Source organism: Persicobacter diffluens (genome assembly GCF_036244895.1).
GTDB lineage: Bacteria > Bacteroidota > Bacteroidia > Cytophagales > Cyclobacteriaceae > Persicobacter > Persicobacter diffluens.
In genome coordinates, this window is the sequence record NZ_BQKE01000002.1 from 1,153,430 (window position 1) to 1,211,100 (window position 57,671).

Annotated in this window: 29 protein-coding genes (2 of these 29 running past the window's edge); 19 read left to right on the plus strand and 10 right to left on the minus strand. The window is 42.1% G+C overall.

What is annotated here, in order from left to right; translation table 11 throughout:
* The 5 genes from AAA970_RS18575 to AAA970_RS18595 all read right to left on the minus strand — a co-directional run.
* A protein-coding gene (locus tag AAA970_RS18575) for a cupin domain-containing protein (RefSeq protein ID WP_338238394.1) crosses the window boundary here: on the minus strand, positions 1 to 228 show its start. 261 nt of this gene lie to the left of the window's left edge; 228 of the gene's 489 nt are visible here — the first part of the coding sequence; its start codon is at positions 226 to 228; its stop codon lies off the left edge, out of view.
* A complete protein-coding gene (locus tag AAA970_RS18580; RefSeq protein WP_338238395.1) occupies positions 209 to 1,132 on the minus strand; it encodes an AraC family transcriptional regulator in 924 nt (307 codons plus the stop codon). The genes AAA970_RS18575 and AAA970_RS18580 overlap by 20 nt, the downstream gene beginning before the upstream one ends.
* Before the next feature lie 693 nt (positions 1,133 to 1,825).
* Complete coding sequence (locus tag AAA970_RS18585) at positions 1,826 to 3,427, minus strand: GAF domain-containing protein (protein ID WP_338238396.1); 1,602 nt, start codon at positions 3,425 to 3,427, stop codon at positions 1,826 to 1,828.
* A complete protein-coding gene (locus AAA970_RS18590; RefSeq protein WP_338238397.1) occupies positions 3,427 to 3,885 on the minus strand; it encodes a hypothetical protein in 459 nt (152 codons plus the stop codon). Before AAA970_RS18590 ends, AAA970_RS18585 begins: the two co-directional genes overlap by 1 nt.
* Positions 3,886 to 3,896: 11 nt before the next feature.
* Positions 3,897 to 5,102 (minus strand): porin family protein, encoded by a 1,206-nt coding sequence (locus tag AAA970_RS18595; protein WP_338238398.1) that lies wholly within the window; start codon positions 5,100 to 5,102, stop codon positions 3,897 to 3,899.
* Positions 5,103 to 5,799: 697 nt separating this feature from the next.
* On the opposite strand from AAA970_RS18595, the gene AAA970_RS18600 reads away from it, so the two are divergent.
* The 8 genes from AAA970_RS18600 to AAA970_RS18635 all read left to right on the plus strand — a co-directional run bounded on the left by AAA970_RS18600 (position 5,800) and on the right by AAA970_RS18635 (position 34,345).
* Positions 5,800 to 10,623 (plus strand): malectin domain-containing carbohydrate-binding protein, encoded by a 4,824-nt coding sequence (locus AAA970_RS18600; RefSeq protein ID WP_338238399.1) that lies wholly within the window; start codon positions 5,800 to 5,802, stop codon positions 10,621 to 10,623.
* A gap of 528 nt (positions 10,624 to 11,151) precedes the next feature.
* Entirely contained in the window at positions 11,152 to 12,843 is a 1,692-nt protein-coding gene (locus AAA970_RS18605; RefSeq protein WP_338238400.1) for an alpha-amylase family glycosyl hydrolase, read from the plus strand.
* 482 nt (positions 12,844 to 13,325) lie between these two features.
* Positions 13,326 to 27,506 carry an HYR domain-containing protein gene (locus AAA970_RS18610; protein ID WP_338238401.1) on the plus strand — a complete coding sequence of 4,727 codons (14,181 nt, stop codon included), beginning with the start codon at positions 13,326 to 13,328 and terminating at the stop codon, positions 27,504 to 27,506.
* Between the two features lie 12 nt (positions 27,507 to 27,518).
* On the plus strand, positions 27,519 to 28,505 hold the full coding sequence (locus tag AAA970_RS18615; RefSeq protein ID WP_338238402.1) for a PorP/SprF family type IX secretion system membrane protein: 987 nt from the start codon (positions 27,519 to 27,521) through the stop codon (positions 28,503 to 28,505).
* Between the two features lie 431 nt (positions 28,506 to 28,936).
* Entirely contained in the window at positions 28,937 to 29,890 is a 954-nt protein-coding gene (locus tag AAA970_RS18620; RefSeq protein ID WP_338238403.1) for a YbgA family protein, read from the plus strand.
* Positions 29,891 to 30,087: 197 nt separating this feature from the next.
* Positions 30,088 to 31,797: a hypothetical protein gene (locus tag AAA970_RS18625; RefSeq protein WP_338238404.1), complete on the plus strand. Its 1,710-nt coding sequence runs from the start codon at positions 30,088 to 30,090 to the stop codon at positions 31,795 to 31,797.
* Between the two features lie 766 nt (positions 31,798 to 32,563).
* Complete coding sequence (locus AAA970_RS18630; RefSeq protein WP_338238405.1) at positions 32,564 to 32,731, plus strand: hypothetical protein; 168 nt, start codon at positions 32,564 to 32,566, stop codon at positions 32,729 to 32,731.
* A 396-nt stretch (positions 32,732 to 33,127) separates the two neighbouring features.
* Positions 33,128 to 34,345, plus strand: a complete 1,218-nt coding sequence (locus AAA970_RS18635; RefSeq protein ID WP_338238406.1) for a BamA/TamA family outer membrane protein — start codon at positions 33,128 to 33,130, stop codon at positions 34,343 to 34,345.
* 156 nt (positions 34,346 to 34,501) lie between these two features.
* Here the strand turns inward: AAA970_RS18635 and AAA970_RS18640 are convergent, their stop codons facing one another.
* Positions 34,502 to 35,842 carry a DUF2254 domain-containing protein gene (locus tag AAA970_RS18640; protein WP_338238407.1) on the minus strand — a complete coding sequence of 447 codons (1,341 nt, stop codon included), beginning with the start codon at positions 35,840 to 35,842 and terminating at the stop codon, positions 34,502 to 34,504.
* A 614-nt stretch (positions 35,843 to 36,456) separates the two neighbouring features.
* Here AAA970_RS18640 and AAA970_RS18645 point away from each other — a divergent pair.
* Complete coding sequence (locus tag AAA970_RS18645) at positions 36,457 to 37,446, plus strand: hypothetical protein (protein WP_338238408.1); 990 nt, start codon at positions 36,457 to 36,459, stop codon at positions 37,444 to 37,446.
* Between the two features lie 780 nt (positions 37,447 to 38,226).
* On the opposite strand, the gene AAA970_RS18650 is transcribed toward AAA970_RS18645, so the two are convergent.
* Both AAA970_RS18650 and AAA970_RS18655 read right to left on the minus strand, forming a co-directional pair.
* On the minus strand, positions 38,227 to 38,982 hold the full coding sequence (locus tag AAA970_RS18650) for a L,D-transpeptidase family protein (RefSeq protein ID WP_338238409.1): 756 nt from the start codon (positions 38,980 to 38,982) through the stop codon (positions 38,227 to 38,229).
* Positions 38,983 to 39,003: 21 nt separating this feature from the next.
* Complete coding sequence (locus tag AAA970_RS18655; RefSeq protein WP_338238410.1) at positions 39,004 to 39,576, minus strand: DUF1287 domain-containing protein; 573 nt, start codon at positions 39,574 to 39,576, stop codon at positions 39,004 to 39,006.
* 131 nt (positions 39,577 to 39,707) lie between these two features.
* Between AAA970_RS18655 and AAA970_RS18660 the strand changes: the two genes are divergently transcribed.
* The 8 genes from AAA970_RS18660 (at position 39,708) to AAA970_RS18695 (ending at position 50,438) form a co-directional block, all read left to right on the plus strand.
* The gene (locus tag AAA970_RS18660; RefSeq protein ID WP_338238411.1) at positions 39,708 to 40,319 is read left to right on the plus strand and encodes a helix-turn-helix domain-containing protein; all 612 of its coding nucleotides are present in this window, start codon (positions 39,708 to 39,710) and stop codon (positions 40,317 to 40,319) included.
* A gap of 410 nt (positions 40,320 to 40,729) precedes the next feature.
* Positions 40,730 to 40,870 carry a hypothetical protein gene (locus tag AAA970_RS18665; RefSeq protein WP_338238412.1) on the plus strand — a complete coding sequence of 47 codons (141 nt, stop codon included), beginning with the start codon at positions 40,730 to 40,732 and terminating at the stop codon, positions 40,868 to 40,870.
* A gap of 5 nt (positions 40,871 to 40,875) precedes the next feature.
* Positions 40,876 to 41,727 carry a hypothetical protein gene (locus tag AAA970_RS18670; protein ID WP_338238413.1) on the plus strand — a complete coding sequence of 284 codons (852 nt, stop codon included), beginning with the start codon at positions 40,876 to 40,878 and terminating at the stop codon, positions 41,725 to 41,727.
* Between the two features lie 39 nt (positions 41,728 to 41,766).
* Positions 41,767 to 42,870 (plus strand): PIN domain-containing protein, encoded by a 1,104-nt coding sequence (locus AAA970_RS18675; RefSeq protein ID WP_338238414.1) that lies wholly within the window; start codon positions 41,767 to 41,769, stop codon positions 42,868 to 42,870.
* A gap of 165 nt (positions 42,871 to 43,035) precedes the next feature.
* The gene (locus AAA970_RS18680) at positions 43,036 to 44,103 is read left to right on the plus strand and encodes a DUF4297 domain-containing protein (protein ID WP_338238415.1); all 1,068 of its coding nucleotides are present in this window, start codon (positions 43,036 to 43,038) and stop codon (positions 44,101 to 44,103) included.
* Positions 44,104 to 44,154: 51 nt separating this feature from the next.
* Complete coding sequence (locus AAA970_RS18685; protein ID WP_338238416.1) at positions 44,155 to 45,915, plus strand: hypothetical protein; 1,761 nt, start codon at positions 44,155 to 44,157, stop codon at positions 45,913 to 45,915.
* Between the two features lie 121 nt (positions 45,916 to 46,036).
* Positions 46,037 to 47,218: a hypothetical protein gene (locus tag AAA970_RS18690; RefSeq protein WP_338238417.1), complete on the plus strand. Its 1,182-nt coding sequence runs from the start codon at positions 46,037 to 46,039 to the stop codon at positions 47,216 to 47,218.
* Positions 47,219 to 48,308: 1,090 nt separating this feature from the next.
* Positions 48,309 to 50,438 carry a right-handed parallel beta-helix repeat-containing protein gene (locus AAA970_RS18695; protein WP_338238418.1) on the plus strand — a complete coding sequence of 710 codons (2,130 nt, stop codon included), beginning with the start codon at positions 48,309 to 48,311 and terminating at the stop codon, positions 50,436 to 50,438.
* A gap of 531 nt (positions 50,439 to 50,969) precedes the next feature.
* Here AAA970_RS18695 and AAA970_RS18700 read toward each other — a convergent pair.
* Entirely contained in the window at positions 50,970 to 51,218 is a 249-nt protein-coding gene (locus AAA970_RS18700) for an Ntn hydrolase family protein (RefSeq protein ID WP_338238419.1), read from the minus strand.
* A 454-nt stretch (positions 51,219 to 51,672) separates the two neighbouring features.
* On the minus strand, positions 51,673 to 53,943 hold the full coding sequence (locus AAA970_RS18705) for a GH92 family glycosyl hydrolase (protein WP_338238420.1): 2,271 nt from the start codon (positions 53,941 to 53,943) through the stop codon (positions 51,673 to 51,675).
* Between the two features lie 337 nt (positions 53,944 to 54,280).
* Here AAA970_RS18705 and AAA970_RS18710 point away from each other — a divergent pair, with 337 nt between their 5' ends.
* Both AAA970_RS18710 and AAA970_RS18715 read left to right on the plus strand, forming a co-directional pair.
* Positions 54,281 to 55,375 (plus strand): T9SS type A sorting domain-containing protein, encoded by a 1,095-nt coding sequence (locus tag AAA970_RS18710; protein ID WP_338238421.1) that lies wholly within the window; start codon positions 54,281 to 54,283, stop codon positions 55,373 to 55,375.
* Positions 55,376 to 55,617: 242 nt separating this feature from the next.
* A protein-coding gene (locus AAA970_RS18715) for a T9SS type A sorting domain-containing protein (RefSeq protein ID WP_338238422.1) crosses the window boundary here: on the plus strand, positions 55,618 to 57,671 show its 5' portion. 1,144 nt of this gene lie beyond the right edge of the window; the window shows 2,054 of its 3,198 coding nt (coding positions 1-2,054); it begins with the start codon at positions 55,618 to 55,620; its stop codon lies beyond the right edge, outside the window.

Genomic DNA, 57,671 nt, shown 5'->3' on the forward strand with positions numbered 1-57,671 from the left:
CAATAAAGCCGTATTTCCCTGATAATAGTGCCAGCCCTCATCTGATTTGATTCGATGGAAGGATGAAAAATCACTACCTGATAATAGGTAATAAATCGCGGTGGATGCATTTCTTTTACCATCAAAGCCCGATGGTTCGATGGTCTTTTCATCCCGATAGAGCTCTTTATAATACCCTCCTTCCGGATGTGGTTGTAAATCTAATTTTTCAATGAGTGCTTTGATCATATTCTTTAGGGATTTGAATGTTACCTCTTTGCTCTAAATATTGTAATTTACGATAAGTGGAAGGAGATTGCCCGATGGTTTTTTTGAAAATCCGGGAAAAATAATAAGGATCCTCATAGCCCACCTCTGCACCAATTTGCTTTATATTTTTGTCAGAGAAGGAAAGTAAATCACAGGCCTGCTGCATCCTTAAACGAATGTAGTAATCCACAGGGGCGAAGCCTGTCCGGTTTCTGAAAAGTTTGGAAAAATAGGGTACCGAAAAGTTGACATGCTGGGCAATGTCTTCTAAAGACAAATTTTGCCCTAATCGATCTTTCATGATGGTGATGGCCTGATGCACAATATCCTGTTTGATGGCATTTTTTGTTCCGCGGAAGTGGTTCACCCAAATGAAGCTGGATAGGTAGTTTCTAAAGATTTGATTAATGTATACCAGATTTTCCCAGCTGTCCCCCATTTCCAGGGTAGCGTATATTTCTTCAAACATGGCATTCCGGTGCTCTTTGCGCTCGAAATGGGTATTTTGAAGAAAGCCCTCTTTATGGTAAAGTTCGAACCAATTTTTTGCCTGTGGACCGGAAAAATGCACCCAAAATACCGACCATGGATTTTCCGATTTGGCTCCATAGGCATGTGCTTTTTCCGGAGGAAGAATACAAAAGTCATTTTTTGCCATGGGCAAATGCTTTCCATCGAATTCTACCCAGCCTAGGCCTTTATTGCAATAAATGAGGACATATTCCGGGGCGCCCTGGTCTCTTTGACAAAAATGATAATCTGCCCTTGGATAATAGCCCATATCGGTCAGATATAACCCTCCAATCATTGAGGATGCCTCGAGGGATTTTATCAGGTCTCTCGGAAGATTAATTTTTCGTTTTCCTAATTGCTGTTGCTCCATTTTCAACCGGATTATTCAATTGAGGGGTAATGTTAAGGAAAATGGAAGTTGTACTGAAGGATTTATGTAAAAAATGATTATTCAGAGGAAAGATTGAATAATCTCTCACCAGATTGAGCCCGGTTTTTTTATGCCTTATAGCATGTTTAAAAGCGCACCATCCGGCTGCAAATTCGAATTATTGGAAGCGATTTTGGATAGTTTCTCAACAATAGCGCTGCTATTCTCTTCAAATAATCGGGTATCGCTTCTGCAATAATCAAATTTTCGCTGCGAATTTTGGCTTTTAAACATGTTCTTAATCCTCATTTCTTTGTTCTAATTTTAAAAAAACGCAAGTGTAACCATTTTTCATCTTTCTCATTTTCTGAAAATTAAAGGCATCGCTGTTCATTATTCGGGATTAACTGTTCCTCCATTTTATTCAATTTTTTCCCAGCTAAAAATAGTAGCACCCCTTTTGTGGTTTGTTGTCAGATTAATAGGGTCGTGTTTGCTGATTTATTAATAGTACAAAATTGGGAAAGCTTGTTTCCTCCCATGGAAAGAAACTGAAATAGGAAAAATCCTTAAATTTTTTTCCATCTGCAGTCAGACGAAGATCATAATCTGGGTTAAGTATAAATAATCCGGCTATAAGCAATGAGCAAAAAAAACTCCTGTCCGTTGGGAGCAGGAGTTTTTTTCGATAGATCAACCTGTAGAATTGTCCGCTTCTTGCTGGCGTAGAAGCTCTAACTTTTCTCGTTCCAGTTGCTCCTGTGTGGCGCGCAGCTCTTCTAGATTTTGTTGAAGCTCCTCTTCTTTTTCTTTGAGTTGCTGAGCTTGTATTTGGGAATCATTTAATAGATTTTGGGTTCTGATACTTCCTTTGATATTAAAAATACTAGAAGCCAGGGTTTCGGATACTTTTTCGATAAAAGCAATTTCATGTTCCTGAAATTTGTTGAAACTCGCCAATTCCAGAACCCCAAAAATTTGCTCATTTACAATTAATGGAGTAATCAGGATACAAGTTGGAGTAGACTCTCCCAGTCCGGAGGTGATTTTTACATAGTTTTGAGGGATTTCGGTTAAAAAGATAGAAGCTTTCTCTAAATAACATTGACCGACCAGGCCATCCCCAATTTCCACTTTTTTTTCTTCGAATTTTTTCCGCTCATAGGCATAGCAAGCCACCATCTCAAGGAAAGGCTCTTTTTCGGTCTCTTCTTCCAATAAAAAGATAGCCCCTTGATTAGAATTGGTGTATTTACAAATAAACCGAATTACCTGATCGTAGAGATCTTCAGCGGACCTTTCATAATTGCGCAGCACTTCCGCAATTTGCGCCAGGCCGTTAGAGGCCCAATTTCTTCTTTTGTTTTCTTCATCATTGGTCTTTAGGCTGTCTCGCATTTTGATTAGGGCAATTCCCATAGAATCTTTCTCGCTGACCTGCTCGAAATCCTGATCATAATTCCCTTTGCCAATTTCATAGGAAAACTTGATTTTACTTTCAAGTCCCTCCGTCAGGGATTTCATGGCGATAATCATTTCATGAATTTCATCTTTGGTTCTTCTTTCAGGAATATCAATGATTTCTCCCTGACCTAAAGCGATGAGGCCATCCTTTAAATCCAGAATGGGTTGGATAACCTGTTTCCGGATATAAAGGGAAGCAATAATAGAAACAGCTGCCGTTAACACAAAGGTGATGATCATCAAGATCAGGATAAAGTTGTTGGCGGTAGCTTTGGCCTCTTGTCCTTCCAACAGTTCTTTTTTCCTGGCTTCAATGAATTGACGAAGCATGGTATTGATTTCATTTCTTTTTGTCAGAATATCTCCTTCTATTAAAAGTATGGCTTTTTCAACGATTTCGTCGTCCATATATTGCTCATCGCTGGCTAATAGCTGAGTGATTTTCTTTTCCAGTAAAACCAGGCTATCAATGGAGGGAATGGTTTGCCCTACAGCCTCTCTTAAAGATGGTAGAGGCTGTGATATTTGCTGAATCTCCAGTGCAAGGGCGGGCATTTCCTCATTCAGGATTATTTTCAAACGATTCTGCGCGTCCACATTGGGGTTGAATACCCAATTATAGGTGAGGTCATAGCTGTTATTGATCAATTGCTGATATCGAATTAACCTTTCCTGCAAAGGGAAGTTAATTTCAACAATTTGCCGATCCAGTTTATTATTTTTGTGAATCAGGAATATCGCCAGGCCTCCCGCTCCGAATACCATTAGCATTATAATAATGTAAGAGGTTCGAATTTGGGCGCCAATTCCCATTGTTTTCTTCTCTTTCATTACAATGTTAATTTGTAAACTACTTTTACCTTTGAGTTATTGGCCACTTTTTTGGCATCGACGAAGCCAATGGCTCCTTCCGTACTTTCGATAAACTCAATGATTTCTTCGGAGGAGCCGAACTTATCCTGAGGTTTCTCTGCATTTTGATATTGTCGGGACATAAAGTACTTTTCAACCTTTTCAGCATTCATTTTTAGGATTTTCTCATAAAATGCATCCTGGTAAACATTGGAACTTTGAAAGTCCGTCGGCCGAATGTATTTGTTATTCTGTGGCCATCGTTTCTTTATGCGCCTAAGCCAGTAAAGTCTTACATTACCAGCTTCCATTTGGTCAACGGGGTTATTGGCATTCACAATAATGACCATTTCCTGAGCTTTTAGGCTTGTTGGAGCCAATACTCCAGTAAGAAAAAGTACAAAGCCAAAGCAGATAAAGTATTGAATATTTTTCATAGCCATAAATTTTAAAAGCCAACAGCGATTTGAATCCCAGCCCAGTGGGAGTCGGTATCATTTACTACAGGAGTACCAGCGGGTCCAAAGGGAGCATCATGCCCATCTCGATATTTGTATTCTACCTTAATGACCGCATTAGGGGTGAAATTATAGCGAACTCCCAGACCGTAAAGATTATCTGAACTATCAAATATTTTCTCGGTGGGGTAATCCATTACAAAAGCAGAATACTGATACATGAAGTAGGGAGTTAATTTTCCTAAATGATATCCTGTGTAAAGGAATATGTCATCCTGAACAACGGACTCATCCAAATCAATCCCGACTTCATCAGGGTGCCAGCGGGAAAAGTGGTATTCCGCAATCACTTCCCAAGGAGTAAAGCCCTCCATATAAACTAAAGAAATGGCGCTTTTATTAATACTGGTATTTTGTAACAATACTTTATATACCCGTTCCCTATCTGTCGTAATGCCAATTTGCTCACTGATCACGGGATTAAATATTCCCATAAGCCCATTTTCACCTAAAATTTCTATAGCATCTTCATAAGCCTGATCTTCAGGTATTTTGTCGTGCTTAAAGGAATATCCCAAACGAAGACTTTCCACAGGCTCAAAATGCAGATCGAAGCCCCAGGTTAGCCCATTAAAAGAATTGAAATATTGGGAAGTTCTTCCAGGGCCAAGAAAGAGGGAGTATCCAAAATTGTATCTGGAAATTCCCTGACCTTCCAGTTGTAAGGCATAATCGGTAATCACCGCAAATTCGGATTCCTGAAGGAAGGATGGCCGTTCGATAGTGGGCTGCGTAATGGCTCCTCCCCGATAAAAAGCATTGTTCCAATAACCAATGGGTAAAGTTGTTTTTCCGATCTGAATACCGAAGTAGTCAGAGAAATTGTATCGCATAAACAGGCGATGTAGGTTTGGTTGGAATATCAGAGAGGAAGTGGCTTCGTCGAAGGAATTTTCAAGGGTAAATTCGCCTAAAAATGAAAACCGATCTCCAAAATTCGCAGTGGCCATGATGGTGAACACGGCCTGGTCAAAGTTGATTTGAGTAGTGTTGGTTTCATTTGTTTTGTCAATTTGATTATTATAAACCCCTCCGGTATGCGCAAAATATCGGATATTGTAACTGCTTTCAGATTGTGCGAAGGCATTTTGATAAAGGAAAGTCATCAAAAGCCCGATCATCAAAAATAGTCTCATTTTTTCTATGGTTAGGTTGGTTATTATGGATGAATTGATTTGTTTTTTGATGTAACAGGCTTTGGGACGGATGTCTTTTCTAATTCTATTTTTTAGATGAAAGTTTTGTTTGATTTTTATCAAAACTCTCTATTGTTTTCACGATTTGTCGAATTTTTATTCTTTTCAGAATTGGGATTTTAGTTTTAAATGAACGCTTGGAGTTCAGTGCATGGCTTTTTTTTATAGACCGTTGTTTTATAAATGAAAAAGGTACATGAATGCGGATTTTCCCTTTTTTGACATTATGCACTGCACAGATTGATTGATCATGAGATTTTCTTTGCTCGAAGCAGCTTTCAATTTTTATTCTTAGTGGCTAATTCCATTTCCTTTTTCAGATTAAAAGGCGCTGTATGATCCTTATTTTGGGCAGGGCATAGCGGGGCCATGATATTTATTCCCGAGGTTTTTTTTAGTTTTTCTTACCCTTTTATAGGGATGGAGAAAAGTTTTTCAAGCATTAATACTAATAAATATCACTAAAAAACATGATAAAACTCAGCTTGATGTGATCAGTTCATCCCTGTTTTTTTGTATTTGTCTGAAGAATTGATTGTTCTTAAGGGAGGTTGAAAAGACTAATAGTTCCAAAAACTTACATGTGAGGCCGGGGTTTAGTAGATAGAACTGAAAGGGGAACTCAAAACTTAACCGAATGAGCTTTAAAAAATTTACCTTAAAATCGGGAATATTTATTTTCCTGATGTTTTTGCCATTTTTTGGTAACGGACAAATTGGTTTTAATAAGTCTGTTTTAAAAAATCTAAGTATCACCAGCCCTACTGCCTTAAGGTTTGGTCCGGACGGTAAACTTTACGTCGCCGAAGTTTCGGGCGTAATCAAGGTTTTAACCATTAGTCGGACAGCGGCAAATTCCTACACGGTTACCAATACGCAGGTAATTGATTTGGTTAACAAAATTCCTAATCATAATGATGACGGTACTAATATTGGGAGCACGGCCAGACTGGTGACCGGGCTTACGGTTGCCGGAACAGCAAGTAATCCTGTGATTTATGTGACCTCCAGTGATATCCGGTTCGGGGCAGGAACGGATAATGGGGAGGTAGACCTGGATACGAATTCGGGAACGATAAGCAGGCTAACCAAAAGCGGTTCTTCCTGGGTAAAGGTAGATATAGTACGTGGTTTACCCCGGTCTGAGGAGAATCACTCCACTAATAATTTAAGATATACCACAATAAAAGGTAAGCCTTACCTTTTGGTAAGTCAGGGCGGCATGACCAATGCAGGTTCTCCATCAGGGAACTTTGCCTATATCACTGAATATGCGCTTGCTGCCTGTATACTCTCCATTGATCTTTCTGTCATTAATAGTATGCCGATAAAGGGCAGCGGCAACAATAAATACATTTATGACTTACCCACATTGGATGATCCTACCCGAAATAATGCCAACGGAATTAATAGTCCTTTTCAACAAGGCTATAATGGGATTGATATAGGAGATCCATTTGGGGGAAATGATGGTTTGAATCAGGCTAAATTAGTGCCCGGAGGCCCTGTTCAGGTATACGCTCCAGGCTTTAGAAATACGTTTGATTTGGTGGTAACCGAAGCCGGGAGAGTTTACGCTACCGAAAATGGTGCAAATGGTGGATGGGGAGGATATCCCAAAAATGAAGGGCCGCAGGGAAATGTCACCAATGAATATCAGCCGGATCAGCCCGGCTATATTTCCAATAAAGATCATTTACATTTGATTACCGGAATTGGAACAAACAAAACCAAAGAAAACTATGTTTCAGGTTCTTCCTATGGTGGTCACCCCTGTCCGATAAGAGCGAATCCCACCGGGGCTGGTTTAACGACGCATGACTATAATGATGGCGGAAATAACGGGGTTGCAGGTTTTAAATTCAGAACCCAGTGGACAGGTCTGGCGGATAAAACCAATACCCTGCCCTACGACTGGCCTCCTGTTCCGGCCAGCATGGCCAACCCGATTGAAGGAGACTATCAGAATCCGGGAGATGATAATTCCATTGCGATTTTAGATAACAATACCAACCCCATTGACGAGTATACGGCGAGTAATTTTGGAGGGGCGATGAAAGGGAACCTGATTCTGGGGAAAAACCAGGGGGGGATGCACCGCATTGTCTTAAACAGTAACGGGACAGTTGAAAAGCTGGAAATGAATAAGTTTACAGCGGATGGTTATATCCTGGCGGTGGATTGTTTAGGGGATAATCAGCCATTTCCCGGCACTATTTGGATTACTACTTTTAGTACTTCCATCATGGTATTGGAACCGAATGATTATGATGGAAATACGGGGGGCGGAAGCTGCTTATCTCCGGGTCAGTCTGGCTATAGTGCTTCGGCTGATTATGATAATGACGGTTTCACCAATGGCGATGAAATTTCAAATGGTTCGGATCATTGTTCCGGTGCTTCTACTCCTCCGGATTTTGATAATGATAAAATTTCAGATTTAAATGATACCGATGATGATAATGATGGTATTCCCGATTATCTCGATCCTTTTCAAATGGGACAACCTTTTAATTTACCGGTAACCAACGAGTTGTTTTCGGGAAATCCTACTTTAGGAGGTTATTTGGGGCTGGGATTTACGGGTTTGATGACCAATAAAAATCCCAATGACAACTACCTAAACTGGCAGGATGATCCATCAGAAAGCTCATCCGACATTGATGATATATTAGGGGGAGCCATAGGAGCTGTGACCATGTACCAAACCACAGGAGATGCGGTTTTTAATAATCAGGAAAAAGCCTATCAATATGGGGTGAATGTGGATGCCAGTACAAAACCATTTACGGTCAATGGGCGGTCATTTAAGCCCTTTCAAAATTTCGTAGGGGTACAGTCCCTGGGCATGACCCTCGGAAATGGGGATCAGGATAATTATCTTAAGGTAGTCATCAATAAAAACGGTTTCCAGATTTTAGTAGAGAATGAAGGAAATGTAGTTTTTGATAAAACTTATGCGGGTCCGTCTCCTTCCGATTTTATAGATTTCTATTTTATGGTGGATCCTGCTTCCGGAAAAATTCAGGTGAAATATGCCATGGATGGAAGTGCGATTTTTGATATAGATACTTACACCGCAACGGGAAAAATTCTTCAGGCCTTACAAAGTAACAACGTACCCCTTGCTGTGGGCATTATCGGAACTAATTTTGGGCAAACAGGGGAATTTGCCGCAAACTGGGATTACCTGAATGTATTGTACCAGGACGGTTCCGGGCCAAGTGGCGGCACGTCTGATGGTACGGTGTTATATCGTGTGAATGCAGGTGGGGCTGAGGTGGCTTCCATTGACGGTGGACCGAACTGGGGAACAGATACCAATAACGCGAATAGTCAATATTTGTCAGAACCCGGGACAAACTCTACTTCCGGGACTTCAGGCATGAGCCTACATAGTTCTGTAGATGCATCAAAAGTGCCACTTGCTGTTTTTTCCAAAGAACGCTTCGACTTTAAAACGGGTGCAGATATGCAATATAGTTTTCCGGTTACCAATGGCACCTATGAGGTTTGCCTTTATATGGGAAATAGCTATGAGTTCACAAGCGCTGTAGGTAGCAGGGTGTTCAATGTGCAGGCGGAAGGTAATAATATCTTCACCAATTTAGATTTGATCAGCCAGTTTGGGCATAAAAAAGGTGGGGTGAAAACAGCCTCAGTTTCGGTTTCCGATGGTTTCCTGGATATTTCCTTCAGTCATGTGACAGAAAACCCGCTTATCAACGCCATCGAAATTAAATCCTCTTCAGGCGGTAGTTCTACCACTTTTTATGCTGATAATGATCAGGATGGCTATGGAGATCCCGCTATCAGCGTCCAGGCTTCTGATCCACCAAATGGCTATGTCGCCAACAATGGGGATTGCAATGATAATAATGCGAATATCAACCCACTTGCTTCCGAAATAGCTGATGGAATTGATAATAATTGTAATGGACAAATTGACGAAGGGCTGACTACCGCCGGTGTGCTTTTCCGGGTGAATGTAGGGGGAACCAGCTTATCATCGATCGATGGTGGTCCTAATTGGCAGGCCGATACCAAGGGATCTCCTTCTGTATATTTATCTTCCGCCGGATCAAATACTACCTATACATCCAATTTAAGTAGTCTTCATAGCTCCGTGGACCCAAGTGTAACCCCTGCCCAGGTCTTTAATACTGAGCGTTATGATGTGGAAGGTGGAGCCGTTTTACAATATACCTTTCCGGTGACCAATGGAGATTATGTACTGAAACTATTCCACGGAACGAATTATTCGAAAACGAATGATCCGGGAGAACGCGTCTTTGATGTAGTGGTTAATGGAGTGACGGTGGTCAATAATTTTGATATGATTTCCGCTTTTGGTTTTGCAAAGGGTGGGGCGTTGACGATCCCGGTGAAGGTAAGCAATGGGCAAATTCAATTGCAGTTTAACCATGAAGTCCAAAACCCTCAACTATGTGCAATAGAAATCAGTGGGGAAGGCTCCGGTGGAGAGCAGACCTTCTATTTGGACAGTGATAGGGATGGATTTGGGGATGATAGTAAAACCGTAATCGCCTCCACAAGTCCGGCGGGATATGTTTCACAGGGCGGAGACTGTGATGATGGAGATAATTCTGTTTATCCAGGGGCTACCGAAATTTTTGATGGCTTGGATAATAATTGTAATGGAGAGGTAGATGAAGGGCAGTCTGATAATGAAATTCTTTACCGGGTGAATGCCGGAGGATTCCCTGTGGATGCCATAGATGGCGGTCCGGACTGGGAATGGGATTTGAAAAACAATCCAAGTGTCTACCTTTCTGATCCGGGTAGTAACACCATTTATCCCTCCAATATTAGTAGCCTGCATTCTTCCGTAGATCCTGCTCGTGTGCCCTTGGCCATATTTGGGTCTGAACGTTGGGATATGGAAGGTGGGACAGAGATGGCCTATTCTTTCCCTGTACCAAATGGAAACTATACCGTGGTATTTTATTTAGGTGATAGTTATGCGGGCACTGGCGTTCAGGGGGCTCGGGTATTCGATATCGAAGCAGAAGGCGTAACCATTATTGATAACCTCGATTTGTTCAATTCTTTTGGACTGGCTAAAGGAGGCATGAAGTCGGCTATTGTCAGTGTAAGTGATGGTAAGCTGGATATCAAGTTTGAACATGTGAAGCAGAATCCATTGGTGAATGGAATTGAAATATTAAAAGGAATTCAAAATTTGAGGGTGATGACCGAAACAGATCTGGAAGCAGATAATGCTTTCAGGATTCAAACTGACAATAGTGAAATGGCAGAGGCTATTCTCATAGATAAAGCCGGTGAGCTCTCCATTTTACAATTGAATGGTCAGCAAATCCTGAGTAAAACTGTTGGAGCAGGGGAAATGATACCTCTGGAACAATATAATGGAGGCTTATATTTGGTATTTTGGACGGATGGAAACCTTCGCCAAAGAGCAAAAATAAAAATGAAGTAACTATTATTGCTTTCAAGGTTGGCTGTTGGATATGTCTTATTGATCAACCCATAAATTGTATATGAGAAATGATTTTAGCGCGTACAATTCTGCAGCCTTGACTGAATAGAAGAAAACTCGTTTTTCGATGCCCTGAGGGACTAAAACGGTTTACCCCATGGAGAATTGAAGGGGCGTAAAGGTAAAATCTGAAATTTTCGAGCGTATTACAGCACTGTTACCTGCTTCCTTGGAAAACTAGAAATAGAGGGCTATTCCCTAATTTTTCTTAGCTTGCAGCTTACTAAGAATTGAAGCATGTATAATGCGATTTAATTTAAAAAAAGGGGGAAGATTGATCTTCCTCTTTTTTTATGAAAAATGGGATCTAAACCATTATGAATATGGTATTTTTTCATTCTAATTATTGTGAATCTGTATTTTTTAAAACGATTGCACTTCTTTGAATTGAAACAGTGATCAGGTCTAACTATAATCCAATTTTATGGTATTATCTTTAGTTGGACTGAATACCATTGAATTATTATTATGAAAAAATTATTTTACGGATTGGGCCTGCTTTCTGTGCTAAGCCTTTCCGCTTGTTCGGAGGAGCAAAAGCAGGAAACCGCCGATTCCAAAGTAAGCCAAAGCATTGAAACCCCATTTTTCTGGGAAAATGCCAATGTCTATTTCCTGCTGACAGACCGTTTTCAAAACGGAGACAAAAGCAATGATCTGAATTTTGAAAGAACCAAAGAGACCGGTCCTTTAAGAGGTTTCATGGGGGGAGATATTAAAGGAATCACGCAAAAAATTGAAGAGGGTTATTTTACTGACCTCGGCATTAATGCCATTTGGTTTACTCCTGTAGTGGAGCAGGTGCACGGTTCTGTGGATGAAGGTACTGGAGAAACTTACGCTTATCATGGCTACTGGGCAAAAGACTGGACGGCATTGGATCCAAACTTCGGAACCATGACGGAGCTGGAGGAATTGATTGAAAAAGCCCATGCCAAAGGTATCCGTGTTTTGTTGGATGTGGTGATTAACCATACCGGTCCGGTGACGGAGCAGGATCCGGTTTATCCTTCAGATTGGGTAAGAATCAAGCCAAAGTGTGCGTATAATTCCTATGAAACTTATGTGGATTGTACTTTGGTAGAAAACCTACCGGACGTGTTGACGAATTCCGATCAGGAAGTGGCTTTGCCTCCGCACTTGGTGGAAAAATGGAAGAAAGAGGGTCGTTTAGACGAAGAGGTCGCAAGCTTGAATGCCTTTTTCGAGCGTACAGGTTTGCCACGTGCCCCTCGTTTTTACATTATGAAATGGCTTTCTGATTATGTAAGAAAGTATGGCGTGGATGGCTTCCGTGTAGATACCGTGAAACATACCGAAGCGGGAATTTGGGAAGAGCTAAGAAAAGTAGTGGTGGAGGCTTTCGCCGATTGGAAGAAAGAGCACCCGGCGAAAAAGCTGGATGACAATGACTTCTATATGGTAGGAGAGGTTTATAATTATGTGATTTCTTCCGGCCGTGATTTCTCTTATGACGGAGATACCACGGTGAATTTCTTCGATAACGGATTCAAAAGTTTAATCAACTTTGAATTTAAATATGATGCGCAAAAGCCATATGAGGAGCTTTTCGCTAAATATGACGCGCAACTATCAGGCGTACTTTCGGATAAATCGGTGATGAACTACCTGACTTCTCATGACGACGGTGCTCCTTTTGATCCGGATCGTAGTCGTGCGATGGAGGCAGCCACTAAACTATTATTGACCCCTGGTGCTACTCAGATTTATTATGGAGATGAAACTATCCGTCCATTGGTGTATGAGGGAGCGGTAGGAGATGCGAACCTTCGTACCTTCATGAACTGGGAAGAGCTATCAGAAAATGTTGAACGTGGCGGACACAAAGCTCAGGATGTTTTTAACCATTATGCCCGATTGGGGAAATTTAGAATTGCTCATCCGGCTGTGGGGGCTGGACGACACCAAATGATTTCGGAAAGTCCGTATGTTTTTTCCAGAAAATTGGATAAAGATGGATTTCAGGATCAGGTGGTGGTTGCCCTGGATTTGACAGAAGATCAAAAGGAAATTTCGGTATCCGATGTTTTTCAGGAAGGTGACAAGGTAATGGATTACTACTCCGGACAAACCGCTACGGTAAAGGACGGTAAGGTGGCAATAAAAGCCAAAAATGGAATCCTGCTAATAGGGAAATAAGATTGTTATATACAATTTACGTAAAAAGCCACTTCTGTAAGGAGTGGCTTTTTTTGTTAAAAAAAGAGAAATATTACATCATAAAAGCGGGTAAATTTTCTCCTATTTATATAAAAAAATACTTGTTTTTTTCATGTGATGAAATAATCAGTTTTAAAACGGTTAAAATCCTAAACGTCATTACAATCTCATTTATTACAAGGCTCATGAATTTGGAGGACAAAACCATTCCTAATCTAATTTTGTTGCCGCTTTAACTTGACTTTTATTCGCTTAAAATGTGAATAAAATAAGAAAATTAGCGTTTTTATATATTTTCAACTGGTTTCATGTGATTTTTAGGGGTAAAGAAAGTAGTTTTTCAATACCAGCCTAAGGGCGCTCTCATCTGAATTTAAGCTTGATGGTCGGCTCAACTTCCTTTTTCCGAGCGACATCGATATTTTCTTTAGATAAAATATACAGACTTGACCAAATATTACATGAACAGATTTTTACTGCTCTCACGAATTTTTTGTGCTTTTTTTTGTATTGTCATTTTTTTGGTACTCAGCAAAAATGTGGCGCTTGCTCAGGAAAGTAACGTGCATTATGTCCCGCCATTCTTCTATAAATTATACAAGGATGGCTCAAACAGTGGGAGTACAAATAACCATGATGTCAATGAGCATTTTGCCATACTTTCTACCAATGAAAATGTGGATGTGGACGTTGAGTTGAAATACTACTTAAATGGAAGCTTAAACGTTTTGGGCACTTATACAGTGAGTAAAAGTGGTCCACTTCGATTGAAGCTGGCAGATTATAAATCCGGAGACGACCAGGTCAGTGATGCTGAATTATTTGGGGACAATAATGCGGGAGAAGAAAGTAATCTACACGCTTTATCAGTGACCGGTCCGGATGGTACCGTAAAATCAGTAGATCGTAGAATAAAAGATTTTCTTTTATTAACCGAAATGAACTTGACCGGTCATGTTTTACCTGCAGGTGGGTTGGTGTTTGAAGCGGTGAATCCTGAACAGAAGTTCTTTTTAAACATCACTCATTTAGCAGATCCACAGGCCGGGATTTTAACCTCTAAAGGAGAGTTTGCAGCCGGCACAAAGTTTTTTACCGGACATATGGTATCCGGTGGTTCCAATAACAGTGAGCGTCGAAATCATTTTGTTTCTTTTATGGCATTAGAAGATGGAACTCAGGTCAATATTGCTGCTGGTAATGGGTTTCAATTTTTTAATCCTTCAACAGGGGCTTATGACCTTTTGGATGCTAACTATAGTCGTTCTGTGGTGCTGAACAAAGGGGAATCCTATATAATGGGCTACCATTTCAAGGATAATTGGCACAACGATAGCAGTGATAAAATTAATGATGTCAATGGTACCTTGCTTACCACCAATGGTAAGAAAATTATTGTCAACTCCGGTTCCTGGAATGCTGGCGGGAATTCTGGTTATGGTCATGATATCGGGATAGACCAATTGGTACCGGTGGATTATATTGGGGAAGAGTATATTATAGCGAGGGGACCCGGAGAGGAGAAGCGATCTGAAATTGAGCAAGTCATTGTTGTCGCGACGGAGAACAATTCCATATTAGAAGTAAATGGTGTAAGGTATTCGTGGGGAGGTTCCGAAATCAAAGATGCGGGAGAGTATTGGATCGTGACCAATGATCAGTACAAAGGTACAGGAAATCAAGCCTATATGTATTTAAAGACTACTCAGCCCTCCTATGTATACCAAACAGTGGCGGGAGAAAGAGAGGGTAGTGGTCAAAATACGCCCGGTATGTTCTTGGTGCCTCGCCTGAATTGTAATGGCGCCCGAAATGTAACGGTATCCTTTGCAAAAACATTGGGTGCTCCACAGGTTCGCATTATTGCACGTACCGATCACTTAAAATATAAGCTCGATAATGGCTCGGAGTTGGATTTGCTCGGGGCTACCCATGGTGTTCAGATTTCAGAGGCTTCTGATTGGTATTTGTATACGATTACAGATGCTCATGATTTATATGAAATTTGGTCCGCTGATGGCGTATCACCGGTGAATGTAGCCTTAACTATTGCCAGTGGTAATATTGGTGCCGGCGGATTTTACTCCGGTTTTGGTGAAGTACCGATTATTACCATGACGCCCGAACTGGAAAAAAGGGGACTTTGTGCAGGGGATGCAACACTTGAGGTTTCAGGCCCACAAACGGGTTGGATATATAATTGGTATAAGGATGGTGTATTAATCCCTGAAGCATCGGGTTTGGATAAAACCTCCTATGAGGTGACTGAAGTTGGAGAGTATCGGGTAACTGCGGAAACAGGATGTGGGGATGTGACTTACCCTTCGGATCCCATCGAAATTTTCCCCTGTCTGGAGATTGACCCCATGTCCATGGAGGTGGATGAAGATGCCGGAGTTGTATCCGTTTTGGTAAAAAGACTACAAAGTTTTGCGGATGACGTGTTTTTTACGTCCAAAGTGGAGGATGTTTCTACCAATACCATGAGTGAGTTTCAAGACTACACCGTGCAAACTATCGCAAGTAGAATTAAGGCTTCAGAGTCACAAACGGCCATGACCTTCCAAATCACCGATGATCACTTTGATGAAAATGATGAGATTTTTAAGGTGATTTTCTCCGAACCTTATAATGCTACTTTTTCAGCCGATGAAATTGAGGTGCCGATTACCATTAAGGATAATGATCCGGAACCTTATATCAAAGTCATTCCACCTAATAGCTCCGCTACTGAGGGAACAGATAATTCACTTACCTTTACCATCCAGATGGCCAATGGGATGAATCCTTTTTATGGCTCTGGTAAATTGGTGAGCTTTGATTATCAATTCTCAGATGTAACAGCTACTTATGGGAGCGATTATACGGTTGCGCCCGTTTCAGGGACGGTTATTTTTCAGCCGGGAGAAACGCAGAAAGAAATTGTAGTAGATATTATTGATGATCCCTATAATGAAGACCAGGAAACCTTTGAGTTAACCCTTTCCAATGCCGTAAATGCGCAGGGTTTTGAGGAGGCTGGAATTCAATCATCGATTACGGTGTCGGCTAAGATTGATGATAATGATCCGGAACCAGTGGTCGTCATCACCACTACACCAGCAACGGAGGGGAATCCGATAGTCTTTACTGCTGAATTACAAAACGCAGGGGTGGCGGTAAAAAGTGGAAAAGAAATTCAGTTTTCTTATCGCACGCAGGATGTTACTGCCGAGGATGGTTTAGATTATACCGGTGGGAATGATATTGTAGTAACGATTCCTAAAATGACGGAATCCAAGACTTTTGAAGTTCCAACTTTGACGGATGCTATAGCGGAATCAGCAGAATATTTTGATGTATATTTTTATAATCATCAAAATGCAAAAAACTCTTCCAATGGAAGTACCAATACCCTTAAGGCACAGATTAATGATTCCAATGCCTCACCGGAATTGAGTTTATCTTCGGCCACTACCATCGAGGGTGGAGATTTGGTTTTCAAATTATCGACCACCATTCAGGCAAGTGAGGATATAACCCTTGGGTACCGGACGGAATTATTTGAGGCCAAGTCGGGAATGTTTGATTTTATAGGGAATGGGTCGATAACCATCCCTGCTGGTGATTTGGAGACCACCATTACAATTGCTACTTATGATGATGATGTAGTGGATGGTAACAGAAGGATGAAATTAATCCTAAAGGAGGCGACCGTATCCCCCTCAGGGATTACTTTTTTTAATAGTACAGCTTTTGGAACTATTTTGGAAGACGACGAAACGCCAGTGGCCAATGATGATCTGTTCACTTATCAGGAGACGGATATTGGGACAACTTATAGCGGAGATGTCAGCCTGAACGATACCGGAAAAGGGATGACGCCCGAATTTTCTTTATTGTCGCAAGACTTTACCATTGCAGAGGGAGAGTTTACCTTTAATACCGATGGTTCATTTGATTTTACACCCGTGGCAGATTTTTACGGGACCCTCACTTTTACATATGAATTAGAGACCAAGGTAGGTAAGGCTAGTGCCACGGCAACGATCGAAATCACGAATGTGAATGATGTGCCTACGGCCTCGAATGATAGTTATACCTTAGACGAAGGAACCACCATCACCAAACTATTCACCGTAGGTGGACTAGGAGATGGTGGAATTGTATACTCCATCATCGCGCAACCTTCTAAAGGAACGGTGGCCATTACCAATCAGGTAACCGGTGAATTTGAGTACACTTCCGTTTCACCGGATTTTGGGCAAGATGAATTCACCTTCCAGGTAAAGGATGTGGATGGAGAAGTGGCTTCCGGAGTCATCACCCTAGATATTAATTATGTCAATTATTTTGCACCGGTAGCGGTGGCGGATGAATTCACCATTAATGATGAAGGGCCAGCTGACCTGGATGTATTGTTGAATGATACGGACCAGGATGGGAATGCCTTGAAAATAGATAAGCCCGCAATTTTTGAGATCAAAAGTCAGCCGGCCCAAGGAAATGTGGTTTTTGATTATGATAAAAATGTGGTCAAGTTCACACCGGTAGCAGGAGGTACCGGAACATTCTATTTTACCTATTCTTTCAGAGATAAGCCTGATGGCAATAATACCACCAATACTTCCAATACGGTTACCGTTAAGGTGAATGTGATTTCTAATAATCAACCGCCGGTAGCGAATTGCGTGGCAGGGCCGGTTACCGTCTCTCTGGATGCCAGTGGCAACGGAACATTGAATGCCGTCGATTTAGATAATGGAAGTTCCGATCCGGATGGTGATGCGATTACTTTTGCTTTAAGTCAAAGTAATTTCTCTTGTTCCGACATCGGAAATGGAACGGTCGATTTAATCGTGACCGATGCGAAGGGCGCCTCTTCGACTTGTTCGGTGCCGATACAAGTGGTGGATCCTATTGCGCCGATCGCCCGAGCTTATGCAGATATTGAAATTGACCTGTTACCTAATCAATGTTCGGTAACCCCAAATTTCGCCGTTCCCATTTTTGATGATAATTGTAAAGGAGAAATCTCCGGTCAATATGTGTCTGGTGTGGTGCCTTCCTCCAATCTTTCTGCGGGAAATTATACCGCCACCTATAAGGCCAATGATGGAAATGGTAACGAGAGCACGATTACATTTAACATAATCATTAAGGATGTTACCGCTCCGGTTATCCAAAGTCGTCCTGATTTTAAACTTCAGTTAGGAGCGGATGGCAGTGCCATTTTGCTTCCTTCCGATTTGGATAATGGAACGAGCGATGATTGTGGAACGTCCACGCTGAAATTTGAGCAAGCTGGAGTTTTGGTGGATCAGCTGACTTTTGAATGTGCCGATAAGGGAACGCAAACAGTGAAGTTGGTGGCCGTGGATGATTCCTATAACCGTTCGGAAAAAGACGTGCAATTTGAAGTGGAGGATAAAATCCTTCCAACGGCAGATTTGAAAGCGACGGTAGATGTGAGCTTGGATGAATTTGGAAAAGCGACATTAACCACTGCTCAAATCATTCAAGGAATTGGAATCCAGGATAATTGCGGGAATTATACTGTACAGTTTAGTCAGCAAGATTTTGATTGTTCCGATGTTGGGTCTAAAGGCGTGACGGTAACGATCCGTGATGATTCAGGCAATGAAATCACTGAAAATGTACAGGTGGTGGTTCGGGATGAAATGTTCCCAACGATCAATGCAAAATCAGCAGTAACATTGAATTTGGATGCCGACGGGAATGCGACTTTATCTGTTGCTGATGTCGAGATCGGCTCTACCGACAATTGCGGTATTCAAAGCAGAAGCTTGTCAAAAACAACTTTTGCTTGTGGCGATCATAATTCAACCGTGACTTATTCGGTAACAGATGATCATGGAAATGTCTCTACCACGGACATTACGGTAAAACTGATCGATCCGGTAGCACCAGTGGTATTGACTCAAAATATTACTGTGGACTTGTTGAGTACTTCGGGAGTGACCATTACACCGGAAATGATCGACAACGGATCAACGGATAACTGTTCCGCACTTACTTTTTCTCTGGACAAAATGTCCTTTAATTGTAGCGATATTGGTACAAACACGGTGACGCTGACCGCCAAGGATGCCACCGGCAATACGAGTACCCAAACAGCCACCGTGACGGTGGAGAATAAGATAACTCCAACTATTGTCGCGAAAAACGATGAGTTAATATTGGGAGCCGATGGAACGGCGACGCTTGATCCTTCAAGTTTAGACAATGGCTCCACTGGAGCTTGTGGTGGATCACTTACATTCACCGCCGATAAAACGGATTTTTCTTGTTCCGATATTGGCGACAATAATGTGGTACTGACCGTGGAGGATGGTGATGGAAATACCACTTCCACTACAGTCATCGTAACAGTGAAGGATCAAACACCGCCTTCGGTCTTGACGAAAAACTTTGAATTAACCCTTGATGCAAATGGGCAAGGGACTATTACGGTGTCTGATATTGACAATGGTGTTTCCGATGCTTGTGGCATTAAATCGCTCCTTTTAGATCAACAAAATTTCAGTTGTGCAGATCTTGGGGACAATACGGTGACACTGAAGGCTGAAGATGTTAATGGCAATTCGGCCTCTGCTACTGCTATAGTAAAAGTAGTCGATGGGGTTAAACCCAATGTGGTCACTCAAAATATTACGGTCTATTTGGATGCCGATGGATTGGCTACTATTCAAGCCATTGATTTGGATAATGGCTCCTCGGATGCTTGTTCTTCTACGCTTTCTTTCTCAGCGGATAAAACGAATTTCACCTGTGGCGACTTACTAGCACCGGTTCCTGTGACCCTAACCGTTACTGATGAAGCGGGTAATTCCGATTCAGCTTTGGCTTATGTTACTGTAAAAGATGACCAAGCCCCAACATTAAATAATGTTCCAACGGATATTATTGTAAATACAGCAAGTGGTCAGTGTGATGCCGTGGCGACCTGGGCAGAAATTACAGCCAATGATAACTGTTCCGCAACTTTATCGATCAGCCATAACAGCGGTGATCGCTTTCCAATAGGAGAAACTGTGGTGACTGTAAGGGCTGAAGATGGCAGTTCGAATTCGATGGTGGCAACATTCAAAGTGACCGTAATGGACAAGGAAGCGCCAACTTTGGATGCTCCATTAGCAGACATTTCCGTTCCTGCGATTAATGGACAATGTGGAGCAATGGTGAACTGGAGTACCATTACCGGAACAGATAATTGTGGAAATGTAACCGTAACCACTAATCATAATAGTGGGGATACCTTCAATGTGGGGACAACGAAAGTAACCGTGACCCTGGAGGATGAAGCAGGCAACACAACGATTGAGCAATTCAATGTAATTGTAACAGACGAAGAAGCCCCAACCATCTCCAACCTGCCCACAGACATCACTGTTTCAGCAGATGCTAATCAATGTGATGCGGTAGTGACCTGGACTGCGCCGACAGCAAATGATAATTGCGGTATTCAATCATTCACTGCTGATTATGCTTCTGGAGCAACTTTTGGTATAGGAACAACGCCGGTAACTTATACTGCTATTGATAATAGTGGAAATGAAATTGAAGCGTCCTTTAATGTAATAGTAGAGGATCATCAGCTTCCGGTGATTGATAATTTACCGGCCAACTTCACGGTCGATGCCGAAGCCGGAAAATGCGAAGCCGTGGTGAATTGGCCTGCGATTACCGCTTCTGATAATTGCAGTGGCGTAACCCTTGAGGTAAGCCCAGCGAATGGAAGTACCCTTCCTGTAGGGGCGCATACCATCACGGTGACAGCTAAGGATGCTTCTGATAATGAGGTTTCTGGAACTTTTGAGGTAACGGTAGTGGATGTTGAGGCTCCTGTGCTTGTTGGTCTGCCCGCAAATATGACCCTTCCTGCAGAAAATGGGATGTGTGATGCGGAGGTTATTTGGCCTGCCGTTAGCGCCACTGATAATTGTACAAATGTTACCATTACGAGTACGCATAATAGTGGAGATCGATTCAGTGTAGGAACAACGGAGGTCGAATTCACGGCCACCGACGATGCAGGAAATAGTGTTTCGGGAACCTTTGAGGTGACTATTGAGGATAAACAAGCTCCTGCATTTAATGCGTCTAATATTGAATTGGCCTTGGGTACTGGCAACCAAGTGACCTTAAGCGTTGACGATGTTATTTCTGATTTGGTGGAGAACTGTGGCGTTCAGTCAAAAGCATTAAGTCAAAGCACCTTTGATTGTGATGATCTTGGAGAAAATGTGGTAGAGGTATCCGTCATTGATATTCATGGAAATGAAACCAAAAAATCAATCCTCCTTACGATAAAGGATGTTTCCGATCCAATTGCGGTAGGTAAGGATCTTATCCTTGATTTGGATGCTAATGGAAAAGCAACATTAAATCCATCTGATTTAGATGATGGTTCCACCGATGGTTGTGGAGGGACACTTTCGTATTCCGCGAGTCAAACGGAATTTGATTGTGGAGATATCGGAGGGAATACCATCGTATTTACCGTGACGGATGAAAGTGGCAATGCGTCTTCAGTAAATGTCACCGTTACGGTTCAGGATTTGATCAAACCAACCGTCCTCACCCAAAACATCACCGTGTCCCTAGATGCTTCAGGCAGTGTCACCATCACGCCGGAAGCTATCGACAACGGTTCTTCCGACAACTGTGGCATCGCTTCCATGACCTTGGATAATACCACATTTGATTGTAATGATATCGGAGCTCAGACGGTAATCTTAACCGTAACCGATAATAATGGCAACAGCGAATCCGGAACTGCCACGGTAACAGTGGAAGATAATACCGATCCAATCTTAGCGGTACAAGACATCTCTGTTCAGTTGGATGCTTCCGGAACGGCGAGCATTGAAGTGGCAGATATCGTGACCGCCCAATCTGATAATTGTGGCATCGCCAATGTGACCTTAAGCCAAAGCAGTTTCGATTGTGCGAACATCGGAGCCAATACGGTAACCGTAACACTGACCGATAATAATGGGAATGTGGTAACGGAAACTGCTACGGTAACCGTGGAGGATAAGCTAGCGCCAGTGGTGAGTACGCAAGACATCACCGTGAAATTGGATGCTTCAGGTGTCGCGACAATCACGGTAGATGACATTGACAATGGATCTACCGATAATTGCGAGATCGATAGCAGAACATTGGACATTACTTCTTTTGATTGTTCGGCTGTGGGCACACCTCAAACGGTAACCCTAACCATCACCGACAAACAAGGAAATGTAGCGAGTGAAACCGCAATTGTAACGGTAATTGAGGACATCAAACCAATCGTCCTTACTCAAAACATCACGGTGTCTCTTGATGCTTCAGGCAGTGTCACCATCACCCCGGAAGCTATCGACAACGGTTCCTCGGACAACTGCGGCATCGCTTCCATGACCTTGGATAATACCACATTTGATTGTACTGATATCGGAGCTCAGACGGTAATCTTAACTGTAACCGATAATAATGGCAACAGCGAATCCGCAACCGCCACGGTGACGGTAGAAGATAATATCGATCCAATCTTAGCGGTACAGGACCTCACTGTTCAGTTGGATGCTTCCGGAACGGCGAGCATTGAAGTGGCAGATATCGTGACCGCCCAATCTGATAATTGTGGCATCGCCAATGTGACCTTAAGCCAAAGCAGTTTCGATTGTGCGAACATCGGAGCCAATACGGTAACCGTAACACTGACCGATAATAATGGGAATGTGGTAACGGAAACTGCTAACGTAACGGTAGAGGATAATGTCGACCCAGTGGTGAGTACGCAAGACATCACCGTGAAATTGGATGCTTCAGGTGTCGCGACAATCACGGTAGATGACATTGACAATGGATCTACCGATAATTGCGAGATCGATAGCAGAACATTGGACATTACTTCTTTTGATTGTTCGGCTGTGGGCACACCTCAAACGGTAACCCTAACCATCACCGACAAACAAGGAAATGTAGCGAGTGAAACCGCAATTGTAACGGTAATTGAGGACATCAAACCAATCGTCCTTACTCAAAACATCACGGTGTCTCTTGATGCTTCAGGCAGTGTCACCATCACCCCGGAAGCTATCGACAACGGTTCCTCGGACAACTGCGGCATCGCTTCCATGACCTTGGATAATACCACATTTGATTGTAATGATATCGGAGCTCAGACGGTAATCTTAACCGTAACCGATAATAATGGCAACAGCGAATCCGGAACTGCCACGGTAACAGTGGAAGATAATACCGATCCAATCTTAGCGGTACAAGACATCTCTGTTCAGTTGAATGCTTCCGGAACGGCGAGCATTGAAGTGGCAGATATCGTGACCACGCAATCCGATAATTGTGGTGTTGCCAATGTGACCTTAAGCCAAAGCAGTTTCGATTGTGCCAACATCGGGGCGAATACGGTAACCGTAACACTGACCGATAATAATGGTAATGTGGTAACGAAAACTGCTACGGTAACCCTGGAGGATAAGCTAGCACCAGTGGTGAGTACGCAAGACCTCACGGTGAAATTGGATGCTTCAGGTGTCGCGACAATCACGGTAGACGACATTGATAATGGATCTACCGATAATTGCGAGATCGATAGCAGAACATTGGACATTACTTCTTTTGATTGTTCGGCAGTAGGGACGCCTCAAACGGTAACCCTAACCATCACCGACAAACAAGGAAATGTAGCGAGTGAAACCGCAATCGTAACGGTAGTAGAGGACATCAAACCAATCGTCCTTACTCAAAACCTCACCGTGTCTTTGGATGCTTCAGGCAGTGTCATCATCACGCCGGAAGCTATCGACAACGGTTCCTCGGACAATTGTGGCATCGCTTCCATGACCTTGAATCAGACCACATTTGATTGTTCAGCAGTAGGCACACCTCAAACGGTAACCTTAACGGTAACCGATAATAATGGCAATAGCGAATCCGCAACCGCCACGGTAACAGTGGAAGATAATACCGATCCAATCTTAGCGGTACAAGACATCTCTGTTCAGTTGAATGCTTCCGGAACGGCGAGCCTTGAAGTGGCAGATATCGTGACGACACAATCTGATAATTGTGGTGTTGCCAATGTGACTTTAAGCCAAAGCAGTTTCGATTGTGCGAACATCGGGGCGAATACGGTAACCGTAACACTGACCGATAATAATGGTAATGTGGTAACGGAAACTGCTACGGTAACCGTGGAGGATAAGCTAGCGCCAGTGGTGAGCACACAAGACCTCACGGTGAAATTGGATGCTTCGGGAATGGCGACAATCACAGTAGAGGACATTGATAATGGATCTACCGATAATTGCGAGATCGATAGCAGAACATTGGACATTACTTCTTTTGATTGTTCGGCTGTGGGCACACCTCAAACGGTAACGCTAACCATCACCGACAAACAAGGAAATGTAGCAAGTGAAACCGCAACGGTAACAGTGGAAGAGGACATCAAACCAATCGTCCTTACTCAAAACATCACGGTGTCTCTTGATGCTTCAGGCAGTGTCACCATCACCCCGGAAGCTATCGACAACGGTTCCTCGGACAACTGCGGCATCGCTTCCATGACTTTGGATCAGACCACATTTGATTGTAATGATATCGGAGCTCAGACGGTAATCTTAACTGTAACCGATAATAATGGCAATAGCGAATCCGCCACCGCCACGGTAACAGTGGAAGATAATACCGATCCAACCTTAGCGGTAAAGGACATCACCATTCAATTGGATGCTTCCGGAAATGCAAGCATTGAAGTGGCAGATATCGTGATGACCCAATCTGATAATTGTGGCATTGCCAATGTGATCTTAAGCCAAAGCAGTTTCGATTGTGCGAACATCGGAGCGAATGCGGTAACCGTAACACTAACCGATAATAATGGCAATGTGGTAACGGCAACATCCACAGTAACGATAGAGGATGCTGTTGCACCAGTGGTGAGTACGCAAGACATCACCGTGAAATTGGATGCTTCGGGTGTGGCGACAATTTCTGTAGATGACATTGACAATGGATCTACTGATAATTGCGAGATCGATAGCAGAACATTGGACATTACTTCTTTTGATTGTTCGGCTGTGGGCACACCTCAAACGGTAACGCTAACCATCACCGACAAACAAGGAAATGTAGCAAGTGAAACCGCAACGGTAACAGTGGAAGAGGACATCAAACCAACCGTTCTCACCCAAAACATCACCGTGTCGCTAGATGCTTCAGGCAGTGTCACCATTACGCCAGCAGCTATCGACAACGGTTCTTCCGACAACTGTGGCATTGCTTCCCTGACCTTGGATCAGACCACATTTGATTGTTCAGCGGTAGGCACACCTCAAACGGTAACCTTAACGGTAACCGATAATAATGGCAATAGCGAATCCGCAACCGCCACGGTAACAGTGGAAGATAATACCGATCCAACCTTAGCGGTTCAAGACATCACTGTTCAGTTGGATGCTTCCGGAACGGCAAGCCTTGAAGTGGCAGATATCGTGACGACACAATCTGATAATTGTGGTGTTGCCAATGTGACTTTAAGCCAAAGCAGTTTCGATTGTGCGAACATCGGGGCGAATACGGTAACCGTAACACTGACCGATAATAATGGTAATGTGGTAACAGCAACCGCTACCGTAACGGTACAGGATAATGTCGCACCGATATTGCAAGTGAAGACACCAATTGATCTGTATTTGGATGCCAATGGCCTAGCCAGGCTTCAGGTGGCAGATGTTGATAACGGAACCAGTGATCCTTGCGGGATTGCGAAGCTAAGCCTATCTCATACCGATTTCAACGGAGCCGATTTAGGAAGCCAAACAATAGTCTTTACCGCAGAGGATGTGAATGGTAATATTTCCACCACCAATATTCAGGTGAATGTGCTGGATAATATCGCACCGGAATTCACCATCCGACCATTTATTGAATTGGAGCTTGATGAACAAGGTGAAGCCAAACTAACCGCCGAACAGTTGTTTGCAGAAGCACCATCCGACAATGTGGGCATTGATCGTATTGAAATTTCGCAGACTGACTTTGACTGTGCTGATGTGAATCAAAACGTGGATGTCATCGTGGAGGTATTTGATACTTCCGGTAATAAAAAGTCCGGTCTGGCAGTGGTGAAAGTGCTGGATAATATCCTGCCGGAAATTACCGCTCCTGCAGATAGAACGGTGAACTTGGTGACGGATTGTGAGATCATCATTCCTGATTTTGGAACCGCTGTCGTAACTGATAATTGTACCGTGGACTATAGCCGACTGACACATGACGCACCAGCGGTATTCCCCTTAGGGGAAACGAACGTGAAATGGTTGTATCAGGATAAAGCGGGCAATGTGGTAACGGTAGTGCAGAAAATCACAGTGGTAGATGATAGGAAGCCTGTCATTACTAATATGCCGACCTTAGAACCAATACCGGCAACGCAAGGGCAATGCGGTGCTCAAGTCAACTGGACTGCACCAACGGCGAGCGATAACTGTGAATTGTTGTCCTTCTCTTCTGATATTCCGCCTAACTCCTTCTTCTCCATCGGAACGACCATGGTGACCTATACCGCCGTAGACAGAGGTGGCAATACCACCACAGCCACCTTTGAAGTAACGGTGGAAGATCGGGAAGCGCCGGAAATTATTTGTCCGGCAACCATTCACCTGTTTCCTGAATTGGGCTTGACCTATGCATTGGTGGGCCAGTTACAGGATCCTCAAGTGAATACAACCTGTAATGAGGTAGTTACGATCACTAACGATGCCCCTGCACAACTGCACTTCGGTACCCATCAGATCAACTGGACCGTCACCGATAATGCTGGAAATGTCGCGACCTGTCAGCAGACCATCGTGGTGGACGATCCGGCCGACCTGACCATTATTAAAGATTGTCCGAAGGACTTTTCCGGCTATGCAGATGAAGGAGAATGCGATTTGGCTTTGAAGCTAAATGAACCGGTGTTGAACGATTGGGTGCTGAACGCCACCATCACTTCCGACCAGCCGGAGTTCTTCCCTATAGGCACGACCTTGGTCACCTGGACTGTAACCGATGCCTGGGGCAATACCGAAACCTGCCAGCAATCAATAGCCGTAGAGATCGATCCCGAAAGTGTGATGGTGGCCGAGGGCATACCGGAATTACTGGCCAATCCAAACTGTGTGTTGAAGCTTCCGGATCTGACTGAATATGTGGAGGTGATGCTCCCTTGCTTCGGCGAGACCACCATTCAGCAATCCCCGCTGGCGGGCGAGCTGATTACTCCGGAACGGGACTTTATTTCAGTCACTTTCAAGCTGGTAGATGCGGAAAATAAGGAGGTGGGAACACTGGTAGAGGAGATTTTTGTTCAATGTCTTGACCGTTTTGAAGTGCCGAACATGATCTCCCCGAATGGTGATGGCTACAACGACCGATTGGAAATCCCGACCATTGAAACTTATACCGGTACCGAACTGATGATCTTCAACCGATGGGGACAGGAAGTATTCCGCCAGCGGAATTATTCAAATGATTGGGACGGGCGATCGCAGTCAGGAAAGCCATTGCCTGCCGGCACTTACTATTACTCACTGAAAAAGGATGGGGAAGAACACCAGTCCGGATATATTCACATCGTACTTTAACCTTTTGTGGCAATGAAAATGAAGTATTCCATATTGCTGAGCATCGTTTTGGCCTGCTTGCTGGCGCAAGAGGTCAAGGCGCAAAATACCATGCAGACCTCCCAGTACATGGTGAATTATATGATTATTAATCCGGCGGTGGTCGGATTGAATGAACATTCCGAATTTCGCCTTTCCTATCGGAATCAGTGGAGTGGGATAGAAGGCGCTCCCACCACTTTTTTTGGTAGTGCCAATACTAGTTTAGGGCATCAGGGAAGTGCTTCCCGTCGCAGAAGAGGAGGGCGAAGGAGAGGCTATCGGGGACGGTCAGGCAGGCCGCATCATGGTCTGGGGGCCTATATTATGAATGACCAGGCAGGAGCGGTGAGTCAGATCAGGATGTATGCGAATTATGCTTATCACCTGAGAATTTCCTCGCAGGTGCGGATGTCTGCCGGCGCATCTGCCGGATTGATTAGTAATCAGATTGATAAAGATAAAATCTATGTGGTGGATCCTAATGACCCCTTATTGGCGAATGCACAAAATTCCATGCATCCTGATATTCAGATCGGTTTTTGGTTTCATTCCTCCAATTGGTTTGCGGGTTTGTCGGCTACGGAATTCAATCTGAGTAATGGTTTCGGGACGGAGCTTGGGGCTTTACAGCCTAATTATTACCTCACCGGTGGTTATCGTTTTGAACTCAGCAGAGAGTTGGATTTTGTGCCTTCCGTCCTGATGAAAACCGTGAATTTTTCCCAATACCAATTGGATATGAACCTCAAGCTAAGGTATCGGTCCGTACTTTGGGGAGGACTTTCATTGCGCGGAACGCAAGACCTGACGGCCATTTTCGGCCTGGATCTGATGAACGGAATGATGATGGCTTACTCTTATGACTATCAACTCACGGAGGTCAATGCGGTTAGTAATGGATCGCATGAGATCACCATCGGCTTTAATATGAAAGGTAAAAGGCAAAGACGAGGCCTGGACCGGAGAGCATTTTGGTAAGTCGATCAGAAATATTATTGGAAAGGCAACGGTTTATCGGTTGTCTTTTTTTGTTTTTGGGGCAGCCCTCCTGACGTCGGTCGGGCTTTTGCCAGTCGCTCTTTTCCCGAGCCGCTACGCTCTTAGGCTGGGAAAAGGAGCTTCGCAATGGCGCTATCCCTCTGCCGGTAAGTCTCGGCGACCTGCGCGGGCGAGAGCCCGCTTGGGGCAGGGATGAAGCGGGTCTGTTTGAACCACAGCGGCCCAAAAGGCCGATGAGGTGAGCCGCGCGAGCCCGGTGCTGCCGTCTAAGCGGCAGTAGCCCCCCAAAAAAAAATGGTAAATAAATGATTGCAGGTCTGAGGATTATGTCTTTTATTCCTAAAAATAGGGAGAAAGGCTCATCTTTTCTGCCTGACAATGCGTTCACAAGCCCACTTAGCGATATCATTATGACAGAAAAAATAAAATTAGGCGTCAGTACTTGTTTATTAGGAATGAATGTTCGGTATGATGGGGGCCATAAGAATTCCCGCTTGCTGAACCGTATGGAGAAGATTTTTGATTATTTCCCGTTTTGCCCCGAGGTGGGCAGTGGGATGTCTACGCCCCGGCCTGCCATTCGGTTGATTAAGGATGAGGCTGGCGAAGTGAGGCTGGTGGAATCCAAAAATCCGGAGCAGGACTATACGGAACAGATGCTGGCTTATTCTGAAAAAACAGTGGAAAAGATGCAGGACAAGGTGGATGGCTATGTGTTGATGGCCAAATCTCCCAGCTGTGGGATGGACCGGATAAAATTGTATACCAAGGCGGGGCAACCAACGGCGGATAAGAGTTCAGGATTGTATGCCAAGGCGCTGATGGAGCAGAATCCGCTATTGCCCATAGAGGAAGAAGGTCGGTTGAATGATCCGGTATTGCGGGAGAATTTTATCGCCAGAGTGTACATTTTTCATGAATGGAAGGCATTTGCGCAGCAGCCCAAATCCGTAAGTGCCTTGCAGGCTTTTCATCAGCGGCTAAAATATAAGGTGATGAGTCACTCTCCCGCCAGCCTGACGGAACTGGGACGGATGGTCTCCAATCCGGATAAAAATGACTTAGAGGCCGTTTATAACAGCTACATTCACCTGCTGATGGAGACGATAAAGAAGCCGGCAGGGAAAACGAATATTCTGAATGCTTTGCAGCATGTCTACGGTTATTTTAAAAAGGTGATTGATGAAGATGAAAAGCGATATCTTTTGGAAATGCTGGAGGATTATAAAAATGGCTATGTGCCGCTCATCATGCTACGCCGGGCCCTGACGCACTTGGCGGAAAAGCATCAGAATGAATATATCCTGAGTCAGAACCTGATTAAACGCTATCCCAAGCATTTAAATTTGTATAGGGATTTATAGATGTTAGCCCCATATACGGGGCTTTTTTTTGGTGAGTAAGGGCTTCAATTTGTTGTAATAGAATTGTTTGACTTGCAGCGCGTTGATGTAATATTTTTCTTGTTTTTGTTTATTTTATAAGCAGTTTTATCCCTTATTTTTAAGTTGGTGGGCAGGGTAATTTCGTAAGATCTTTTATAACCTACTTAATCAACTTTATGAAAAATTTTCATCTGGCGGGTCTGATCTTGACCCTTTTTTTGGGATTATGGTCTTGTAAAAGTGACGATGGGGGAGATAGTCCGGGCGGAGGAGATTTAGGCGAATTTTTATTGGAGCTTCCCCTCCTTTCCAGGGGCGAAGTGGTTTTTAGGGTGACAGAGGATGTCCCGGGTACAGCCGTTCCAAACAAGGCTACATTGGTGTTAAATGGAGCGGATCAAGAGAGCCTCAGCGGGGAACCGCCCTATGAATTTACCGTGAATAGTGCAGAATTGGCGGACAACACTTATGATGTGGCCGTGCGGCTGGAAGCCGAAGGGACATCGGCTGTGGTGGTGAGTGGGCAGACTTTGGTGGATAATGTGTTGTTGTCCGTCTCTATTGATGCGGGTTATGTGGATGCGGTGAAGGATGCAAATGATTTAATGAAATTTAGTCGACATTGGTACATCACCGATACTTTAGGTAATATTTTATCCAATCAAGCCAATTGGGATGAGGGCTCCACGGTGGTGGTAAACACCAATCCTGATGATGAGAATTTTATTTTCAAATTGGCGATTATTGATTTCTTTGAATATCAAGAGGGGGAGGAAGTGATTTCCGAATATGCCTTGAACTATCAGGATATTCTCTCCCTGAATAATAATAACCTTACATATTCTTCGCCTACCGCACCGGGAGATACGGAGATTGCCGCCTCTATTGAAGTCACTAGTGTTCCGCAGGATTATGATAGTCGATATGCTTCCAATGCTTTCTATGAAGTCACGGATGATGAGACGGATGGCCGAACGGTTACCTATGATTTATTGGTGGCGCAGGGCGATGAAATCGCAGAGGAGAGCTTTATTCCAACGGTGGTGTTCATGGAAAATGCTGGCGGGGAAGTGGTGGCACAATATTATCCGGTGGGCCAAGATGACGATGAAACTATTGATTTTACAAACATGTCGGCGCCATCAGATCCGCTGACGGCCGCAGGCTTATCGGGCAAGTCGGTATCGTTTTTAACGGGATCCATGCTTTTTCAGGGGCAGGCCTTTTTACCTTATGGAGCGGTGGCGGATGAAGGACAAACGCTGAGCGATTACGAAACCCCTTTCAACAAAACGAATGGAGAATTTACCGGAGATTTCTTCCAGACGCAGGTGTTAGGGGAAGATGGCGGTAATACCGTTTTGTGGGAAGTGTATGGAGAAAATATTGTACAGGGGGCTGAGCTATGGTCTATTTCAGAAAATATAACGCCGGTTGCCTCTACCTGGGCTTCATTGCGCTATGATCAGCGGGATTTTAATAATACCACCGCTTTTACGGAAGTGGAAAACGGGAATGAATTTTCCTCTATTTCAGCACAATTTGTTTACACCGATGCAGTGGAGTTTACTGCTGATATTCCGGACAACATTACGGCTACCTACGGGCCTTTGGTGACTTTAAGCACCGCCAATGTGCAGAGTATTGAAGGATTAGTGTTGGGAGATGTAGTGACCTATCCCAATTTAGGAGAGGCTCAAAATACGGCCATTAAAGTGTTTGATCTGAATCCGGTACCTGCCCGAATGGCAAACCGTGCTCCAAGCTTTGCATTTAATAATCATCGCAGATTCCCCAATTTTTATTTGGAAGAAAAGCTCTCCGGAAAGTACAGAATGAGTAGTGGCCTGATGGGAATGGAGAAGAGAAAGGATCTATTTGATTAAGTGGTTGTCTTATTTGTATTAGAATTAGAGGACGGTTAACCACCCGTCCTTTTTTTGTGGCCTCTTTTCTGAAGGGTGGGCAATGAACACAACGTTATGCGTTGCGAGATACCATAAGATACCTGAAAACGCCTGACCAATTTCTGTTGAGTGGTATTAGGGGTTATAAGATAAGTCAAATTTGAGTAAACTTGCTTTCTCCTCACTCCTCTTCTTCAGTTTCATGGGCAAAACTCGAAATTGGAAAAATTCCTTTATTTTTTCTGCCTTGATGCTAAATGAGGATTTTGGCAGGAATAATCCGGGTTAAGGCGGAATAGTTCCGGTTAATCGTTTTTGTCTTTAGAATCGTGGGGTGAAAATGGCTATGAGCGGGTTATAAGCACACCATCCGGCTGCAAATTCGAATTATTGGAAGCGATTTTGGAAAATTTCTCAACAATAGCGATGCTATTCTCTCAAAATAATCGGATCTCGCTTCTGCAATAATCAAATTTTCGCTACGAATTTTGGCTTTTAAACACCCTCTCATATCTTGACTTCTATAAAGCAGATAACGGAATAATTCAATTTTCATTATATTATAGCTTGTCAGCAAAAAGGAGTAAGAACATACGCTCGAAAGATGGCATTATTGTCAATCTAGCAACTTAGGAAATTCCCTTTTTGCCCAAGCTTTAGAGTTAGAACAGTACCTAAAAATATCCTTTGCGTTTAATATTACCTGTTCCCTTACTATCTTCGGCTTTGAATCAACCTGAGTTTTATGAATAGAGGAATTGTGGAAATGGTCGTTCTGGTGGCGGTTATTTTATTGATGATGATTATTGCCTCCAAAGTGTTAGGACTGGCGCTGGGCATTGTTTTTCGATACTGGTGGCTGCTGTTGATTATTGGCGGAGGATATTATTATTTGCGGAAAGACCGTTATTGATCAAAAAAAAGCAGGCTTATTGGCCTGCTTTTTTTTTGACGGAAATACACAAGTCTATGACGGGAATTGATAAAGAAGAGCATTTCGTTAGTCTTAATTTTGTGGCAGCATTTTCCTTGTGGAAATGTAAAGCGCGTGTTTAAAAGCCCGGATTCGATACCAAGATTTGACTATTGGAGAAGTGATGCCGTTTTTTTTGAGAAAAGCTTGGCTGTTTATAGGCAATTGATCCTATATCCTCTTCAATAATGGACATTTTCTTCGGATGTTGTGAATTTTGAAACGCTCTAAATCTGACCTTTTTAAAGGAAAGTGTGCCGACCGTACACTTTTCGGCTGCTGAATATTTGTCTTTCTATCTTTTAAATATTTGTGATTGAAAGCAATTATCTCCACATGAAAAGAAATTTAGCTGTTAAAGTATTGGCATTAGCCCTTATGACCTTGGTTTTCCCCCAATGGACAATGGCTCAGGATGCCCAGGATGCGGAACAAATCAATGCGAACCTTCCAGAGAAGGGGAAGTTATATTTGGCACCAATCCCCGTATTAGCCTCTAATCCTGCTTTTGGATTTGTATATGGAGCCGCCGCCTCCGGGGGTATTTTCTTCGGTGACCCGCAAGCTACTCGCATGTCGTCTGCTTTATTGACCGCGACTTATAGCACCAAGAATCAATTGATGTTTACTTTCAAGCCCATCGTTTATACCAATAACGACGATTGGAATTTGTTAGGAGATTATCGCGTGTTCTTCTCTTCTCAAAACACCTATGGTTTAGGAACCGGCGCCCCAGCTACTCCTATTGATGATTATTTGGGAGAGCAGCCGATGGATTTTGATTTGATCAGATTACACCAAACGGCATTAAGAAAAATTAAACCTAATTTATATGCGGGTATGGGTTATCATTTGGATGTATTCTCTAATATTGATGACACCATGCTGGATGAAGAGGGACAGCGCATTGAAACGGATCATGATCGTTATTCCAAGGAAAAAGGATTCGAAACCGATGGCTACACCATTTCAGGAGTTTCTGCGAACTTGATCTATGATAGTCGTGACAATGTAGCCAACCCTTATTCCGGAAGATATGCCTTTCTTTCGTATAAGATGAATGCCGAGTTCTTGGGTAGTACTAAAGGTTCCTCTACTTTATGGATGGAATACCGTGACTACTTCTCTGTATCAAAGAAAAATCCACGTAACTTGATTGCGCTGTGGACATACGGACATTTTGTGACTTCAGGTGATGTACCTTATATGGCTTTGCCTTCTATTGGTTGGGATCAGATGGGCCGTTCCGGTCGTGCTTTCCCGCAAGGAAGGTTCCGTGGCGAAAATATTTACTATTTGGAGGCAGAATATCGTTTTGGCATTCCGGTAGTGAGAAAAAATCCAGATCTATTGGGTGGGGTAATTTTTGCCAATACCACTTCAACTTCCTCCGCTATGGATGAGGTGAAATTATTCCAGGAGATGCAGGTAGCAGTAGGTGCAGGTCTTCGGGTAATGATTAATAAGAAAGCTAGAACGAATTTAGCGATTGACTATGGACGCTCTTTCAATGGTGAAGGTGCGGTATACATTGGATTAACCGAATATTTTTAAAATATAATTTTCTAATTTGAGGCCGCTCCGCTAGGGGCGGCCTTTTTTGTGGTTAACCCGGATTATTCATGCTTGAATCCTCGTTTAGCTTTAGGCGGGCAAATTAGGTTTCTGTACTGCATAATGCTTAAGTATAAACCCGCTGGACTCAAACCATCAGCCATTCGCATCATCTTCATCTTCGGGAAAAACCTGTTTAAATCTTTTTTTCAAATCCTGCAAATCCTGTGCTTCGGTAAAGGTCTGCTCCGCCATGTTTAACACGAGTTGCATGTGGTTTTTAATGCTATTTTTTTCGGGCGGTTCTTCGGCAAAACCATATATGGCGATCAGGGCATCCATTAATCTGATGACCACGGAGGGGGTATCATGTGCATTTTGACGAATTTGGTTAAAAGCAGTATCCATCATGCCCGAATAGGTAACGGTGTCGACGATCAGCCTCAGGTTTTTTTTGTCATCAAAATGATGGCGTGCAGGAAAGGGCACCTTCAGCAAATACACCATGGTGGTTGAAAGGTTATCAATACAGGCAATGGCGGTAAATGGATCATTAATGCCGGGAGATAGCGCCCGCACAGCAATTTCCACCATTTGGTGGAGGGAATATTCCGGATCCTGCTGCGGGCTTCGGGTGCTGCCCATAATGAGGTGCTCCTCAATTTTTTTGAGTGGCCCCTCCTCTAAGGGTTGTATACAATGGTAGGTGGCCAGCTCGGCTCCTTTTAGTAAATAGCTGCCCACCCGATGATGCATTTCCATTAGACCTCCCCATTTACAGATTAGCTTTAATAGGGCCTGTTGGTCAATATAACGAAGGTAACCATCTCTTGAGCATTTGATTTTTTGTTGATGCAAATACAGGCTTTTGTTTTGATCCTCCTTCCATTCATCGGTAAGCCCGGAATGGGAGATCTCCGCATTTTTGCTTTTGGGGAAAATGGAAGAGATGTTGAGGCTCAGGCTTTTGGAGATATCGGCCACTACTTTATCAGCCTGTATGCTGATGGCGATATGATGGATGTAAACCACCAGCATCATAATATTTACCATAGCGAGTATGACCGCCACGAATATGGAAATAGTTGGAATGAATTGCGCCGGTTCTTGCTCCTCAATCATGTTCATGATCAGCAGGCAATATAAATAGGTGGAGATGTAAGCGCCCAATACCACCTGATTCAGCCGGTCGTACATGAAATTATTAATGAGTCGGGGGCCCAGCTGAGAAGAGGCCAGGGTTAACACCACCAGGGTAATAGAAAAAACGGTGCTGGCCATGCTAATCATAGCGGAGGAAATAGTGCTTAACAAACTTCTGGCAGAGGACAGGCTGCTTACAAAAAGGAATCTAAACAAACCTTTCGGCCTAAAATCCAGGTTGATATCAATCATCAGTAAGGTATATGCAAGAGCAATGGCCCCCAAGATGATCATCACCGGAATGAACCAAAAGGTAGAAATGAGGTGTTGCCAGAAAAAGCGTAATTTTTGCATCCATTAGTTTACTGATTACTAAGTATCAAAGGTTGGTTGGACACATTTTGTTCGCTATTCAGTAGAGGAATAGCGCCAAAGTACAAATTTATCGGGATCATCAAGAACGCGTTTATAAGCCACCAATCGTATCGAAAATTTGATAATTGCAGGAGGGATCCCCGATCATTTTGAGAGAGTGGCCACGCTATTGTGGAGCAATTACCCAAAATCACTTCCCATAATTTGAATTTGCAGCCGGATGGTGTGCTTGTAAACATGCCTTTACCCGAAATATTCATGCTTCAATCCTCCTTTAGCTGCAAGGCGGAAAAAATGAAGGAGTTTTTCCTATTTCTAGGTTTTCCCAACGAAACAGATGAATGAGGCGAAAGCAAGCTTGCCCAATTTTGGGCTTTGAAAATCAATGAAAATAAACCCTTTATTATTGGTTAATAAATATAGTGGTGAATAATTCGGGTTAAAACCAGGAAGGAGTCGTAGTCGGGGGATGGAATCAGCAGCATTTGGATGGATTAACTGGCACCATTCGAACCGAAATAATGCATTACGGTCTTATTCGCTAATTTTCTTCAAGAGCTAGAGAAAAGGGCTTATTTTTAAATCAAAAAAAAATGAAGGTCGCAGACTTACGCAGTCAACTAAAAACACTAAAGCAGGAGGAAATTGTCCAGCTGGCAGTGGAATTTTACAAATTAATACCCAAAGCAAAGAAAGAGGATCATGATCTTGACGGATTAATTATGAATCCTAAAAGGGCCAAAACCACTACAGCCAAAACCACACTCAGTTTACAAGATATGAAGGTGGATATTGAAAATTTTGTAGATAATGCCAAAAATCAATATTACCTGATGCCGAATAGGGTAGTCCCCAAAAAGGAACGATCTACCTGGAGATTTAAAGTTAAACGATGGTATAAAGAATTATTGTTAGACAATAGAAAGGATAAGGATGTTCTCCTGCAAAACGAATTATTGGTAAGCTTGTACAACTTATTGATAGCGGGCAGGGATTACCATTATTTTTCCGCCGATGATCCTTTTGAATCTGTAGGTATTGAGCAGGCGACCTTTTATCAGGAAATAGTGCTTCAGCTTCAGCAAAAATTGGGAAAAGCAGATGCGGTCGAACAAAGTATTCAACTGATTATTGGTGACCGCAATTACTTGTATTCGTTTTCTACAGATCTGATCGATGTACTGATCAGGAGTTTGGATATTCCGGATTTAAAGTACAAAGGTATTGAGGTCGTGGAAAGTGAAATCAGGAAGCTGAACGATAAGGCGGCCACATCAACCTATGATTTTTCAAATTATAAGTTTATAGAAAAAAATAATAGGCTTGCTGAATTGGGCCTCAGGATATATTGCGACCTTTTTGAATTCGAAGAAGGCATAGCATTCTTTAAGCAATATTATTTGGAAGAAAGGGCAGGGGTGAAGTTATGTGCGTTGATCAATGTTTTATTCTATTTAGGTGAAAAAGAGTTGATATTGAGTGAAATAGAGTTGTCTCGAGCGAAGGGGGAAAAACCAAGGATTAAAGTTGAGCAACTGTATGATTTCATTAAAGAAGAGGGCCACTTGCCAAGCTATTTTTGATAAGCCCGAAAGATGCATGCTTTCACTTTTCCTGCTAAGTCGGGAAAAGTGAAGGATTAGCTTCCTTTCTTGAGTTTTTCCCAACGAAGCAGATGAAGGAGGAGAAAGCAGCCCACTCCAGTTTGGGCTATTAATAGCCAAATAAAAACAGTAATAATGCATTGGTTGTGAGTTGTTTGGGTTTTGTGATTAAATTCAGCGATGAATAATTCGGCTTATAAAAACCGGAACAATGGCTTCAACCGGCTGAAAAAACAGGCTTAATTTGCATAGTCAGGGCTTTTTCGTAAAAGCTAACTCAGCCATTCAACACCTTATATTTAATCATCAATCGTTTCTTTTTCATTTTTTATTGATAAAAAACGAAACAAAAAAATCAAGGCTGTGATCAATGTTGGCGGGACAAAGAACCTGCTGACGGAATCCATCAGGGCGACATTTGGAGAAGTCAGGAGACTAGTGGAATATGGCTAAAATGTCGCTGTGATGCTTTCTTGTCGCCAGCAGCACCTTTGACTATCCGCCCATTGATCAAGGCCCGACTGTTGATGTGGAAGATGCTATACTATTAAGTCAATACTGTAAAAGATAGTAATTTAACTCATTAACAAGCGCTCAAATCAAAATAGCCTCTCATCGGGAACCAGATCATTTCTATAATTTGTAGTTTTATGAAAAAGCCGTGTTTGGATAGTTGAATCTGGTGGTGTACCATGGCGGCTGAGCCTATATTGTTTTTTATTTCACCAGCAGAGGCGGAGGGTATGATGGATTAAAGGGTTAGTGGCCTGCGTAAACCCTGTGAGTCCCGTCATCCAGAAATTGAATCCGCGGTAATTGTTGGGTTTCTTCGAAGTAGTCATAGGCCTTTGCTAGAGAAAACCACAACTGTTCCGTTGCCTTTGAAACAGGATGCTGCTCTTTCAAATTCCGGATGTTGGATACTGTCATTTTAGCAGGGAAAATGGTGACCGGGATGCGTGCTTGACCATTGTTTCGTGCTTCCACACAGGCCATATATAATTCCATTATGCCTTCATCCTCAATAGGGACACAGCCGATGGTTACACAGGCGCCATGAATGAAAATATCTCCTCCGAGGGCGGCCTGATGTCCCAGAATTTTATCCGAAGCATTGGGGTAGTTGATGCCTAAAGATAAATAGTAGTTGCTGCTGGGGTTAAAACGGTCAATATGATAAAAGCCTTCCGGTACTTGCCGGTCTCCTTGTTGACGTTTAGGTCCATAGTTCCCCGAAGAAGCACAAATGGGAAAGGTTTTCAGGTAATGAAATTTTTTATCCCCATTGTTCTTTGCATATAAAACCAGCTCTTGCTCTTTTTTGAATACCTGAAGGTAAAGGTTAAAGGCCTGAAGATGGATGCCCTTCTCCTTTAGGAGTTTATCAAAATCCTGTTGTTTTTGCGCATAGGCATAGCGTACCCTCGGATAGCGACATTGTGCTTTTTTGAAATCATTCTCCGGCAGGAAAAACAGTTTGATCAGGAGGAACAGAATGGCAGGGGAAGGTAGCATAATAGTTTTTTGAATGGTATGTTAATCCGGATACCGATAATGTCCGATAATTTCCCAGGCAAACAGACAATCCTCCAGCACCTGCCCCCGGCCAATATTATGCACGATTAATGGTCTGCTTCCCTGCCTGCTTTTCTGATCCACTACCAGGCCAATATGTAAGACTCCACCTCCCAAATCCCAGGCCACAATATCTCCCGGTAGATAATCCTCTGCCCTTTGACTTTTTCCTTTAGTCATTCCTTTCCGGTTGAAAAAGGTCATCAGATTGGCCACCCGACGATGGTCGATATTCGTGTCCGGTTTTTTCAGTCCCCAAATAGTGGGGTACAGGTCAAAATGTGCGATCATGTCCTCATGCACTTCCTTTTGCAGATCAATTCCCTGTAGGCGGTAGGCCCGGATCACCACGTCCGTACAGACGCCCCGATCCGCGGGTACATCTCCTCCAGGGTAGGCTATCGCCACATAAGCCGGGTCGTACACCACTTTCTGGCGGGTAAGGGCCATGGCGCTTTCAGACAGAGAGGTGGTTGACTGAGCAAAGCCCGGGTAGGTAATCAGGGAGAAAAAGAGCAGCAATAGTTTTTGCATGGGTGTAGCGGTTAATATTGGAGAAAAATCAATATAGAAAATTGTGGTTTTGGGTGCAAGTTGGGACTTTTTATCTCAGCGGTCAGAAACATTTGAGATGGATCATCACTTATAGGATAAAATATCGATTAATGTACCTGACCTACGCAGAACGTTGCCGGATTGATCTCTACCATTCCCTGGGAATGAGTAATGCCAAAATCGCCCGATTATTGGATCGGCATGTGTCCACCATTGGTCGGGAGTTGAAGCGCAATAAATTATTTGGAGAATATGATGCCCGGCTGGCCCAGCGGCGCTATGAATGCCGGAAAATTTTTGTAGGACTTAAGAGCCATTTGTGGTGTGGATATTTTAGGCCAACACCCTATAAAATCAAGCCCTTTATCCGGCGCATTACCCAATGGTTTTCCGATTATTTTGATGATTTCCTGCGTTTGCGCACCATCAATTATGGTCTGATGAATTTCAATCTCCGATGGCGTCATCAGGTACGGCTGCTCAAAACTAAAGGCCCCTGGTGGTATGGTGCGATGGCGCGCTGGATACTTCGGATCTGGGATTTGGAACCCGAGGCTCTCGCCCGCCAGCAAGTCGAAGCCGAAGAAGAACGTCAGCGGAATGAATCCATTGCCAAAATGTTGGATGAACTGGATCAAAGTGTAAAAGCGCTGGCTGAAAAGATAGAGGCCCTTTCTTCAAAACCCAAAATCCCCGAGGCCATAGCGCTTCGGGCTGCTTAGGCTGCCCCATAATTCCTTAAAGCACCTCAAACTTCTTTAAATGTTAACATTTCTCTGGGAATGCGTGCGCTGTCCGATATGGCAGCGCTTTTTTTGTGGAGGTAAGTGGCGCCCGGTCTTCATTAGTAGTTATTTCACTTGTTATTTCCCCGAACTTAAGGAGTTGCAATTGCTCACGTGCAGCATTTTTTTTAAGAGGGAAAGCCTATTTTGAATGGAAGCCTTTTTAAGTTTTATTTTTCCGGCAAGAGAAGAGGAAGAGAGCAAGAACAAGTAAGAATAATTTTTTGTAAGCATTTAGATGACCAAATGTTATACCGGAAGACCGTGATCATTTTTTTGAGCGTGCTTGGTGAATGGCCAATTGTTGGAATTGCCACATTAGGATGTTTGTTTGATTATTTTGTATTTTGAGCATTGCTGTAGCCGCCGGATTGGACGGCTATACGGCATGCATGATGGAGTATTACTTGGTGGCTATTGATCATATGATCGTTTTGATTGGCTATAGATCACTAAGTGATCGATATACGGATGTTAGCAAATATTAAGAAAAATGAACCATAAGGATTTTGTAGAAATAATAGAAAACAATACAAAGGCAGATAAAAACGTGCTTAAAGACTATATATTAAGCATATTGCCTAGGATTCCAATACCAACTGTTAATGTAAATAAAGATACTTTTATAGAAAGAGCAGTGATTATTTCGCACACAGATGGAGATTTTGACCTTGATAGATTATCATATATTCCAAGTAAATTAAAGCACTTAGCTTCAGAAGGAAGATTTAATAATGCAGAAGAATCTATTTTTTACGCAGCATTTACAGACTTAGATACTCCTTCTGCTACTAGATTTTTCTTAGCAACAGAATTAGACCATTCTATTTTGGGATATCAAAATAAAACATTCAATATTACAGTAACTAAATGGTTATCAAAGACAAGTTACACATCTCTTTTTTTTGTTTTCAAAGATGAATATTGTACAAATGATTTGACAACAAATGCTTTTAAAGAATTAGTGAATTCAAATGAATTTAGAAACTTATCTAGAGAGGATAAGGAATTCCTAGAGCTAATTACAGAGGAATTTTCTAAAACAGATTCAGCAAACAAATATGATATAACAAATATTGTATTCGATTTTTATAAAAGATTAGGTTACAATAGTATAATTTATCCTGGGGTTAGAAGTCGATATCGTGGAAATAATATTGCTATGTTTCCATCAGTTGTAGATGATTGTTGGGAATGTTGTTTCGGAGCTGAATTTATATTAGTTCAAAATGGGGACAATATTAAAATGGATGCAGTTAAAAAAATTAATCTGAAAGGGAAAAAATTAGTTTACAGCGATTTTGGTAAAAGTGAGTTTGGAGAAGAAATTACAATAAAAAAATAAATCCTAATTTGAATTTATAATTAGTTTAGATCAGTAATCATGATGAATATTGTAATTGATACGAGCATATTAAGAAAAGACAGAGGTTTTCTAAACTCGGATATCTTATTATTAAAAAAACTATCAAAACTAGAATTACTTAAGATTCACTTCCCTTGGGTCGTATACAAAGAATCTACTTCTCATAACTTCAAAGATATTGACTCCGTAATTGGAAAAGCAATTAAAGAAATCACATCCCTAAATAGGAAAGGAATTTCAAATGAAGTTTATGTTGAGCTAGAAGAAGTTGCTAAAAAACTTGATTCAATAAAATCGACAATTGATAAATCCGTTGATAAACATTGGACTGATTTTATTAATGATACTGGGGCAATTCTTCATGAAATTAATAATGAGCATGGGAAATTAGTAATGTCTTCTTATTTCGGAGGAGATAAGCCATTTCCTGAACCTAAAAGCAGAAAAGACATTCCTGATGCTTTCATTTATGAAGCAATTAAATCAATTATAGAGTCAGTAGGTAATGTATATTTTATTTGTGCAGATAATAATCTTAGGAATGTTGTTAATGATTTGGGTAGTTCCTTTGCTTTTGCATCATACGCTGACTTCTATAAAAGCTCTGACTACAAAGCGATTGAAGATGAGTATAAGAAAATTGAACATTATTCTGATGAACTGATTTTATTAAAAGAAAATACAGGCAAAATTTCAGAGTTCGCTATTAGTGAAATTTATGGAGATGTGTTTGCTGGAAATGATCAAGAAATATTTCATGAGTCATTACCCTCTGATGATAATATAGGCATGTTACAGGATATGGACAATGTCACTGTTAATAAAATACACCTTGACGAGATTCAATTTATTGATGGCGTATTTTATATTCCGATTAATATTTCGGCGACTTTTGGAATAGAATATTTTATGTTTAAGTCGGATTACTATATGGAAGCTGAGGGTAGAAATATTTCAATAATTGATGATGACTGGAACAAACACTATTTTCTTATTTATGAGAATTTTAATGTGAAATTATCATATCAATGTTCAATTGAACAAGATAGTATAAAGCAGGATGAATTTGAATTTGATACTGAACAGGTAGTAATAGATGAACTAATTATAATTGAGAAATAACATTTGCTAACACGCAAAATAGCAAAAAGCGGTGAAGTACTTAATTGGGGCGGCATTAGTCCGTTTCAACTTCATCTGGGTTTGGTAGTAAATCACTCGCAATCCGCTTCATGCCATATTGCCACCGTTAGCAGCAAGACAAACGCCTACAAACAACTAAAGCATATGAAAGATACTTTAAATCCATTATTGGCATCGCAAAGAGAAAAATCAGGCGCTGAAACTTATGAAAAGTATTCCTATCAGTATCATTGGGCATTATATCGGGTGTTAAATGAACATGATAATCTAAAGGAGTATGCAGTTTTTATTGAGTTACATGAGGATGTTGTAGTATCAGACTCTTTGGATGCAAAGAATGCAAATTTTGAATTTAATCAGGTTAAAACAAATAGAGGTCGCTTTACTCCGAATAAACTTGCACATCAAAAGAAGAATGATAAAAGTGTATTAGGTAAGTTAATTTCAAGTGGTTTGGAGAAACCTTTTACTTCAAAAATAACTGAACTGAACCTAGTTGCGCTAAATGATTTTGCACTTGAACTGAAAAATAATGATTTGAGTTTAAGTAAAATTACCCTAGATGATTTATCTGATGGACAATTAGAGGAATTAGAAAATGAGATGAAAAAGGAAATGGGTATAGATGCCTTGCCATCAAATATTCAGTTTATTGTACCTGAACTTTCAGAGAAAAATTTTCAAAATGATATTATTGCATCTATAGCTAAACTAATCACAAATCTTTTTCCTGCTTCATATTCAAGTCCAATTGATATTTATAGACTTTTAATAGACGAAGTAAACCGTAAGGGAACAGTCACATATGATTTTACAAAGTGGGATGAACTATTGCGTAATAAAGCACTAACATCTACAACAGTTACAAAAGTACTTAATGAATTTACCAACATTAAGGACGAAGCGAAAATTGATATCGAGTTTAGTAATATTTGTTCAGAGATTGGTTTGAAATCGATTGAAGCAAAGGTTCTAAAGCGCTCCTTTAATAGGTACAGAACTCTACGTATTAGTAATAGTAGTGTCTTACAAAATGATTTAACAAACTATTTTGTAAAAGAAATTGAATCAATTATAAATAATGGAACAACTGATTTCAAAGACTTAATCGAACAGGTTAAGAAAGAAATACCAAAAAATATTAGTAATGTATTTCATTCTGACATAGAAATTACAAGTGCTATAATCTGTGAATATATAATGATGAACTAATGGGTAAAGAAAATTTTAAAATCTTAATAAGAAATCTAAGAACTTCAAAAAATGCCAAACTTAAAATTCAAACAACTGCTGATAGTGTCAAGTTCGACAGAAACTGCAAATCTGTTCGAGTTCAACGAGAAGTTAAATCTAATAGTAGCAGTTGATAATAGTGTCGGCAAATCTACATTAGCAAAATTGTTATTTTGGGGGCTTGGCTGTGAACCTGAATTAGATTCAAAATGGAATTCTACAGATAGTAAAACACTTGTTGTATTTTCTGTAGATGATGTTGAGTATTCTGTGAAGAGATATAAGAGTCAAATTTCTCTAAAAGAGCAAGGAAATGATTATGTTGACTATGAGAAAATCGGGGGTGACTTTTCGCAAAGGATGGCTAAAATCCTTGGTTTTAAAGCTCTTTTGCCAAATCGAAAGACTGGATTGATGGTTACACCTCCTCCTGCCTTTTATTTTCTTCCTTTTTATATTGACCAAAAAAGAAGTTGGTCAAATGCTTGGGATAATTTTGAGAAACTTGCACAATTTGAGAATTGGAAAAGTATAATTGTAAAATACCATGTTGGGTTACTTACTCCGAAACACTTTCAACTTGAAACCCAAAAAGCCGAAAAAAAGGATATACAAAAATCTATTAAAGAAGAAATAGTAAAAATAGAAACGACCCTCGAAGTTGTAGAAAACTACATTCCCACAATCACTAATGCAACTGTAAAAAGTGACAAGTTTGAAACACTTACGGAAGAAATAAAGGTTGAATTAAATGATTTACAACTGTCTCAGGAAAAGCTTTTAAGCAGTTTGGCTGTATTAAATAGTGAAAGAGTATATTTAGAACAACAAAAAGTAATTACAGAAAAAATTATTGCAGAGCTCGATAAAGATTATAAATATACAATTGAAAATATAGAGGAAGATGAAGTAGAATGTCCACTTTGTGGTGTAGTTCATGAGAACTCCATAATCAATAGGGCATCTATTATGACTGACAAAATTCAAGCAGAAAATCAGTTGGAATCTCTTCTGACTGAACTAGAAAAAGTTAAAAAGAAATTAGTTAATAAGGACAAGGATCTATATATAGCAAGAGAACAAATTAAAGGAATCAATGAAAAGTACATTATTGAAGATGAAAAGGAAGTTATAGAGACTACAGAAGCGAATGATGACAGTCAAGGATTGAATAAAGAAAAAGTTATTATCGATTTTAATCAGATTATTGAAAATATTGCAGGAAACTCGATAAAACAAAATGTCATTGAAGATAAAACCTCTAAACTAGTTAAGTCAGATGACTTATCTGCTGATATTAGAAAAATTGGAAAAGAACAAAAGGCTTTGTTAACGAATGAAGAAATTGAAAATATCAATTTATCTTTTAGCTCAATTTTTACAAAGTACATTGGTTTATTGGATGCGGAAGCTGTAAATACTTCTGAAATAAATTCTCCACTTCAATATAACAAAGTAATTAAAGAGGGAGGAGCAGCAGAAGGCTCTAGAGCTATTTTAGCTTATTATTTAACGATATTTTCAATGGTTGAAAAGTTTGGAAATGAAGTTAAAGCTGGTTTAGTTATTGATACTCCTAATCAGCAGGAACAATCAGATTCTAATTACGATAAAATTGTTGATATATTAACAAATAGAATGTCTGATACAACACAGATAATAATGTGTGCCATGGAAAATGAACACATAGAGCCTTTTAGAGAAAAAGCAAAAGTGATTACGTTAGATAAAAATAAATTACTAAATAAAACTCGATATGTAGAACTGAGTAATTATTATTTAAACAACTAAAAAACAGCTGCTAACAATGGCTTATAAAGCATACCGCTCTGCCGCAGGCGCAACACAGAGCGGAACGCTTCATAGCCGAGTCGTTAACGAGCATTAGGTCGAACGAAACAAACAGATAATAATGAAGGAATATAAAATAGCAAAAGGGTGGGCAATATTTATCTGGATTTTTGGGCCAGTATTAATTGCACTATTTGGCTTTTTAGCGATTATGCCGTTCTTAGCTGATGAAATTAATTTAACAGTTGTTTTAACCTTGACTCCGATATCAATAGGAATGGTAACGCTAATGATATTCGGATTAATGGATATTTACAAAGGACGATTTATAATTAATAAAGATGGATTGGTCTCAATTGGAGTTTTTACAACCAAGACGCTTAGATTTGAGGAAATTAAAGGATACACTGTAAATGATCAGTATATATTTGTTGAGCCAAATGCCAAAGGGAAGAAAAGAATAAAAATAAGCCAATACATTAGTGGAAATCATGAAATTCTATCTTGGCTGTCAGCGAAATATGAAGACCTTGATTTAATAAATGCTCAAGCGGAAGAACAGGAAATTTTAAATGACAAGAACATTGGATGGTCAAAAGAAATTAGAGAAGAAAAACTATCAAATGCTAGAAAACTATCCAAAGTCATTAATTGGTTAGGTGGTCTTTCTTTTGCATGGGCTTATTTTTACCCAAAACCATATGATGGCGCAGTACTTTCAGCTTTTATCATTCCGATTGTAGCACTGATTGTAGTGAAACTTTCAGGAGGACTGATACGGGTTGACCAAAAAAATGGAAGTGCATACCCATCGATTATTTATGCATTGATTTTTCCTTCACTGGGGTTGATGGCAAGGGCGTTCTTTGACTATGATATTTTTGATTATTCAAATGTTTGGTTAAAAGCGGCTTTGGTTACAATAATATTTATATTCATTCTACTCATAAATCAGAAAGAGATTACATTTAGAAATAAGCAAGATTTCCTGACTATTTCGAGTCTGATAATGTTTCTCTTTGCATATGGGTTTGGTGCAGTGATTTATCTTAATTGCAGCCTTGACAAATTAGAACCAGAACAGTATACTGCAACGATTCTTGAAAAGCGGATAAGCACTGGAAAACATACATCATATTACTTAAAACTTACAGCTTGGGGACATCAAAATGAAATTGACGAAGTAAGTGTTAGTAAAGGATTATATAAACGAGTTGACATCGATACCGAGATAAATATTTACTTCAGAAATGGTAAACTTGAGATTCCATGGTTTATCGTGACTGACAGAAGACAACAATAACGACCTGTTAACAATCTATAAATTTCATAGCCGAGATAGCAGCAAATTGAAGGTCTGTAGCACGCTTTAAATACTCATGGTTTGATAAGTTTGAAGCCCGCAATTGCCCACATTTGCATACACTTGTCCGTTACCTTGAACTAGAGAAGTTGCAATTGCTCACGTGCTGCATTTTTTTGCTAAGTGAAGATTGATTTTTTCGTTAACCCGGATAATTCTAGCAAAAATTCTTGTGCAGCTGCAAGGCCGTAGAAATGAAAGAATAGTTCCTTGTTTCAAATTTGTTCTAACGAAGCAGATGAATATGGAGAGGGTTACCTCGCTCCAATTTGAGTTATTAACGAATAAATAACCACAGCCTTATCGGGGCGAAAAAAAAACACCCAAGAGGTGTTGCCTTATTTTGGGGTGAATAATTCGGGCAAATGCTCTGCCTTCCCTTACCCCACGGCGAAGGGATGAAGGCAGAGGCGTCAGCCGCTTGTTTGAGCTCCTTTGGGGCAGTGTTGGTTACTGCTGTTATTGGTGCTTTCCGGCCCCAAAGAGCGAGTGCCGCCAGCCCGCCGGGCGGATGCCCGGGCCCCTTTTCATGAACAGAAATTTTCGGTAGGGATTAGTAGCGAAGGGGTTTTTATGTTATTTCGTTTTTTGTGAATGATTCTCCATATGTCCCGAATTTTATGTCCTTCGGGAGGAGCTTCGGGGCGGGAAGAGGACGGCTCCTCGGCCAAAAAACCTGGGCGTATATTACCGGGTACGGATAAGCGGGCTCCATCTGAAAGCCGGGATATTTGACATTTTTGGGGTGATTTTTTCCCTGCTGGGTTCATTTGGCAGAGGGTCCTGACCGAAGAGCCTTCTTGTTTTTGTTTCATCTCCGGTGGCAAAAAACCGCCCGGAAAGCAGTGCGGAGGAATTTTTTTGTAGTCCGAAGGGGGGTATTTATTTAAATATAGATTTTGATCAGATTGTTGGTATTGCTTTTCGGAAAGGGTACTGTACTTTACAGCTTGAAATTGTTAGAGCGCTGTGATGAAGCGGCCTTCATTTCTCTTATGGAATCTTTCTTTTTTTAACCAATTGCAGTCCTATGAAACGACCAATATTAATATGGTTACTCTGTGTTTTTTTTAGTGTTATTGCCTTTGCCGAGGAGTTACACGTTGCCAAAACGGGCCATGATGATAATCCGGGTACTGCGGAGGAACCCTTTCTGACGATTCAAAAAGCGGCGGACCTTGCAGTGGCCGGGGATATCGTTATTATCCATGAAGGCCGTTACCACGAAATGGTAGAACCTGCTAACAGCGGTACAGCAGGCAATCCGATTACTTTCCAGGCCGCAGAAGGAGAGACGGTGATTATTACTGCCGGCGAGGTGATTGACAGCTGGGTCTCCAACGGTAATAATATTTATATGGCGGAGGTCAAAATGCCGCTGGGAATTGAACGCAATGCGCTCTTTTATGATGGCGATATGATGGAGATTGCCCGCTGGCCGAATAATGCGGATAACGATCCCTACACGGTAGATGCCAAATACATTGAACAGGGGGGATCTGATGCTCATTTTACCTACCCGGGCATTCCGAATTATGACTGGAGCAATGGCTATGTCTGGTATTTAGGGGCGCATTCCGGTGCAAGCTGGACCCGGAAAGTTACGGCGGCCTCTACTTCCCGCATAGATTTTGAAAAGATTGATATCAGCAGATGGCCTTTTGGGGTACACAATCCAACCCGGAAGGAAAACGGCCACTGGGGAATTTTTTATCTGTTTAACAGTTTGGATGCCCTGGATATTGAAAGGGAATATTACTACGATGAAGCGCAGGAAACCGTTTATTTCAAAGCTCCGGGAAGTGTAAATCCTGCTGATGGCTTATGTGAATACCGGGCCCGGGAGTATACGATTAAACTGTCGAAGGATTATCTTGTGGTGGATGGCATTCAGACTTTTGGCGGAATTGTGATGATGTCAGGAAATCATAATGTCATTAAAAATTCCACCGTTCGTCATGGTATTCCCATTATTGATGAATTGAATAATACCGATGCGCAGATTACACAGGGAGCCATCAGTGTGGAGGGGAAACACAACCTGATTGAGCGCAATCTGGTGGAGTATGGAGGGGCGAATGGCATAGCCATGCTAACGGCCTGGAGAGGGACTTCGCATACCACTATCCGGAATAATATTGTGCGCTATTTTAATACCATCGGGATTCATGCCGAACCGATTCGCTCTAACTGTCCGAATACCACCATTGAAAATAATACGATTTATGGCAGTGCACGAAGCGGGATTTATGTGAGTAGCGCCAATGCAGTGGTGGCTTATAATGATGTGCATGATGTCATGAAGTTCAATGCCGATGGCGGTGTCTTCTATACGGTAGGGAATAGCGAGTATAAAAATTCCATCATCCACCATAACTGGTTTTATGATTCGGAAGCGGCTCCGCATGCCGGCTATAAAGTGGCGGGAATTTACCTGGATAACCACAGCAAGGGCTATGATGTGTACAATAATGTGGTGAGTAATGTTTCCTGGACCGGCATTCAGATCAACTGGGACAACTGGGGTCTGAATATTTTTAATAATTCATTATATAAAGTTTCCGAAGCCATGGGGCGTTGGGAAAATGGCTATACCATGGATGAGGTGGTCATCATCAATAATTATGGAAGTAAGGCACCCTGGATCGGAACGGATATTCAGCCGGAGAACGTTATTTTATTGGCAAGCCCCTTTGAGGACTGGACGGAAATGAACTTTATGCCGAAAGCGGGCTCCGCATTGGTGAATGCCGGGCAGGAGATTCCCGGATATACCGATGGCTTTGTGGGCGATGCGCCGGATATCGGCGCTTATGAAAGAGGGGGAGATTATTGGGTGCCCGGTGCCGACTGGATTCCGGAAGGAGAAGAGGAAGAGGAGGAGGAAGAGAAGGAACCGCCGTTGACGGTTGATAAGAATGACAGGCTGTTTTCGGTTTATCCCAATCCTACTTCCGGACTTATCGAGCTGGATTGTAAGCAAATCGTAGAGCAGGCTCAGATCGCAGTTTTCAGTTCGACCGGACAGCTTATCCATCAGGAAACCATCAAGGGGACCTCTAAAGCCACGATTAATCTGCAGGGGGCTGCTGCTGGCATGTATCTACTTCAGTTTGTGGCTGATAACCGATGGGAAACACAGCAGATTATTATTGAATAAAGGATGGGGACAAGGCTGGAGAAGCACAGTGAATAGCGAAGGGCCCTGAAAATTTCAGTAAAATTGATATAAAAAAAAGACCGGCATTTTGTCGGTCTTTTGTGTTTGAAAGGGTTTGATTACAACAGGTAATATAGCATGCCTTTTTTTTGCATCAATACCTTGTGGGCCAGTTATTGGAGGGAGTAAAGAAGCTCAGGGATGTCCGTATGGTCAGGGAGTTTTTTTAGGGCAGGGCGGAAGGTGTTTTTGGGGTTAGAATACTCGATTAAGGGCTTTTTGTGACATATAATAGTTAAAAAGCATTCCATTGAGAAGTTGACATGCCCGTCATTTTTTAGGAACGGCTTTATATGGAATCAACCCTTTCGCCCTTGGGATTTTCAATCACCACTAAAGGGTTGATGACCATTTTTAAAATAATATGATTTGGGAGTTAATTCTCGGGAATAAAATCGGTGTAACCATAGTCCTTCAATGTGCCATAGATGGCTTTCTCTTTGTATGTGGCCTTATCCCAATCGATGTTATTTACATTACCTTGCGAATAATCATATTATCGTAGGTACGAAAATAGTAGTCGGCATTTTTTACATCAGCCACTATGCTATAGGCCACCATTTGTGGAGCAGGAGCTAACCAACCCCAATACAATGTTCCACGAGGAATTTCAAACATATTTACCATAACCCATCCGGTATTTACAGCGTCTAAATCTGTTTTGATTACCGATTTGTCCAATACGTAATTTAAAGCATCTGCTTGTTTAAAGCGACGCACAGGCGATTTTTCAAATCCGTGGAATTCGTTTTCAGATCATTTCACCCTTCCTGATTCCAATGTTTCTCCTTGCATGTTCAACATTACATGAACATTTCCGAGCTGTTCCTTTTATTGGGATTATTTTTTATAAAATCCACAAAATACTATGGTTGGGAAACAGACACGACTCAAAACTCTCCTTCAAAATAAAAGGGTTCGTGCATCAGCAAAATAGGAGGTAAGTCGAAAGAAGTTTCGGCTGGTTTTATGCTTATCGCATACGTTCAAAAGATCAGGAGAAGCTTTCTTCCTCCTCCCAATCATTTATTTCTTTGTCCTTTTGTAATATGATGTTGATAAGATGAATGGAGTATGCGATTTAAACACGCTTTAATTCATCAAACTACTTCCAATATTTTTCATGTTAATGGCATTGATCCATTCCCTATCTTTTATAATTATCTTCCCTTGATTATAAAGGGGTGTTTCCCCAGGCACGGTTCGGTAGTGGTCCCAACTCTATCGTTAATGTACCACCTTCCATAATTTGTTCATGAGAAATATAAGGCTGGTTCAGCACCTTTCCATTTATTTTGGCGGATTGAATATACTTATTCTTTTTACTGGCAAGTGCAGCTTGAATGGTAAAAGTTTTTCCATTCTCCAATTGAATACTGGCTTCTTTGAATATAGGGCTCGTGATGTCATAAACCGGTACTCCTGGAGTCACAGGATAAATACCTAAAGAGGTGAACACCACAAAAGCTGTCATCGCTCCACCATCCTCATCTCCCGGAATACCGAAAATATTATCCTTAAACCAGGTGTCCAGTACAAATCGGGTCTTTTGTTGTGTTTTCCACGGCTCACCAAAACGGTTGTACAGGTAGGGAATATGAAAGGAAGGTTCATTACCCATAGAGAATTGTCCGATCATGCCGGTGGAATTGGAACCATCCACGTAAAACTGACTTTTGCGTTTACCTAAAGATTCACGGAATAGCTGATCGAGCCTATCCGCCGCCGCATTTGTGCCCCCCAATAATTTCGTAAGGCCTTCAATATCATGCTGCACATCCCAGGCGTAGGTCCAGCCGTTGTTTTCATCATAATAATCACGGTAGCCGAGTCCTCCATCTAGTTTTGGGTCAATTTCTACCCACTTCCCCTTACTGTCTTTTGGCATAAATAAGCGATGTTCCGGGTGCCACAGCTGTTGGTAGTTTTTACTGAAATCCAAATATTGTTGATAGCCTTTCTTCTCAAGTCGTTCACCCAGCTTACCTAATGCCCAAAAGTCATAACAAACGCCCAATGTCACGGGTACTGGTTGTCGTTTTTCAAAACTATCCACCACCTGATCGGGGAGCGACTCTTTCTCCCCGATAGCCAAGGACGGAAAGTATCCCTTCTCATGAAAAAAATCATCAATGGTCTCGCGAGGGTTTCCCTGGCGCCAGGGAATAAAGGTGCGGGTGGTCAGCGTATGTTCCATGCCGTTGTAAGCAGCTTCTGCATTAAAATTAGTGATACCTTTACTATAAGCATCTAAAAAAATGGCGGCCGTATGATAAGAATTCATACACATCGTATTGCCAAATGCCTGCATAAAGGTGGGCATCCAGCCGCTGCTATGATACATTCGTACAAATGAATTCACCATATCACCCTCTTGTTTGGGGTGTAGTATGGTGCGCAGGGGGTGGTGGCTTCGGTAAGAATCCCAAATCCAATCATCGGCATACATCGGTTGGGTGGTTTTTTGAACTTTTTGCTGATATACATCGAAGTATTGCCCATCCTCGGTAATATCCACCATTCGTTCATAAGTGCGGTAGAGGGAGGTAAAAAAGGTCCTCTTTTGCGCCTCCGTACCACCTTTGACCTGAATGAGATTCATTTTTTCATCCCAGGCCTGCTTGGCACGCACCATTACGGTTGTGAAATTATCGTAGGCAATTTCTGTAAAGTTTTTTTGTGCCTGCGCCGGGCTGATATAAGAGAGTCCATATTTTATAAATACCTGAGCATGATTTTGAGTGGAGATGGCCAGCCAACCATCATGTTCATCCACTTTTAGGTCTGAAATGGGTTGATTGAGTTTATCGACAAATTCCACATAAGCGTAAACCTTCAGTTTCAGTGTCCTGGGGTTCAAGCCTCGGTCTTTGTTCATAATGGTTTCCGTGAGCAGGTAGCGATGAGTGGAAAGCCGCTGAAAAGAAAGCGGCTGTTTTCCCTGCAGGATCAGGTGTTTATTTTGATTTTTTTGAAAGTCTATTTGATAAAAACCACACTTCTTGCCCGGTGTAAAGGATAGCTTGATATCTTCTTCGATCAAGTAGCCTTCATAAAACCAAGGTTGGTAAGTTTCTAAATCATGGTCGACGATCATTTTTGAAGTTTTGAGTTCAGAGAAATCAGTCGTGCCTACTTTTAGGCGCATCATTCCGGGGCGCCGATGGGCATAAACCAATAGGGGGAAGGCTTCGATCTCATCGGATAAATAGTCTTGCCGAATGGGAAACATGCGGACCATTTGATTCGGAAGATGCATAGTGGGGAAGGTAGGGACCAAGAAGGGTGCGACGTTCCCGATTTGTGGATCGATATAAGCACTGTTTTCTTTTTGGTTTTGCTGGGCAAATGCCGGTTGAACAAAAGTCCATAGGGACAATAGTACCCAGGCCATGGTTTTGCGCATGGCCTGGGGAAATACCAAGTATAATGGATCGTGTTGCATCAGATATAATTTGGTTGAATACTAGGATAGATACCCAAAATACACCAAAGGCTTAAGGGAGGAATAATAGGTTGTTAATTGGATAAAATACAGTTGGTGTAGGAGGGTTTGCTACGTAAAATAACGAGTGGTCTTTATTTGTTCTAAGCCTGATCCTATAATCAAAAAAATAAATTAAAAGTCCGGGGGAAAAGCAAAATGCCTATTTTGGAGATTTCAGGGCCTATTTAAGCAATAATTATGCGCAAGGTAGCTGTTTAATCTTCGATTAAGTGGGGGTTAATGCACTCCCGTATCTTCGTTATACAAATTTACTTTTAGCCAAAACTAACTTTTTATGAAAGCAAAACTATTTTTACATTTTAGCATTATTCTTATTTTTTGTTTTGGGGGCAATTTAAGTGCGCAAGATCGACCATCGACTATATGGAACCCTGCAGGTAATGCGAATAATGATGGAGCTTCCGAGGCTTCCTGGTCTAATGCTGATAACTGGACCGATGGGCTCCCTGCGGCAGATGGTATTGTAAAATTCAATGTAAAGGATGCGATTACCTGCTATGTAGACCAGAATGTGAACATCTTCAAATTTGTTTTGGGTGATGGTGGCGATGAGGCTGATACCGCACGTTTAGTGGTGAAGAATGGAGGTTCAATTAGCACGGGGGGAGAATGGTCCGGTGCGGCATGGACGAACGACTGGTACACCGAATTGATCGTGGAAGAAGGAGGGACCATTAATTTTGGAAATCATTTCTGGAATGGATGGAATGGAAAATCAGTGGTTTATCTAAGAGGAGGTGATATTAACGTAAATAATATGTACGGCTCCGCTTTTGAACCCGGCACGGTAGGTTCAGGGACTATATATATTGAGAAGGGATACCTCAACCTGGGGGAGTTTCATCCTACACAGTCTATTCCAGAAGGTTCAATGTGGAATTTGACCGGTGGAACCATTTATATTAAGGGAGATCACCGTGACAATATCATGAATTTAGTGAATCTGGGACGTATCATCACCACCGGAGAAAGTGGTGAGGAAGTTCGTACCCTTACCATCGATGTAACAGGGGAGGAAGGGAGTTATCTGACGACCATTACTGCGGTATCAGAAGGACCTGAAGAGCCAGAGGAACCAGAGAATCCAGAGAATCCGGAAGAGCCAGAAGGTCCATTAGCTTCCAGAGCGGAATCCAGCTTAACCTTTGCTGTTCCAAACCCTACTGCCGGTTGGGTGGAGATCAACACCAAAGGAATGGATGATGCAACTTCTTATGCGGTGTATTCACTTGCGGGTCGTAAATTAACTTCCGGCCTTTTGAAAGGAGAGTTAGTGAAAGTTAATTTATCACATTATCCATCAGGTGTTTATATTATTGCGGTAAACAACGCTGGTAAATTTACTACACAGAAAATAATGAAAAAGTAGCCTTCGAAAATATCCGCATTTCCACTGTAGACTGTTAATTATTATTGTAAAAATAAAAAGCCATAGGCAGCATTTATTATTTAGTGCCCTTTGGCTTTTTTTAGATTAGCATTGATTATTTTTGAACATATATTACTAATATTTTGATTTAAAATTTTCACTATAGTGATAGTCAATAAATTATTGATCATTTATGTTTAGTGGTTATAATTTTATATATTTTTTAAATTTCCAACCATCTTATGAATACTAACCCATTAAAGTATTTAGCAGTATTCCTGCTAATGACGCTAAACCATCTGGTTTTAGCTCAAACGACCGTTTGGAATCCAGCGGCCAATCCGGATAATACAGATGCTACCGAAGCCTCCTGGGCAGTGGTGAATAATTGGACGAATGGTGTTCCAACTTCCACCGGGGTGGCCATATTTAATGTTCAGGACGCCATTTCCTGTACGCTAGATCAAGTCGTTACGGTGAATAAGTTTGTTTTAGGAGATGGTGGTACCGGTTCAACGGCCCGTTTGGTGATAAAAAATGGAGGAGAGCTGACTACTGGTGTGGATTGGTCCGGTACGGCCTGGACGGATGCCTACCATACCGAGCTTGTGGTAGAGGAAGGCGGCCTTATTAATTTTATGGGACATTTTTGGAATGGCTGGCAAGGGCACTCTGATGTATTCATAACAGGTGGTATAGTGAATGTGGCCGGCATGCTGGGCACCGCTTTTGAGGAGGGCACTAATGGCACAAGTGTTATTTATATCCAATCCGGTAACTTAAATTTACAGCAGTTTCATCCGGAAAAAACAATACCCGACGGTTCATTTTGGAACCTTACTGGTGGAACGGTGAGCATTCAGGGAGATCATAAGGACAATATCGAAAATTTGGCGGCTCAGGGCAGAATCCTGACCACCGGGCAGAGCGGGGAAGAGAACCGTACGTTAAGTGTAGTGTTGCAGGGAGCGGATGCAGAGGTAGTGACGGTGATTACCGCAGAAGAAAACGTAGAAGCGCCCGTACCGGCCGAGACGGTATGGAATCCGGCAGCCAATCCGGACAATGCAGGAGCTACAGCGGCCTCCTGGAGTGTAGCGGCCAACTGGACCAATGGCGTTCCTGGGGAGATTACGGTAGTAAAATTCACCAAGGCCGGGGCCATAGATTGTGAAATTGATCGTTCGGTAAAAGCCAAGCAAGTGGTGTTGGGAGACGGGGAAGAAAGCGGCTCCGCCCGCCTGATAATAAAAGATGGCGGTTTCCTTTCCACCAGTGCAGATGCGTGGTCTGGTGCTGCATGGGCAGCAGGCTTTGATACCGACTTGGTTGTGGAGCAGGGCGGAACCATTGATTTTGGCCAGCATTTTTGGAATGGCTGGCAAGGGCACTCTGATGTATTCATAACAGGCGGAATAGTGAATGTGGCCGGTATGTTGGGCACCGCTTTTGAGGAGGGCACTAATGGCACAAGTGTTATTTATATCCAATCCGGTAACTTAAATTTACAGCAGTTTCATCCGGAAAAAACAATACCTGACGGTTCATTTTGGAACCTTACTGGTGGAACGGTAAGCATCCAGGGAGATCATAAGGATAATATCGAAAATTTGGCGGCTCAGGGCAGAATCCTGACCACCGGGCAGAGCGGGGAAGAGAACCGTACGTTAAGTGTAGTGTTGCAGGGAGCGGATGCAGAGGTAGTGACGGTGATTACCGCCGAAGAAAACGTAGAAGCGCCCGTACCGGCCGAGACGGTATGGAATCCGGCGGCCAATCCGGACAATGCAGGAGCTACAGCGGCCTCCTGGAGTGTAGCGGCCAACTGGACCAATGGCGTTCCTGGGGAGATTACGGTAGTAAAATTTACCAAGGCCGGGGCCATAGATTGTGAAATTGATCGTTCGGTAAAAGCCAAGCAAGTGGTGTTGGGAGATGGGGAAGAAAGCGGCTCCGCCCGCCTGATAATAAAAGATGGCGGTTTCCTTTCCACCAGTGCAGATGCGTGGTCTGGTGCTGCATGGGCAGCAGGCTTTGATACCGACTTGGTTGTGGAGCAGGGCGGAACCATTGATTTTGGCCAGCATTTCTGGAATGGCTGGCAAGGCAACTCTACGGTGTATTTAAGAGGAGGCAGAATTAATGTAGCAAATATGTACGGGACGGCTTTTGAAGACAACACTACCGGCACCAGCACTACTTACATCACTTCAGGGGAAATGAACCTCAATGAGTTTCATGCGGAAAAATCCCTGCCTGATGGATCGGTTTGGAACATTACAAATGGTTTTGTTTA

What these genes read in the sequence shown, in the direction of transcription:
- AAA970_RS18610 (WP_338238401.1), top strand. Translation starts at nt 13,326, where the DNA reads ATGAACAGATTTTTACTGCTCTCACGAATTTTTTGTGCTTTTTTTTGT.
- AAA970_RS18595 (WP_338238398.1), bottom strand. Translation starts at nt 5,102, where the DNA reads ATGAGACTATTTTTGATGATCGGGCTTTTGATGACTTTCCTTTATCAA.
- AAA970_RS18685 (WP_338238416.1), top strand. Translation starts at nt 44,155, where the DNA reads ATGCCAAACTTAAAATTCAAACAACTGCTGATAGTGTCAAGTTCGACA.
- AAA970_RS18690 (WP_338238417.1), top strand. Translation starts at nt 46,037, where the DNA reads ATGAAGGAATATAAAATAGCAAAAGGGTGGGCAATATTTATCTGGATT.
- AAA970_RS18660 (WP_338238411.1), top strand. Translation starts at nt 39,708, where the DNA reads ATGTACCTGACCTACGCAGAACGTTGCCGGATTGATCTCTACCATTCC.
- AAA970_RS18630 (WP_338238405.1), top strand. Translation starts at nt 32,564, where the DNA reads ATGAATAGAGGAATTGTGGAAATGGTCGTTCTGGTGGCGGTTATTTTA.
- AAA970_RS18620 (WP_338238403.1), top strand. Translation starts at nt 28,937, where the DNA reads ATGACAGAAAAAATAAAATTAGGCGTCAGTACTTGTTTATTAGGAATG.
- AAA970_RS18640 (WP_338238407.1), bottom strand. Translation starts at nt 35,842, where the DNA reads ATGCAAAAATTACGCTTTTTCTGGCAACACCTCATTTCTACCTTTTGG.
- AAA970_RS18705 (WP_338238420.1), bottom strand. Translation starts at nt 53,943, where the DNA reads ATGCAACACGATCCATTATACTTGGTATTTCCCCAGGCCATGCGCAAA.
- AAA970_RS18635 (WP_338238406.1), top strand. Translation starts at nt 33,128, where the DNA reads ATGAAAAGAAATTTAGCTGTTAAAGTATTGGCATTAGCCCTTATGACC.
- AAA970_RS18680 (WP_338238415.1), top strand. Translation starts at nt 43,036, where the DNA reads ATGAAAGATACTTTAAATCCATTATTGGCATCGCAAAGAGAAAAATCA.
- AAA970_RS18600 (WP_338238399.1), top strand. Translation starts at nt 5,800, where the DNA reads ATGAGCTTTAAAAAATTTACCTTAAAATCGGGAATATTTATTTTCCTG.
- AAA970_RS18670 (WP_338238413.1), top strand. Translation starts at nt 40,876, where the DNA reads ATGAACCATAAGGATTTTGTAGAAATAATAGAAAACAATACAAAGGCA.
- AAA970_RS18615 (WP_338238402.1), top strand. Translation starts at nt 27,519, where the DNA reads ATGAAAATGAAGTATTCCATATTGCTGAGCATCGTTTTGGCCTGCTTG.
- AAA970_RS18605 (WP_338238400.1), top strand. Translation starts at nt 11,152, where the DNA reads ATGAAAAAATTATTTTACGGATTGGGCCTGCTTTCTGTGCTAAGCCTT.
- AAA970_RS18695 (WP_338238418.1), top strand. Translation starts at nt 48,309, where the DNA reads ATGAAACGACCAATATTAATATGGTTACTCTGTGTTTTTTTTAGTGTT.
- AAA970_RS18675 (WP_338238414.1), top strand. Translation starts at nt 41,767, where the DNA reads ATGATGAATATTGTAATTGATACGAGCATATTAAGAAAAGACAGAGGT.
- AAA970_RS18650 (WP_338238409.1), bottom strand. Translation starts at nt 38,982, where the DNA reads ATGCTACCTTCCCCTGCCATTCTGTTCCTCCTGATCAAACTGTTTTTC.
- AAA970_RS18580 (WP_338238395.1), bottom strand. Translation starts at nt 1,132, where the DNA reads ATGGAGCAACAGCAATTAGGAAAACGAAAAATTAATCTTCCGAGAGAC.
- AAA970_RS18645 (WP_338238408.1), top strand. Translation starts at nt 36,457, where the DNA reads ATGAAGGTCGCAGACTTACGCAGTCAACTAAAAACACTAAAGCAGGAG.
- AAA970_RS18710 (WP_338238421.1), top strand. Translation starts at nt 54,281, where the DNA reads ATGAAAGCAAAACTATTTTTACATTTTAGCATTATTCTTATTTTTTGT.
- AAA970_RS18655 (WP_338238410.1), bottom strand. Translation starts at nt 39,576, where the DNA reads ATGCAAAAACTATTGCTGCTCTTTTTCTCCCTGATTACCTACCCGGGC.
- AAA970_RS18590 (WP_338238397.1), bottom strand. Translation starts at nt 3,885, where the DNA reads ATGAAAAATATTCAATACTTTATCTGCTTTGGCTTTGTACTTTTTCTT.
- AAA970_RS18585 (WP_338238396.1), bottom strand. Translation starts at nt 3,427, where the DNA reads ATGAAAGAGAAGAAAACAATGGGAATTGGCGCCCAAATTCGAACCTCT.
- AAA970_RS18625 (WP_338238404.1), top strand. Translation starts at nt 30,088, where the DNA reads ATGAAAAATTTTCATCTGGCGGGTCTGATCTTGACCCTTTTTTTGGGA.